The sequence below is a fragment of the Streptomyces sp. SID5464 genome, from assembly GCF_009862985.1.
Classification (GTDB): domain Bacteria; phylum Actinomycetota; class Actinomycetes; order Streptomycetales; family Streptomycetaceae; genus Streptomyces; species Streptomyces chartreusis_D.
On sequence record NZ_WWIQ01000005.1, the window covers coordinates 1 to 55,132 of the forward strand.

Sequence of the window (55,132 nt, forward strand, 5' to 3'; positions counted from 1 at the left end):
CACAGTGACAGACACCCCGCCGATCGACTTCGGCCAATTGGTCGAACGGGGACCGGCCTACCGCGGACGGACACCAGCTCCACAGGTCACGAGCGACCGGCCCGCCCGCCGGTTGCCGACATCAGCCAGTTGGTCGCACCGTGACCGACCACCCCCGGACCGACGCCAGCCCACAGGCCACGAGCGACCGACCCGGCCTCATCCCGTCGCGTCCGCCAGGGCCAGTTCGTGCAGTCTCTCCGGCGGGCCCGGGCGGGCGTAGTACCAGCCCTGGGCGGTGTCGCAGCCCAGTATGCGGAGTTGTTCCGCCTGGGCCCCTGTCTCGACGCCCTCCACGGTGACCGCGAGGTCCAGGCTGTGGGCGAGTGAGACGATCCCCTCGACGATCTTGAGGTCGACGGGGTCGGCCGGGAACTGCTGCATGCCCTGGGTGAAGGAGCGGTCCAGTTTCAGGATGCTGACCGGCAGGCGGCGCAGGTTGGCGAGGTTGGAGTAGCCGGTACCGAAGTCGTCCAGGGCGATGTCGACGCCCATCTCCGCCAGCCGGCGCAACGGCTTGAGCAGATCGTCGTCCGCGCCGATCAGCGCCGACTCCGTGACCTCCAGGCAGAGCGCGTCCGGTTCGATGCCCGTGCGTTCCAGGATGTCGACGGTGTCCTGGACCAGACCAGGGTGGGTCAACTGGCAGGGAGACAGGTTGACGTTGATCCGCAGCGGACCCACGGCCTCGACACCCCCGTGCAGTTCCCGCCACTCACGGGCCTGCCGTACGGACTGTTCCAGCACCCACCGGCCCAGCGGCACGATCAGCCCGGTGTGTTCGGCGAGCGGGATGAACCGGTCCGGGCCGAGCACCCCGTGCTGCGGGTGCAGCCAGCGCACCAGGGCCTCCGCACCGCGCACACTGCCGTCGCCGAGATGGACCAGCGGCTGGTACTCGATGAAGAACTCGCCCCGCTCCAGGGCCGTCGGCAGCGCCGTGGTCAGCCCGTGCCGGGTGATGGCGCGGGCGTCCGCCTCCGGGTCGGCGAGTTCGAAGCGGTTGCCGCCCGCCGACTTGGCCCGGTACATGGTGATGTCGGCACTGCGCAGCACCTCCGCGGGGCTGCGCTCGCCGGCCGGGCCCTCGACGATGCCGATGCTGCCGCGCACGGTCAGCTCCCGGCCGTCGACGCTGATCGGCGCCAGCAGCGCGTTCATGATGCGGGCGGCGAGCTCGTCGACCTCGCGCTGGGTGTCGGGGCCCGTGGTCAGTGCCACGAACTCGTCGCCGCCGAGCCGGGCCACCATCTCGCCCGGCGCGGTGACGCAGGACTGGAGCCGGTCGGCGACCTCCACCAGCAGCCGGTCGCCGGCCGCGTGGCCGAGGCTGTCGTTGATGGTCTTGAAGCCGTCGAGGTCGAGGTAGCACAGGCCGAACCGCTGGCCCTTCCCGGCGCCCAGTGCCTTCTCCAGGCGCTCGAAGAAGAAGGTGCGGTTGGGCAGCCCGGTCAGCGCGTCGTGCGTGGCCTCGTAGCGCAGCCTCAGGTTGAGCAGCCGCCGCTCGGTGGTGTCCTCCATGAGCGCGAGCTGGTACTGCGGGCTGCCGTCGGCGTCCCGCAGCAGGGAGACCGTCAGGTTGGTCCACAGGACCGTTCCGTCAGGGCGGTAGAACGCCTTCTCCACGTGGTAGTGCTCACGCTCGCCGCGCACGAGTTCGTCGTAGAGCCGCCAGGTCTGCGGCGCGTCGTCGGGGTGGGTCCACTCCATGACGTTGCGGCTGCGCATCGTCTGCTCGGAGACCCCGAACATGCGCAGCAGCGCGCCGTTGACCTGAAGGATGTTGCCCTCGAGGTCGGCCATGCCGATACCTATGGCCGCGCCCTCGAAGACCGCGCGGAAGCGGGCCTCGGTGGCGTGCAGGGCCTGCGCCACCACGCCCTGCGCCTTCAGGGCGGCCTGGGCGATGGCCTCCTGTTCGGCCAGGGTCCGTTCGCGCAGCGCCTGCGCGAACCCGGCGGCCATCGCGTGCTGGAGGCGTGCGGAGCGCGCCCGCAGGTCCTCCTGGTCGCCGTCGCCGCCGCAGTACAGGACCAGGTAGGCGTCCACGCAGTCCAGCGAGCGGCTGAGCGCCTCCGGGTCGGTGCAGTGCGCGTCCACGAGGGCGGCGCCGACCGCCCTGCCCGCGTCGGCGTCGAAGGCCCGGGCCAGCAGTGCCTCGCTCAACCGCCGGGCCAGGGGCAGCAGTTGCTCCTCGAACTCCGGCCGGGTCGACGACGTCGAGGTCACCGGGAAGACGGCCCGGCTCCAGATCGTCGCGAACCGGCGGAGTCTGTCCTCCGGCCCGTCGGGTTCCGCGATCACGCCGTACGCCCCACGCCCGCGAAACCGGAGAACGCGTACGGATCCTCGTCCTCCGGTGCGGTGTCGGGCCGCCAGCGCGGCATCGCCACCAGTCCGGGTTCCACCATGTCGTACCCCTTGAAGAACCGCGCGATCTCCTCGCGCGAGCGCATGATCAGCGGGTTGCGGATGTCCTGGTACACGTTCACCGCGCCCCCGGCCCGCTCCGGTGGCAGCGGGACGCCCTCGTACGAGGCATGGGTGAGCACGAGCAGGCTGCCGGGCGCGAGCGCCTCGCCCAGTTCGGCCACCGCCCCGTACGGGTCGTCCTCGTCTTCCACGAAGTGCAGTATGGCAACGAGGAGCAACGCCACTGGCTGATTCAGGTCGATCAGGCGCTCCACCTCGTGGCTGCGCAGGATCTCCTGGGGCTTGCGGAGGTCCGCGGCCACGATGTCCGCGTCGTCGTTGCCCTCGAGGACCGCCTGGCTGTGCGCCACGGCCACCGGGTCGTGGTCGACGTACACCACGCGGGCGCCGGGGCGGGCGGACTGGGCCACCTCGTGCACGTTGCCGAAGGTGGGTATGCCGGAGCCGATGTCCAGGAACTGGCTGATGCCCTGGCCGGCCGCGTACCGCACGGCGCGGCGCATGAACGCCCGGTTCGCCTGCATGATCTTGGGGAGTCCCGGCATGAACTCCATGGCCCTGCGGGCCGCTTCCCGGTCGACCTCGAAGTTGTGCGATCCGCCCAGGTAGTAGTCGTACATCCGGGAGATGCTGGGCACCGAGATGTCGATGCTCCGTGGGGCCCAGGCGGGACGCTCCATCTATCTCTCCAAGGCGTAGGCGATCCGGTGTTCGAGCAGAGGCTACTGATCGCCCGCCAATGGAGCGACCCGAAACGGAAATTGACCATCCGTTCCCGGTCACTGCCTGCGGCACGTGCCGAATTGATACCCGCCCGCATGCCCTTCGAACATATGACGAACAGTGTCCGAGCACGGCAAAACGGTCCGCCCCTCCGTGGAGTACGGAGGGGCGGACCGGGTCGGCTCCGTCGGGTGGACGAGATGATCAACCCTGGGGAGGTTTCTCTACTTCTCCGACGCGCCGACCAGCTTCCCGTCGGGCCGCACGGCGTACCAGGTGCCGCCGACGCCCTGGCCGTTGGTGTCGCCGGGAGCCTTGTCACCGGCGAAGGTGTAGATCGGCGAGCAGTTGATCGTCTGCTGCTTGCCCTTGCCGTCGGTCCGATCGAAGATCATGTAGCCCTTCTCCTGGATGCCCTTGGTGTCGGCGTAGTCGACGGGCTCCACGAGCGGCCACTTCTCCAGGCACTCGCCGGTGCAGTTGGAGACGGGCTTGGGCCAGGCCTCGTCCTTCTTGAACCGGTAGACGGTCATGCCGTTCTTGTCGACGACGATCTCGCCGAGCTTCGGGTCGTTGCGGGTGGACAGCCCGGGCAGCGCTTCGGCCCCCGCGCTGCCGGCCCCGCCGCCGCCCTGTGCCTTCTTGCCGTCGGGGGCCAGCGCGTACCACTTGCCGCCCACACCCTGGCCCTTGACGTCACCGGCGTTGACGTCCTTGGCGTAGCGGTAGGCCGGCCAGCCGCCGACGGTCAGCTGCTTGGTGCCGTCGGCCCGGGTGACCGAGCCGAGCAGCGCCTTGTCGATGCCCTCGCCGGCCTCGGCGTCGTCGGCGGGCACCGGCGGCCAGGTCTTGGCGCAGTCGCCGTCGCAGTTCGACTTGGGCGGCTGCTCGGTGTCCTGGTCGAACCGGTACAGGGTGAGCCCCAGACTGTCGGTCACCACCTTGCCGACCTCCTCGGCGGTGGCGACGGACAGCTTGCCCGCGGGGTTGGACGGGCTGGACGGGCTCGGCGCGGCCTGCTGGCCGCCGGCGGTGCCGGCCACTCCGTTCCCGGTGCCGATGCTTCCGTAGTCCCCGGGCGCCGCCGAGGCACCCACGTTCTGGCTGGCCGCCGGAGGGCTGTCCTGACCACACGCCGTCGTCAGCGCCAGGACCGCCGCGGCGCTCGCCACGAGTGAGGCGCTCCGCCAGGAGGTCTTCATCGTCAACTCCCCATAATCGCAAGGGTGTTGCAGCGCCCTGCTGCGCCGCCGCACGGCCATGAGTACGCACGGGAGGCGTGATTGTGTTCAACCACCGGCCAAATTTCTTTCCGGAACCCGTGACGGCCGCCGCTCGTCACCGCACACGGGTACGGGTCGAAAGGCCACGGGTGACCGTCCGGCAAACCCGCGGCACCTGAAAATCCCTCTTTCGGGGCAATCCTCTTGCACTCCGGCACGTCCCGGCGGCACAAGGCTCATGATCTTCGTCGTGCATGGACCCCTATCGACTCAATCCGCCCTCGCCGCAAGGGCCTTGGCGGTGGCGACGCTGACCTGGGCACTGGTCGGCGCACCGTCCGGAGTGGCGGTGGCCGACGCCTGCGCGTACGCCTGGACGGGGCCGGACGGCACGGAGGCGGTGGCGGTCGCCGGAAGCATGACCTGGCCGACGAAGCCGCCGTGCCCGCCGCCACCCACACCGACCCCCACGCCCACGCCGACCCCGACGCCCCCTCCGCCGAAGCCGCCGCCACCGCCGAAGCCGACTCCGAAGCCCCCGCCGAAGCCGGACCCGACACCACCGCCACCCTCACCCCCACCCCCGGAACCGACGCCCACGGCCAGACCGGAGCCGCCGCCTCCGTCTCCGCCGCCCCCGCCACGCCCGGCGCCACCGCCCCGGCCGGCTCCCAGACCGGTACCTCCCCCGCCCCCCGCCCCGGCTCCGAAGCCGTCGGCGAAGCCCACGCCGCGTCCGTCCGCGACGCCCGTGCGCTATCCGCGGTACCGCGCCGCGCCGCGGCCACGACCGGCGAGCCACACCATGTCGCCGCTCACCTTCGTCCTGCTCGTCACGGTGCCCGCGGTGGTCGCCGTCGCCGCGCTGCGCGCGCGCTGATCCCTGAAGCTCTGGAGGCATCTCTTGCCGGAATGGCTTGTTCTCACCCTCGCGATGCTGGCCGCCTGTGTCGTAGTGGTCGTCATCACCGTCGTGCGCCACCGCACGGCGTCCGACGACGAGGACCCCAGCGAGACCCCGGACGTCATCGAGTACATGACGATGTGGATCGGCGTGGTGTACGCCATCGTCCTGGGTCTGGCGATCGCCGGCGTGTGGGAGGGGCGCAGCGCCGCCCAGGACCACGTCCAGGCGGAGGCCACCGCGCTGTACGAGATCTCGGAGCGGGTCCGGGTGTACCCGGACGACGTGCGCGACCGCATCCGGGACGACATCCATGCCTATGTGAGCCATGTCGTCACCACCGAGTGGGACACCATGGCCGACCACGGCCAGGTCACCGAGCGCGGCGGTGAGCTCTTCGAGCGCGTCCGCCAGGACGTCACCGACTACGAACCGAAGACGGACTTCGAGGCCCAGGCCTACCAGCCGCTCATCGACCAGGTGACCGCGGCCAGCCAGGCCCGGATCGCCCGGGCGGAGTCGACCGGGGAGACCATGCCGGGCGTGGTGTGGTTCGGCCTGATCGCCGGAGCCGTCGTCACCATCGGGATGATCTTCGCCCTCCAGATCCGCAGAACGACGCGGGAACTGGTCCTCGCCGGGCTGTTCTCGGCGCTGATCGCCTTCCTGCTGTTCCTGATCTGGGACTTCGACTCGCCCTACAGCAGGGGCGTGACCGCGTCGGCGGAACCCTTCCTGAACCTCTTCCCGGGGGCCGGGGACTGACGGCCCCCGGAACCGGGCCGGGGGGCGAGCGACACACCGTCGCCGCCCCCCGGTCGCTCAACGGCACTCCCCCTGGCGGCCCACACGTGTGACCCATTCGCGCTACTGCGATCGCGCCGCCCTGCACGCGTTCTTAGCGTTTCCGGCATCGAGGTGCATTTCCGACGCGAGCGGAACAGGTCCGCGGCTGCTCCTCGGGGACCCGGAGGTTTCACCATGCGCGCGATATGCGTCGCTTCGGCCTCGGCCGTACTGCTGGGCGTCGGTGCCCTCACCTCCTGCGTGCCTGCCGCCGACGCGGCCGTCCGGACCGATTTCGACTTCGGCGTCCAGCCCTCCACCGTCGGGGCGGACGCCCAGGTCACGCTGTGGGTGGAGCGCAACGCGGCGTGCGAGGGGGAGGCGGAGGTATCCTCACCGGTCTTCGACGCGGTCGCCATCCCGCCGGAGAAGTCGTCGGCGCCGGCCAGAGTCGACGCGGACGCCAGGCCCGGCGCCGTGTACGACGTGGAGTTCTTCTGTGACGGGTCGAGCGGCACCGCTCACCTGACCATCGCCGGCGACCAACCGGCGCACCACCCGGCGCACCACCCGACCCGCCACCACCGCCACCCGTCGAAGGGCGTGCACGCGGGAGAGGGCGGCACCCTCGGCGGCCTGGACCTCAAGGAGATGGGCCTCGGGGCCGCCCTGATCGCCGGCGCACTGGGCACGGCGTACCACCTCGCCCGCCGCCGCACCGACGAGGACACCGGCTGAGCGGTCGGTCCCGCGCACCGCACAGGTCTTCGCCCCGGATCCAATCGAGGGATCCGGGGCGAAGACCGTTCACGTGCGAGGCGGCTCGTCGAAGGAGTCCAAGGAGCAAGGCGTCCATGGAGCAAGGCGTCCAAGGAGCAAGGTCTCCAAGGGGTGTGGAGCGAGGCGTCAGACGCGCCGCTCGGCGCGACGGCGCATCCAGAACACCCCGCCGCCGATGACCGCGGCGGCCACGAGCCCACCGCCGATGGCCATGTCGGTCGGGGTCGCACCGGTGGTGCTGCTGCCGCCGACACCGCCGCGGACACCGCCGATGACGGTGAACGCGTGGGGCTTGGTCAGACTTCTGCTGTCGCACCTGACCGTGATGTCGTACGGCCCCGGGCGGGCGTCGTTCCTGATGGTGGCGGTGCCCCTCGCCGTCTCCTTGGCGCCGGAGATGGGCGAGAGCCTCGCCGGCATCGTGAACGCGTTGGAGGTAGCCGTGCCACCGTGGCGGCAGCCGTCGACCGTGATGGTCAGCTGGCCGCCGCGGGCGATCACGCTGGGCAGGGCGACGATGTTGCTGGGCGTGTCCCACGCGACGGCCGCGGGGGCGGAGAGGCCGAGGGCGGCGACCGCGGCGCCGGCGACCGCCAGGGCACGAGTGTTACGCATGTGAACCTCCGCGGAAGACGCCCCGGGACCCGTCCCCGGTCGATCGGCGAGAAAGCGCCTCCCAGAAAGACAGTCAGTTGCTCTGCGCGGACCCGCATTTCGGGAATGGTCCGTCCTGGTGAGAGAAGGCACCGCGGGAAAACCGCGCAATCGGATATCGCCGCAGGTCACGGACCGTCAGAAATTTCCTCGCGGCGGCAACTCGGATGGCGCACCACACGGCTCCGGTCACCCCGGACAGCCCGTGACCACCCCGGACAGCCCCGCGCCACCCGTTCGCTCCAGCCCCGTCGCCGGTTTCGCGCGCGGCACTTAGCGTTCTGGTATGCGCGAACGACACGGCGACGGCCGCGTCGAGAGGGGATGGCCCATGTCTGCGTCCGAGCTGGCCGAGGCGGAAGAGGAGGCGCGACGGAAGAAGCGCGCCCCCTGGGGCGTGATAGCGCTGGTTCTGCTGACCGGCCTCGCGCTCATCCGGAATGGTTCGGGGGAATTCGACGAGGGCCCGCCACAGCCGGCGACCGCGGCCGCGGCGGACAGCCGCGTGCCCGGGGCCACCTTCGCCGGGGCCGTCAAGCCCCTCCCCTACGCCCTGCCGGACCGGGTCCGGATCCCGGCGATCCAGGTCGACGCGCCGATGATTCCCGTGGGCCTGGACGCGGACGGCTGGGTCGGCGCGCCACCCCCGGAGGACCCGAACCTGGCGGGCTGGTTCACCGGCGCCGTCACCCCCGGCGAGAAGGGAACCGCGGTCGTCGTCGGCCATGTCGACAACCAGCAGGGCCCCGCCGTGTTCTACGGACTCGGCGCCCTGAAGAAGGGAAACCGCGTCGAGGTCGCCCGGCAGGACGCGAAGACCGCCGTGTTCGAGATCTACGGCATCGAGGTGTTCGCGAAGGACAACTTCCCCGGCGACCGTGTCTACGCCTCCAAGGGGGCGGCGGAACTGCGGGTCATCACCTGCGGCGGCGGTTTCTCCAAGCAGAACGGCTACGAGGGCAACGTCGTCGCCTTCGCCCGCCTGGTCGAGGTGCGCTGAGCGTTCCCCGGCCGGGCGGGCGAAGGCCCGACGGCATGTGTCACCCCTAGACGCGCCGGGGCACGGTGACGTGGTAGCCGGAGTCCAGCAGTTCGGGCAGATAGCGCCGCAGGGCCCGCACGCTCTGCGAGCGGTCGCCCCCGGCGTCGTGCGAGAGCACCACGACACCGGGGGCGGCGCCGTTCTCGACCCGGTCGACGATGAACCGGGTGCCGGGGGTGGTCCAGTCGAGGGTGTCGACCGTCCAGGCGAGGGGTTCCATGCCGAGTTCGGCGCCCAGTTGGAAGGCGGCGCGGTTCCAGGCGCCGAAGGGGGCGCGGAACCACTCGGGGCGCTCGCCGTAGGCCTCCTCGATGACATCGCAGGTGCGTTCCATCTGGGAGCGGATCTGCCGGCGGGTGAGGCGGGTGAGCAGCGGGTGGGACCAGGTGTGGTTCCCGACGACATGGCCCTCGTCGGCCATCCGGGCCAGCAGCACCTTGTTGTCGGCGGCCATCTCCCCGCACACGAAGAACATGGCGCGCACGTCGTACTCGGCCAGGGTGTCGAGGATGGCCGGGGTGTAGCGGGGGTCGGGGCCGTCGTCGAACGTCAGGACCATGGTGCGGCCGCGGCCGGAGACGCGCAGCAACGGTTCGCGGCGTACCAGGGTCCGGCGGGGAGCGGCCTGCGGCGGCCCGTACCCGGTCAGAGGCTGGAGACGGTACGCGGAGGAGTGGGGCGGGCGGCGGGTCTGGGGCCCCGCGGCCGGGGCGGACTCGGCGGGGCCGTCCCCGGTGACCGGCGTGAGCACGCCGGCCGTGGCGGCCGCTCCCACGGCGCCGGTGCCCGCGATCAACAACCGGCGGCGGGTGAGCAACTGATCCCTCTTCATGACTCATCAGTCGCCCGGCTGAGGGCCGACGCACCTGAGCAACACCGGTGCGGCGGCGCGTTTTCACCCGAACGGCTCACGCGGAAGGGTCAGCGGCGGCGCACCAGGGGGAACGGCAGGGTCTCCCGGATCGTCAGTCCGGTGACCCCGGCGGCGAGGAGGGAGTGGGCGGTGAGGCGGCGGCGCTGCTCGACGGGTCGGTCAGCGCCGAGCAGGCCGTGCCCGGTTCGGCGCCGAGGGCGACGAGGTCCCAGCGTTCGGCGCATCTCCAGGACGACGTCGCCATGGCCGTCGTCGGCGGTGTACGGCACCCCCGCGCCGTCGCACAACCGCTTGGGGGTCCCGATGTCGGTGCCCGGGTGGATCTCGTCGCCCAGGCCTCGCTGATGGCGCCGTAGACGGTCCTGACGGGCCACCGCCGGAAATGTCGTAATCCTCGCCGTCCTTGTGGGCCACGGGGCGTGCCGAAGGCGGCGGTCGCGGCGCCCTGGACGAGTTCGCGAACGAGGTCGAGCATCACGTCGTGGTTTTTGCGGTGCCGGATCCGGACCTGGTCGAAAGAGGCCGGAGAGGGGGTCGGCGGGCTCGGTCCCGTCCCCTCCGGCGAGGCCGAGCGCCGCCAGTGACGGCAGCCCCTCGGTGGTGGCGGGCCGCTGTCCGCCCTTCGGGTGCCCTGTTGCCCGTCCCCACAACGTGCGCATCGACGGTACGGAGACGAAGCCCTCGGCGATGCCCGGGGCGAGTCCGACGCGGGCGAGCGAGGCGGCGTCCGCGTAGCAGAGGAGGCGCGGGCGCCCTCCTCGAACACGGAGCGGAAGACGGCGAAGTGCAGGAACACCCGCGTCGTGTCGCCCCTCGAACAACTCCCGCCGGAGAGCCGGAGCTGTGTCCTCCGATAGCCTCGCGGCGTGACGGAACAGCACTCCCATCAGTTCGAACGGGGCACGGACGGGCCGAAGGTGATCGTGGTCGGGGTGGACGGCTCCGACTCGTCCCTGCGGGCCGCGGCCTATGCCGCCGGCCTGGCCCGCCGCCAGCACGCGCTGCTCGCCGTGGTGTACGTGCAGCCGGTGCTGGCGGCGGGCGCGGCGCTCGGGGCGCCGGTGGCCGAGACGACCGACGAGATCGCCGAGGACCTGGTGGCGTACATCCGGGACGCGGCCGAGCGGCTCAAGGGGATATTCGAGGTCCGCTGGGAGTTCCACACGTTCCGCGGCGACCCGTTCAGCGGCCTCGTGAAGGCGGCGGACGACCTCAAGGCGGACGCGGTGGTCGTGGGGGCGTCCGAGCAGGCGGGCCACCGGATCGTCGGATCGGTGGCGGTGCGCCTGGTGAAGGCCGGGCGGTGGCCGGTGACGGTGGTGCCGTAGGAGGTCCCAGGTCCTAGGTCTCCGGTCGGTGGGCACGAGGTTGCGAGGGGCCGAGGATGCTGCGATGACTCCTTGCGCCTTCGACGTGGATGCCTTTCTGCGCCTTCCCCTCACCGCACGCCTCGCCACCAACGGGCCGACGGTGCGCCCCGTCTGGTTCCTGTGGGAGGAGGGCGCCTTCTGGGTGCTGACCGGGCCCTGGGCCCGCCTCTTCGACCGGGTGCGGGTCGATCCCGAGGTCGCGCTGGTGGTGGACGAGTGCGACCTGGCGACCGGGCTGGTCCGGCAGGTGATCGCGCGGGGCCGGGCCGAACTCGTGCCGTTCGGTGTCGAGCGGGGCCGGCGCAAGCTCGTCCGCTATCTGGGCGTGGACGAGGAGCGGTGGGACGAGCGCTTCGTGCACTACCTGTACGACGATCCCGCGCAGCGGGGGACGGTGTGGCTGCGGCTGAAGCCCGTGTCCCTCGTCGCGCACGACCTGAGCTACGCCGTGGCCCCGTGAGGCGGCGGGGAGCCTGCGCGGCGTCTTCCGTCATGGGGACACCTGGGCCATCATGATCCGCCATCAGCCGTTTGCCGATCGCGAAGAGGTGAGACGCATGGCCGGGCTCCGGATGGGTCAAGGGATTCTCCGTCGCAAACCCATCGAGCAGATCGAGGAGACGGAAGTCGGCAAGGGCACCCAGCTGGAACGGTCGCTGGGGCTGTGGCAGCTGACCGCCATCGGGGTCGGCGGCATCATCGGCGCGGGCATCTTCACACTCGCGGGAACCGTGGCCAACGGTACGGCGGGTCCGGCCGTGCTCGTCTCCTTCCTCATCGCGGGCGTCGCGAGCGCCGCGGCCGCCCTGTCCTACGCCGAGTTCGCCGGACTCATCCCGAAGGCCGGTTCCGCCTACACCTACGGCTACGCGGTGCTCGGCGAGCTCGCGGGCTGGTTCATCGGCTGGGACCTGCTGCTGGAGTACACGGCGATCGTCGCGGTGGTCGCGATCGGCATCTCGGGCTACTTCAGCTTCCTGGTCGGTGAGATGGGCGCCGACCTGCCCAACTGGATGCTGGGCGCGCCCGGCACCGGCGACGGGCACCGGGTCGATCTGTTCGCGGCGCTGCTGTGCCTGCTCATCGCCTACCTGCTGACCCTGGGCATCAAGAACGCCGCCCGGTTCGAGACGGTCGTGGTGGTGCTGAAGGTCCTGGTCGTGCTGCTGGTGATCGGGGTCGGCGTGTTCCACATCGACACGGCGCACTACAACCCGTTCTTCCCCTACGGGGTGGGCGGAGCGTTCACGGGCGCGGCGACGGTGTTCTTCGCGGTGTTCGGCTACGACGCCATGTCTACGGCGGCCGAGGAGTCCAAGGACGCGCAGCGGCACATGCCGAAGGCGATCATCTACTCGCTCATCATCTCGATGGTGCTGTACGTGGCGGCCTGCCTGGTGCTGACGGGCATGCAGGACTACAAGGACATCGACAAGGAGAGCGGCTTCTCGACGGCGTTCAAGTCGGTGGGGCTGAGCGGTCTTGCGGACGTCATCGCGGTGGGCGCGATCATCGGCATCCTCACGGTCATGTTCACGTTCATGCTGGGGGTGACCCGGGTGTGGTTCTCGATGTCCCGTGACGGGCTGCTGCCCAAGTGGTTCGCGAAGACCCACCCGACGCGGCACGTGCCCACGCGTGTCACCTGGATCGTGGGCGTCGCGTCGGCCGCCATCGCCGGGTTCCTGCCGATCGGCGAGGCGGCCGAGCTGACCAACATCGGGATCCTGCTGGCGTTCGTGGTGGTGTGCGCGGCGGTGATCGTGCTGCGCTACCGGCAGCCGGACCTGCCGCGCACGTTCCGTACGCCCTGGATGCCGGTCGTGCCGACGTTGGGCATCGTCTTCTCGATCTGGCTGATCACCTTCCTCCAGTGGCAGACGTGGGTGCGGTTCGCCGTCTGGTTCGCGATCGGGCTCCTGATCTACTTCGCGTACTCCTACCGGCGCTCGGAGCTGGCGCGGCGCTGACCGGGCGGCCCGGCCGGCCTACTCCCCCATCACCAGGCCGTCCTCGGCCGCGCCCCGGCTGAGCACGATGTCGCGGATGCGGTCGCGGACGGCCTGCACGCCGGCGCCCTGGGCGATCGCCCGGTTGAGGTTGACGACCCGGCCGGCGTCGACGTCGAACAGCTGTGGGACGAACTCGGCCTTCGTGACCTCCCAGCGGTCGCCCGGCCGTGCGGGCGGGGCGAAGGTGAAGCGGCCGAGGGTGGACTGGTTGCCGCGCGGGTCCCGGGCGCCCTGGTGGTTGGTCATCTCGCCGGCGATCTGGTCGCCCATGCCGTAGATCACCCAGGTGCCGTTGACCTTCTCGTAGGCCTGCGGGACGTGCGCGTGGGTGCCGAGGATCAGGTCGATGTCGGGGCGGCTCCCGCTGCGCGCTGCGGTGAGGCTCCGGGCCAGGGTCAGCTGCCGCTCGTCGGGGGCGTCCTGCCACTCGGTGCCCCAGTGCAGGGAGACCACGACCACGTCGGCGCCCGCCTCGCGCGCGGCCCGGGCGTCCGCGAGGACCTTGGCCTCGTCGATGAAGTTCACGGCCCAGGGCTGCCCGTCGGGGAGCGGGATGCCGTTGGTGTCGTAGGTGTAGGCGAGGTGGGCGACGTTCGCCGGCCCCGCCCGGAGGACCGTCACGGCGCGGGCCTCCTCCTCGGTGCGTGCCGAACCGGCGTGCTGGACGCCCGCGCGGTCGAGGGCGTCGAGGGTGCGGCGGATGCCGTCGGCGCCGTCGTCGAGAGTGTGGTTGGAGGCCGTGGAGCAGCCGTCGTAGCCGGTCGTGGCGAGGGCCGGGGCGACCTCGGGCGGGGACTTGAAGGTGGGGTAGCCGGTGTACTCGCCGTTCGCCCCGTACACGGTCTCCATGTGGCACAGGGCCACGTCGGCGCGGGAGACGACGGAGCGGATCCCCGCGAGCATCGGCCGGAAGTCGTAGCCGTTGCCGCCGGCGTCGAAGCGGGCCCGGTCGATGATCGAGCTGTGCGGGACGACGTCGCCGGAAGCGACCAGTGTGAAGCCGCGTGGTGCGACCACGGACGGTGCCGGGCGTCCATGGCCGCTCGGTTCGTGGCTGCGGGCCTGACAGGCGGCGCCCGCGGCGAGGGCGACGGTCAGGGCCAGGGCCACCTGTCGACTGCGTGCGATCATCGATTCACCCCACTGTGGGCGTTGTGGTCGTATTTACGCATAAACAGGAAAGAAGGCACACGGCGCGCCACGCGGCTCCGACACGCTCATCAGCCCGTCCGGCACCCACATGGCCGGGCGCCGTGACCGTTCGTCGAACCGTTCGTCGACGCGATCGACCGTCCGCCGCACAGGCGAGTACGTGCCCTGTCCCCCGACTGCGCCCTGCGGTGGCATACGGCCATGACGGCCGGATCCACTCTCACGAACGGGACGACCGCCGAGCACGAGCTCGCCGCACTGCAGCGGGAGCACGGCCGGCCCCTCTTCGCGCTCCTGCTCCGGCTCTGCGACGGCGACCGGCAGCGCGCGGAGGACCTGGTGCAGGAGACGCTGGTGCGTGCCTGGCAGCACCCCGAGGCCCTGCGCGCCGACGACTTCGACTCCGTACGGCCCTGGCTGATGACCGTCGGGCGGCGACTCGCGATCGACGCCCGGCGAGCCCGGCAGGCGCGTCCGGCCGAGGTCGGCGATGCGGTGCTGGAGAACGCGCGGGTCATCTCCGACCACGCCGAGCGCGCCGCGGCGATGCTCGATGTCCGCCAGGCTGTGAAGACACTCACTCCGGAACACCGTGAAGTCCTGGTGCTCGTGTACTTCCAGGGGGCGAGTGTGGCGGAAGCCGCGGAGACCCTCGGGATCCCGCCCGGTACGGTGAAGTCCCGCGCGTACTACGCGCTGCGCGCCCTGCGCCGGGTGCTTCCGGGATACGCCGCCGACCTGCGCTGAAACCAATGGCCGAGTCAAACCTCCGTAAAGCGCCTTGCTGAGGACCCCGGTTGAGTAATCGGCTGTTCCCATCCGTGTTCCGGATGGGGCGGTCAGTGCCCCGGGGCCCGGTGTCGGGCGACGCGCACGTACCGGAGGAAGGCAGGAAGGGATGCTGCACAGAAGCGAAGAGGGCACGGACGGCGCCGACGGTGAACTGACCGTCCCCATGGCGTGGTTGTATGCCGAGTACATCGCCGACGAGCTGCTGCGGACCGGCGATCTGATGCCGCCGACGTCCTTCGAGTTCCGCGCGGGGCGGGATGCCCTGGCGCTGACCATCTTCCTCTCCGACACCGAGGGAGAGCTGTCCGGCATCCGGGTCGTCACGCAGTTGGAGACGTGGCTGTCACTGACGGCGTACGACCAGCCGTGGCAGGAGTGGGTGCGCGAGCGGCTGGCCGAGCTCGCCGCCGGGGCCGCTCCGTCGGGCGGGCCCGCGCCGGACCTGGACCTGGCGGAGGCGGCCTGGCGCTGGCTCCAGGAGACGGAGCTGCTCGCGCCCGACCTGAACGCGGTGCCGGGCGGTGCTCCGGTGGTCGGGGAGGACGAGGGACCGAAGGTCTGGACGCCCGCCTGGCAGCTCGGACTGCCGCTGGGACACCTCGCCATCCACCTTTTTTAGATTTCTGCGGCCCCGGACCAATCCGCGGGCCGGAGGGCTCCGAATCCTTTGGTTGCGATTGTGTCACCGGCTTGAGTGATTCCGCTGCCTGGTCCGTACCGGTGGGAGCAAGGAGTAACCCCACCCGCACCCAACGGCACGAGGATTCGGCATGAGGTCCCTGGAAAGGCATCGCGACGTCGGCGCCTACGCGCTCGGCGTGCTGGACGAGGCGGAGGCCTTCCGCTTCGAGGACCACCTCATGGAGTGCCCTCGGTGCGCCGCAGAGGTGACGGAATTCGGCCCGACCACACGGCAGTTGATGCTGTACCGGCGGGCGACGCCACGGTTGGTGCACCCGATGGCGCAGCCCGGGCCTCGCATGCTGGACCGGCTGCTGGCCGAGGTGGCGACGCGGCGCCGGGCCGGACGCAGGCGCATGCTGTTCACCCTGGCCGCGTCGGTGGTGTTCGCCGTCTCGGTACCGGGGGTCGCGATGATGGCGCAGGGCAGCGCCGAGGAGCCGGTGCGGATCGCGGCGACCGACGCGCGGTCGGGTGTCTGGGCCCAGGTCACGGTGGAGGACAAGGCCTCGGGCAGCCAGCTCGAGCTGAAGGTGAAGGACGCGGCCGGCCCCCGCCCCTGCCACCTGGTCATCGTCGGCCGTGACGGCACCGAGGAGACCGCGACCAGCTGGCACGGGCCCGGGCACGACACCCACCCCAGCACCATGATGGCCAGCTCCTCCAAGCATCCCGACGAGACCGCCCGCTACGAGGTCCGCTCGGCGTCCGGAGAGGTCCTGGTGAGACTCCAGCCGCAGTGAGGCCGGTCCGCAACGGCTCTGTCGTCCGTCCGCCCCGGTCGCCGGGCACCCCGTGCGACCCGGTGTGAGACTGCTGGACGACACACCCGGCGGGCCCCGGGTGCCCGCGGTCCCGGCGAGGGGAGACGAGGTGGCGACGGCAGAGACCGGCGACGGTCACCTGGAGGAGTTCCTCGCCGATCCTCGGACCCCGGCGCTGGACCTGACGACCGCGGCCGCCCGCTGCACCAAGGCCCTGGGCCTCCAGCACTCCGTGGTCTACCTCGCCGACATCCAGCAGCGCCGGCTCGTCCCGCTCGACGACACCACCCCGCCCCTGCTCGTCGACGACTCGCTCGCGGGCTGGACCTACCGCACCCAGTCCCTGCGCGTGCAGGAGTCCGGGTCCGGCGGCATGACGGCCTGGTTCCCCCTCGTGGACGGCGCGGAACGCCTCGGTGTCCTCGCCGTGCAGGCGCCCTCGCTGACGCCTGCCGTCCTGCGCCGCGGCAGGGCGCTCGCCACCCTGCTCGCCATGATGATCACGTCGGCCCGGGCGTACCAGGACTCCTTCGTCCGGCGCACGCGCACGAACCCGATGGCCCTGCCCGCCGAGATGCTGCGGGCCTTCCTGCCGCCCCGCACGATCGGCACCGGGCACGTCGTGTCGACGGCCGTGCTGGAGCCGGCCTACGAGATCGGCGGCGACGCCTTCGACCACTCCCTGACGGAGACGACCCTGCACGCCACGGTCCTCGACGCCATGGGACACGACCTCGCCTCCGGGCTCACCACGGCCGTGTCGCTGGCCGCGTGCCGCAACGCCCGGCGGACCGGAGCGGACCTGCCCGAGCTCGTGGAGCGCGTCGACGACGCGCTGGCGCGCTGGCTGCCCGACCAGTTCTGCACGGGCGTCCTGGCCCAGCTGGACCTGGCCTCCGGGACGCTGCGGTGGAGCAACTGCGGCCATCCCACCCCGCTGCTCATCCGCGACCAGCGGCTGCTCGTCGACGCCATGCGGCGCGAGCCGGAACCGCCGATGGGGCTGCCCTCGCTGCTCGCCGCGCGGCGACGGCAGACGCACGAGATCCCGCTGAAGCCGGGTGACCGGGTCCTGATGTACACCGACGGGGTCACCGAGGCCAGGGGGCCCGACGGCGCGGAGTTCGGGCTGGAGAAGTTCGCCGACTACATCATCCGGGCGACGGCCGCGGGCGAGCTGGCGCCCGAGACGCTGCGGCGCCTCATCCACTCCATCCTCGACTCGTCCACCAGCCGGCTGCGGGACGACGCGACCATCCTCATGTTCGAGTGGTCGCCCCCGCCCCGGTGAGGGCGGGGCCGGGTCACTTCAGCAGCCGGGACATCCTGCGGTCCGCCAGCGGTTTGCCGCCCGTCTGGCAGGTCGGGCAGTACTGGAGCGAGGAGTCGCTGAAGGACACCTCTCGGATGGTGTCGCCGCACACCGGGCAGGGCTCGCCGGTGCGGCCGTGCACGCGCAGGCCGCTCCTCTTCTCGGCCTTCAGCCTGCCGGCCGCAACGCCCCGGGAGCGTTCGACCGCCTCGGTGAGCGTGTCGCGCAGGGCCGCGTACAGCCGCCCGGTCTCCTCCTCGCTCAGGGACGCGGCCAGCTTGAAGGGCGACATCCTCGCCGCGTGCAGGATCTCGTCGCTGTAGGCGTTGCCCACGCCCGCGATCAGGCCCTGGTCGCGCAACGCGCCCTTGAGCTGCCGCCGTTCACCGGCCAGCAGCTCCGCGAGGCGCCGCTCGTCGAAGTCGTCGGCCAGCGGGTCCGGGCCGAGCCGGGCGATGCCCTGGACCTCCTGCGGGTCCGCCACGACGTACACCGCGAGCCGCTTCTGGGTGCCGGCCTCGGTCAGGTCGAAGCCGGCGCCGGTCTCCAGGGCCACGCGCAGCGCGAGGGGGCCCTTGCCGGGGCGGGGCGGGCCGTCGGGCAGGCGGTCCTTCCAGTGCAGCCAGCCGGCGCGGGCCAGGTGCGTCACGAAGTGCGGGCCGTCCGCGGTCCCGACGTCGAGGAACTTGCCGTACCGGCGTACGGTGGCGACCTCGTGGCCCTCCAGCGCGGACAGGGGCGGGTCGTACGTCTTCAGGACGCTGATCGCGACGGGCAGCACCCGCACGATCTCGTGACCGACGAGGTGCTCGGTGAGGAAGTCCTTGAGCGCCTCGACCTCGGGGAGTTCCGGCATACGTCCAGAGTGCCACGTGGGGTCATGCGCGGTCGGGCACCACGAACTCGCACCACACGGCCTTGCCGCCGCCGCGTGCCTCCACGCCCCACACGTCGGTGAGCAGCTCGACCAGCAGCAGGCCCCGTCCGGAGACGCCCGACTCGCCCGCCTCACGGCGGCGTGGCAGGGCGCTGGAGGAGTCCTCGACCTCGACGCGCAGCCTGCGCTCGGAGCCGGTGAGGGCCCGCAGGGTGACGATCGCGGAGCCCTCGGTGTGCATCAGGGCGTTGGTGATCAGTTCGTCGGCGACGAGTTCGATGTCGTCGGCGCGCTCTCGTGCTCCCCAGACGCCGACCGCGGTGCGGATCATGTGCCGGGCCTCGGCCAGGGCCGCCGGGTCGCCGGGGGCGACGTGGCGCTGGAGCCGCTGCCCGGACCGCGGGCTGTCCGGGCCTCGCCGGCGCAGCAGGAGCAGCGCCACGTCGTCGTCGCCGCCGCGTTCGGCGGCCACGTCGATGAGCCGGTCGGCGAGGTCCCGTACGTCGTCGGGGCCGGTGGCGACGAGCGCGGTGAGGGTGCGCATACCGTCGTCGAGGTCGGCGCCGGGTTGCTCCACCAGGCCGTCGGTGCACAGCAGCAGGGTCTCGCCCGGGTCCAGCTCCACGGTGCTCACCGGGTAGTCGAGGCGGCCGAACTCGGCGGACAGGCCGAGCGGCAGGCCGCCCGGGACGGTGACACGGCGGCAGGAGCCGTCGGTGTGCCGCACGAGCGGATCGATGTGACCGGCCCGGACCATCTGGAGCACGCCGGTGGACAGGTCGGCCTCCGCGTAGAGGCAGGTCGCGGAGCGGTCGGTGTCGAGTTCGTGCAGGAAGACGGAGGCGCGGGCCATCACGGTGGCCGGGGTGTGCCCCTCGGCGGCGTAGGCGCGCAGCACGATGCGCAACTGGCCCATGACCGCGGCCGCGTGCGTGTCGTGTCCCTGGACGTCGCCGATGACGGCGCCGACCCGGCCGCCGGGCAGCGGGATCAGGTCGTACCAGTCGCCGCCGATGTCCCGGCCGACGGAGCCGCCGATGGTGGCGGCGCGGTAGCGGACGGCGACGTCGGCCCCGGGCACGCTCGGGATGGTCCGGGGCAGCATGGCCTGCTGGAGACCCTGCGCCAGGTCCATCTCCTGCTCGTAGAACATGGCCCGCTGGAGGCTCTGCGCGATGCTGCTGCCGAGGGCGACGAGGATGTTGCGCTCCTCGGGGGTGAAGCCGCGCCGGTCGCTGTAGAGCAGGCCCATCGCGCCGATCGGCTGTGCCTGGACGATGAGCGGCAGATAGGCGGCCGACGTGATGTTCAGGTCGGTGATGTGCGGCCAGAGGATCGGGTAGCGCTCGGCGAACTCCTCCGGCGACTCGATGAAGCAGGGGCCGAGGGTGCGTACGGCCTCGCTCATCGGGTAGGGCTCGTCGATCCGGGTGATGCGGGTGCCGGGCACGAAGCTGTCCGAGGGTCCCTCGGCGACCAGGCGGATGCGGCCGGCCTCGACCAGGCCCATGACCAGGCTGGTGGCGCCCAGGTGGGTGAGGCCGTGGGTGTCCTTGAGGGCGTCGATGACGTCCTGGACGGTGCGGGCGTGGGCGAGGGCGGCCGTGGTGAGTTCGACGACGCTGGTCTGCTGCCGGCGGGCCTCGTCCTGGGCGGCCTGGTCGCTGCGGGCCTCGCTCTCGGCGAGTTCCTGGGTGGCGTCCCGGACGATGCCGATGATGCGGCGGGGCCGTCCGGTTTCGTCGCGCCGGATGTAGCCCTGGGTGTGGGTCCAGCGCAGGGAGCCGTCGCGGCGGCGGATGCGGAAGTAGGCGCCGTAGTTCTCGCTGCCGTCCTTCAGTGCCTGGGAGACCGCGGTGTCCAGGCGCCGGGCCTCGCCGGGCGGGACGCGCTTGGAGAGCGTTCGGGGATGGTAATCGTACTCCTCGGGGCGCACGTCGAAGATGTCGTGGGCCTGGGCGTCCATCTGCATCAGGCCGGTGTCCAGATCCCAGTCGAAGCTGCCCATCCGGTTGAGCGCGAGGATCCGGTCCGGGTGGGCGGGCCAGTCGTCCGGGAGGGACAGGGCGCTCGCTCCCCGATCAGCCATGGGCCCACCTTGCCAGGATTCGTCCGATTCTTCGACCGGATGTGCTGAGTTTACGGGCCGCTCCGCCGAACCGGCCCTCAGTTACCGAAGACGTCCGTGGGGCTGCCGAGGATGCTGTCGGCGGCCCGGTCGTCGGGAATCAGCCCGGCTCCGTCGGGCGGATCGGGGCCGTCCGGCACGGCGTCGGGGCCGACCTCGTCGACGTCGGGGCCGCCGAAGTCTTCGGGGGACGCTTCGTCGGGCAGCGGGCCGGCGCCGTCGGCCGGTGGTGGGTCCATGGCGGTGACCGGAGGGCTCACGTCACTCGGGGAGCTCGTGTCCCAAGAGGACGCGCTGTCCAGGCGCGGGGAGACACCGGACTCGGGCGACGTGCCGCCGGGCTCGCGCGGGACGAGGGGCTCGCGCGGGACGGCGGCCGGTGGCTCGGACGGCGCCGGCGTCGGCGCCGGGGGGTTGGTCGCCCAGACCGGTGGAGGCAGGGCCCGGTCGTGGCGTACGTCGTGGCCGGTGCGCCGTTCGATCCACCTGCGGGTGGCGGCGTCGACGATCGTGAAGGTGGTGATCACCTGCGGGGCCGGGGTCACGACGACGACCCGGCCGGGCCGGTAGCCGGGCCAGGGGGTGCCCTCGGTGTGCGGCGTGCCGCTCGGCGTCACCGGCGGGCGGAGCGGGTTGCCGCAGGCGCACCGGACGCGCGGCACGCCCCGGTCGTCGACCAGCACGGCGGTGCCCGCCTGGAGGACGGCCTGACGGCCGACGGCCCGGCCGGCGCGGAAGCCGTGGTCGGTGACGCGGGTGTCGGCGCGCAGCACCACCGGGGTGAGTCCGCGCAGGTGGTCCGGGACGGACGCCGGGGAGACGCCCGCGACCCGGGCGAAGGCGCGCGTCCTCGCCGGTTCGCGGGTGAGGTGGCCGATCTGCCGGGCGACGTCGCAGCTGCCGGTCCGCTCGGTCCCGCCGTACAGGCCGGGTGTTCCGCCGGAGAGCGAGCGCAGGCCGCTCAGGCCGGCGGAGACCCGGGCGGCGCCGCCCGGGCTGACCGTCGCAGGCGTTCGTGGTGTGGGGGACGGGGTAACCGTCGTGGTGGCCGTGGAGTCCGTGAAGGGGTTCGGCCCCTGGGCCGCGGCCGGCTGGAGGAAGAGGGCCCCGTCCGCTCCTGCGGCGTCGCCATCGCCGCCGCAGCCCGAGAGGAGGAGCGCCGCAAAGAGCGCGCAGGCCGTGACGAAGGTCCCGGTAGGTGTCCGCACCTCGCCCTCCAGATCACTTCGTCACATATGCGGCAACGCGTCACTATTGTTTGCTTCGCTCACTCGGGTTACGCAACCGGAGCGGTGGTACGCAGAGCGTGACACCCGGGTCCGGCGCCGCACTGGGAGGAACGGACGGCCGTGGACTGGTTCACCGCATCCGACTACTGGCTGAGCCGGCTGGTCTTCCAGCGGGCGCTGGCCGCCGTCTACCTCGTCGGCTTCCTGACGGCCGCGCTGCAGTTCCGCGCGCTGATCGGGCAGCGCGGCATGCTGCCGGTGCCGCGGTTCGTCGAGCGGGTGCCGTTCAAGCGGGCGCCGAGCCTGTTCCAGTTGCACTACTCGGACCCTTTCTTCGCTGTCTGCGCGTGGGCGGGCTGCGCGGTGTCGGCTGCGCTGCTGGCCGGGCTCGACTCACTGCTGCCCCTGTGGGGCGGCATGCTGCTGTGGCTGGTGCCCTGGGCGCTGTACCTGTCGATCGTCAACGTCGGGCAGACCTGGTACTCGTTCGGCTGGGAGTCACTGCTGCTGGAGGTCGGCTTCCTGGCGGTGTTCCTCGGCAACGACGAGGTGGCGCCGCCCTTGGTCGTGCTGTTCCTGCTGCGGTGGATCCTGTTCCGCGTGGAGTTCGGCGCGGGGCTGATCAAGATGCGCGGCGACGAGTGCTGGCGGAAGCTGACGTGCCTGGACCACCATCACGAGACGCAGCCGATGCCGGGCCCGCTGAGCTGGTTCTTCCACCATCTGCCCAAGCCCCTGCACCGGGTCGAGGTGGCCGCGAACCACTTCACGCAACTCGTGGTGCCCTTCCTGCTGTTCACCCCGCAGCCGGTCGCGACGGCCGCCGCCGCGCTGATGATCGTCACCCAGCTGTGGCTGGTGCTGTCGGGCAACTTCTCCTGGCTGAACTGGATCACGATCGTGCTGGCCCTGTCGGCGGTGGAGTTCCCGGGCGATCCGCCGTCGGTGCCCGACGCGCCGCTCTGGTACGAGGTCGTGGTCCTCGCGGTCGCCGCGCTGCTGGTGGGGCTCAGCTACCACCCGGTCCGCAACATGATCTCCCGGCGCCAGATCATGAACCGCTCCTTCGACCCGCTCCATCTGGTCAACACCTACGGGGCGTTCGGCAGCGTCGGCCGGGTCCGCTACGAGGTGGTCGTCGAGGGCACGGCCGACGACGTACCGCGCGAGGACTCGGACTGGCGGGAGTACGAGTTCAAGGGCAAGCCCGGTGATCCCCGGCGCTGGCCGCGCCAGTTCGCGCCGTACCATCTGCGGCTCGACTGGATGATGTGGTTCGCGGCCCTCTCCCCCGCGTACGCCGGCTCGTGGTTCGGCGCCCTGGTGGAGCGGTTGCTGGAGAACGACCGCGACACCCTGAAGCTGCTGCGCCGTTCCCCGTTCCCGCCGGACGGGCCCCCGCGGTACGTGCGCGCCCGCCTGTTCCGTTACCGCTACACGACCTGGCGCGAGCTGCGGGAGACGGGCGCGTGCTGGGAGCGGACGTACGTACGGGAGTACCTGCCGCCGACGCGGCTGGCGGCGACCGCTCAGAGGTCGTAGACGCGGGTGGCGGTCGCCTCGAAGATCTGCGCGTGGTCCCGCGGGTCGGTCAGCCGGCGTGTGGCGTCCAGGATGTCGCCATAGGTCGCCGCGAGGGTGCACACCGGCCAGTCCGAGCCGAACATCAGGCGGTCAGGGCCGAAGGCCTCCAGCACGACGTCGGCGTACGGGCGCAGGTCGTCGATCGTCCAGGACGCGAGGTCGGCTTCGGTGACCATGCCGGAGAGCTTGCAGACGGTGTGGGGCAGCGCGGCGAGGGCGCGGAGGCCGGACGCCCAGGGTTCGAGGGCGCCGGAGGCGATGGGCGGCTTGCCCAAGTGGTCCAGGACGAAGGTGAGCCGAGGAAGGGATGCGGCCGCCTTGGCGCAGGCCGGGAGCTGGTGGGGCAGCACGACCAGGTCGTACACCAGCCCGGCGTCGGCCACGGCGGCCAGGCCCCGGCGTACGTCCGGACGCAGCAGCCACTTGGGATCCGGCTCCCCCTGGACCTGGTGCCGGATGCCCTTGAGGTACCGCCCGCCGGGCAGTTCGCGCAGCCGGGCCAGCTCGTCGGCCACGTCGGGGCGGGTGAGGTCGGTCCAGCCGACGACCCCGGCGATCAGCTCGTGACCCTCGGCCAGGGCCAGGAACTCCGGTGTCTCCTCGGGCACGGTGACGGTCTGGACGAGGACGGTGCGGTCGACGCCCGCCGCGCGGGCCTCGGCCGCCAGATCCTGCACCGTGAAATCACGCCGGATCGGGCTGCCTTCCGCGATCCAGTCCTGGTCCCGCACGGACAGGTCCCAGACGTGGTGGTGGGCGTCGACCACTGTCATGCCGGCAGCTCCCAGACCACGGGCAGGCCGGCGTCCGCGCCCTCGCCGGAGTAGTCGTGCACCACCTCCAGCAGTTCGGCCATCCGCGCCTGCCAGGCGACGTTGACCGGCAGTTTCTCCAGCTCGGCGAGGAGACGGGCGTAGTCCTCGCACTCCAGGACGTGGAACAGGTCGGTGCCGCTGCGCCAGATCGTCCAGGAGGTGGCGCCGGCGGCGCGGATGGCGTCGGTGAGCTCCTCGGGCACCTCTCGGTGGGCGGCTTCGTAGGCGGCGATCCGGTCGGCGCGGACCTTGGTGTGCAGGGCGACTCTCATGACGGCTCCTTGGCCGGCGCCTCGGGCGACTCCTCGGCGGGGACGGGGGCGTCCGCGGGCAGCAGGCCCTTGGCGCGCAGGTCCTGCCAGAACCCGGCGGGCACGCGGGCGGCGAACTGGTGGGCGCAGTCGCGGACTTCGTGCGCCGAGCGGGCTCCGACGAGGACGCTCGCGACGGCCGGGTGGGCGGCGCAGAAGGCCAGGGCGGCGGCGCGCAGCGTGGTGCCGTGGCGGTGGGCGACGGACTTCAGGCGCAGCGCCCGCTGGACCAGGTCGGAGGGTGCGACGGTGTAGTTGTACTTCGCGCCCGGCTGCGGGTTCGCCAGCAGGCCGGAGTTGAAGGCGCCGCCGATGACGACGGACGTTCCGCGTTCGTGGGCGGCGGGCAGCAGGCCGGTGAGGGCGCTCTGGTCCAGCAGGGTGTAGCGGCCGGCGCACAGCACCACGTCGACGTCGGTGTCGCGGACGAAGCGGGTGAGCATCTCCGCCTGGTTCATCCCGGCGCCGATCGCCCCGACCACGCCTTCCGAGCGGAGCTTCTCCAGCGCCGGGTAACCCTCGCGGAAGGCCCACTCGGCGTGCTCGTCCGGGTCGTGGAGGTAGACGACGTCGACCCGGTCGAGGCCCAGGCGTTCCAGGCTGGACTCCAGGGTGCGGCGGATGCCGTCGGCGCTGAAGTCCCAGACGCGCCGGTGGGCGGCGGGCACGGCGAAGCCGTTGGCCAGGTCGTCGCCGGTGCCGTCCGCGGGCTCCAGGCGGCGGCCCACCTTGGTGGAGATCGTGTACTGCTCGCGGGGGTGGTCGCGCAGGGCGGCGCCGAGGCGGCGCTCGGACAGGCCGAGGCCGTAGTGCGGGGCGGTGTCGAAGTAGCGGATGCCCCGCTGCCAGGCGGCCTCCACGGCCTCGTGGGCCTGTGCCTCGCCGACCTCGGTGTACAGGTTGCCGATCGCGGCCGCGCCGAAGGACAGGGCGCTGACCTCGACGCCGCTGCCGCCGAGCCGGTTCACCGGGTCACCGGGCGCAGCCGCAGGCCCTGCATGCCGCCGTCGACGGCGAGCGAGGTGCCCGTGGTGGCGCCGGACAGGGGGCTCGCCAGGTAGGCGATGGCGCCCGCGACCTCGTCGGCGCCGACCAGGCGGCCGGTGGGCTGGCGGGCCTGCAGAGCGGCGCGTTCGGCGGCCGGGTCGGGCGCGGCGTCGAGGAGGCGGCCGACCCATGGCGTGTCGACCGTGCCCGGGTTGACGCAGTTGACGCGGATGCCCTCGCGCACGTGGTCGGCGGCCATGGCGAGGGTCAGCGCGTACACGGCGCCCTTGGTGGCGCTGTACAGGGCGCGTTGCGGCAGGCCCGCGGTGGCCGCGATGGAGCAGGTGTTGACGATCGACGCGTGCGCGGAGGCGCGCAGGTGGGGCAGGCAGGCGCGGGTGGTGCGGACCATGCCGACGACGTTGACGTCGTAGACGCGGTGCCAGTCGTCGTCGGAGTTGTCCTCGACGGTGCCCTGGGCGCCGGTGCCCGCGTTGTTGACCAGGACGTCCAGCCCGCCGAGGTCGGCGACCGCCGCCGCGACGGCCTCGCGCACGGACGCGTCGTCGGTGACGTCCGCGCGGTAGGCCAGCAGCGGCTTGTCGACCGGTGACGGGTCCAGGTCGAGGACGGCGACCTGGGCGCCGCGCTCGGCCAGGAGTTCCGCGGTCGCCCGGCCGATGCCGGAGGCGCCGCCCGTCACCAGGGCCCTGATGCCCTCGAAGTCGCTCATGCAGCCCGACCCTTCTTCTGCTTGTCGAGGTCGGCGGCCCAGAACTCGCCGCCCGGGTAGGTGTACCGCGCCAGCGACTCGGGCCGCATGGCGGCCGAGAAGCCCGGCGCGGTGGGTGCCGTGTAATGACCTTCGCTGATGACGACCGGGTCGAGGAAGTGGGCGTGCAGATGGTCGACGTATTCGATGACGCGGTCCTCGGTGGTTCCGGCCACGGCCACGTAGTCGAACATCGACAGGTGCTGGACGAGTTCGCACAGGCCCACGCCGCCCGCGTGCGGGCAGACCGGGACGCCGAACTTGGCCGCGAGCAGCAGGATCGCGAGGTTCTCGGGGACGCCGCCCACGCGGGCCGCGTCGATCTGGACGACGTCCAGCGCGCCGGCCTGGAGGAGCTGCTTGAAGACGATCCGGTTGTGCACGTGCTCGCCGGTGGCGACCTTCACGGGGGCGACGGCACGGCGGATCGCCGCGTGGCCGAGGATGTCGTCGGGGCTGGTGGGTTCCTCGATCCAGTAGGGGTCGAACTCGGCGAGGGCCTTGGTCCAGCGGATCGCCTCCTCGACGTCCCAGCGCTGGTTGGCGTCGACGGCCATGCGGACGTCCGGGCCGATGACGGACCGGGCGACGCGGCAGCGGCGGATGTCGTCGTCGAGGTCGGCGCCGACCTTGAGCTTGATCTGCCGGAAGCCGTCGGCGACGGCCCGGGCCGCGAGCCGGGTGAGCTTGTCGTCGTCGTAGCCGAGCCAGCCGGGTGAGGTGGTGTAGGCGGGGTAGCCGCGCTCCAGCAGCCGGGCCGTGCGCTGCTCGGCGCCCTGTCTGCCGTGGCGCAGCAGGGTCAGGGCCTCCTCGGGGGTGAGGGCGTCGGTGAGGTAGCGGAAGTCGACCTGGCGGACCAGCCATTCGGGTTCGGCCTCGGCGAGCAGCCGCCACAGCGGCAGGCCGGCGCGCTTGCCGGCCAGGTCCCACACCGCGTTGACGACCGCGCCGATCGCCATGTGCATCACGCCCTTCTCGGGTCCGAGCCAGCGCAGCTGGCTGTCGCCGATCAGGTCGCGGTTCAGGGTGGACGGGTCGGCGCACAGGTCGTCGACGGAGCGGTCGATCAGGTGTCCGCGCAGCGCGTCGATCGCTGCGACCTGCACCTCGTTGCCCCGCCCGATGGTGAAGGCGAATCCGTGCCCCTCGTGCCCGTCGGCCGCGTCCGTGCGCAGGACAACGTAGGCCGCCGAGTAGTCGGGGTCCGGGTTCATCGCGTCGGAGCCGTCGAGCTCGCGCGAGGTGGGGAAGCGGATGTCGTGCGTGTCGACCGCGATGATGCGGGCGGGCGTCGGGGACACGGAGGGCCTTTCGATTCGGTTGCGGAGGCGGCGGGTCAGTCCTGGGCGCGGCCCGTGGTGACCCGGGCGATCATGAGGGCGACCAGGATGATCCCGCCGTAGATGGCCTGGATCCAGAACGACGGCACCTGGGCCAGGGTGAGCAGGTTCTGCACGACGCCCAGCAGGAGTACGCCGGTCAGGGCGCCGAACATGGTGCCTTTGCCGCCGTCGAGGGCGATGCCGCCGATCACCGCGGCCGCGAACACGGTGAAGATCATGTTCTGGCCCTGGTTGGCGCTGATCGCGCCGACGTACCCGGTCTGCATGATGCCGCCGACGGCGGCGAGGACGCCCGCGACGACGAACACGCCGAGCATGACGCGCTCCACGCGGATGCCCGCCGCCCGGGCCGCGTCCGCGTTGCCGCCGATGGCGTACAGGGCGCGGCCGACGCGGTGGTACTTCAGGACCAGCCCGGCGACGGCGAAGGCGACCGCGGCGAGCCACACGGACAGCGGCACGGTGAGGAAGGTGGTGGTCGCCAGCGAGTAGAAGCTGTCGGGCATGCCGAACAGCGTCTTGCCCTTGGTCGCGCCGACCAGCAGGCCGCGCAGCACGATCAGCATCGCGAGCGTCACGATGAACGCGTTGAGCTTGAACTTCACGACGAGGAGGCCGTTGAAGGCGCCGACGGCCGCACCCGCGACCAGGATCGCCAGTAGCGCGAGTGCCGCCGGGAGTTCGGTGCCCCAGCCGGACTGGGCGGCGGGCAGGACGAGCAGGGCGCCCACGGCGGGTGCGATGCCGACGACCGATTCCAGGGACAGGTCGAACTTGCCGGTGATGAGCACGAGGGACTCGGCGAGCACGACCATCGCGAGGGCGGCGGAGGCGCCGAGGATCGAGACGATGTTCCGCTCGGTGAGGAACGAGTCGTTGACCACCGCGCCGAGCACGAGGAGCAGCAACAGCGCGGGGACGAGGGCGAGTTCGCGGGCGCGGCGGAGCAGGACGGCCTTGGCGGCGCGCGGGTCGGTGGCTCGCGCGGGCGCGAGCGGCGGGGCCGCCTTGGTCTCAGCCATGGTCCACTCCTTCGATGGAGGCGATGAGCTCGTGGTCGCGCCAGCCCACCGGGTGCTCGGCGACGACACGGCCGTGGAAGAGGACGAGGACCCGGTCGCAGCGCCTGAGGTCGTCGAGTTCGTCGGAGACGACGAGCACGGCGGTGCCGTCCTCGCGGGCGCTGTCCACCCGGGCGAGCAGGGACTCCTTGGACTTCACGTCGACGCCCGCGGTCGGGTTGACGAGGACGAGGAGCCGTGGGTCGGAGGCGAGGGCCCGGGCCATGACGACCTTCTGCGCGTTGCCGCCGGACAGGTCCGAGACGGGCTGGTCGGGGCCCTCTGCGTGGATGTCGAGGCGTTCGATCAGCGCGGTGGCGACACCGCGCTTGCGGTCGGTGCCGACGAAGCCGAACCGGCCGAGCCGGTCCAGGACGCCGAGGGTGGCGTTGTCGCCGATGGACATGCCGAAGACCAGGCCCTCGTCGTGCCGGTCGCGGGGGACGAAGCCGACGCCGGCCTGCAGCGCGGCCTGGACGTCGCCGAACGGCAGCGGGGCGCCGTCGATACGGGCCGTCCCGCCGGTGGGGGTGTGCAGTCCGGTGAACGACTCGGCGAGCTCGATCTTGCCGCTGGCGCTCGATCCGGCGAGTCCGACGACTTCGCCGCGGCGCACGGTGAGGTCCACGTCTTCGTACGCGGGCGAGGTGAGGCCGTGGACGTCGAGGAGGACGGGCCCGGGAGCCGCGACGGTGCTCAGCCGCTCGGCCTGTTCGGCGATCGTCTCCCCCGCCATGGCCTCCACCAGGGCCTGGCGGGGCAGGTCGGCGACCGGGGCCGTGGTGATCCAGCGGGCGTCGCGCAGGACCGTGACGGTCTGGCAGACCTCGTACACCTCCTGGAGGTGGTGCGAGATGAACAGGAAGGTGACGCCCGAGTCCTGGAGGGCGCGCATGCGCGTGAACAGCCGCTCGATCTCGCGGTTGTCGAGCTGGGCGGTGGGTTCGTCGAGGATGATGAAGCGGGCGCCGAAGCTGAGGGCCCGTGCGATCTCCACCATCTGCCGGTCCTCGACCTTGAGGTCGGCGGTGCGGGCGCCGGGGTCGACGCGCACGTCCCAGGTGTCGAGGAGCCGGGCCGCCTCGGTCCTCAGCCGGCGCCAGCTGATGAACCCGCGCCGACCCGGCTGCCGGTTGATGAACAGGTTCTCGGCGACGGTCAGTTCCGGGACGACCGTTGGGTGCTGGTAGACGCAGGCGACCTTGCGGCGCCAGGCGTCGCGGTCGGCGAGCGGCGGCGCCAGGTCGCCGTCGAAGCGGACGGTGCCCTCGTCGGGGGCCTCCAGGCCGGTGAGGATCCTGACGAGGGTCGACTTGCCGGCGCCGTTGCGTCCGACGAGGGCGTGGGACTCCCCCGGCAGAACGGTGAGGTGCCCGTCGGCGAGGGCGGTGGTGGGGCCGTACCGCTTGACGACGCCCCGTGCTTCAGCCAGTGGGGTGCTCATTTGACCGTGTTGCCCCAGAGCTTGGGGTCGTCGACGTTGTCCTTCGTCACCAGGGGCGCGGGCAACTGGTCCTCCAGGATCCCGCTCGGCAGCTTCACGATGGTCGAGTCGTGGTCGGTCGGGCCGGGCTCGAACGTCTTCCCCTCCATCGCCGCCTTGATGTAGTACATGCCGTACTTGGCGTAGGCGTCGGCGGGCTGGGAGACGGTCGCGTCGATCTCGCCCTTGCGGATCGCGTCGAACTCCTGCGGGATGCCGTCGTTGGAGACGATGGCGATGTGGCCCGGCTGCCCGGCCTTCTTCAGCATCCCCTTGGACTTGAGGGTCTGCAGGGTGGGTGCGAGGTAGACGCCGCCCGCCTGCATGTAGATGCCCTTGAGGTCGGGGTTGGCGTTGAGGAGGGTGTCGAGTTTCGAGGCGGCCGTGTCGGACTCCCACTTGGCGGGGATCTCCAGGACCTTCAGCTTCGGGAAGTTCTTCTTCACGCAGGCGCGGAACGCCTCGGAGCGGTCGCGGCCGTTGACCGAGGCCAGGTCGCCCATGATCTGCACGACCTTGCCGGAGATGATGTGCTCGCCGAGGTACTGGCAGGCCTTCTCGCCGTACGCCACGTTGTTCGCCCGGACCACCATCGCGACCTTGCCCTTGTCGGGCGCCACGTCCACGGCGACGACCGGCACGCCCTTGCGCTCGGCCTGGTCGAGGCCCGCCTCGATGGCGGCGCTGTCCAGCGGGGCGACGACCAGGCCCTTGACGCCCTGGTTGAGCTGGTTGTTGATGTCGGTGATCTGCTGCGAGGGGTCGCTGTTGGAGTTGACGGTCTTCATCGCGTCCACGCCCTCGGCCTTCGCCATCCTGGGCACGTAGTCGTTGTACGACTGCCAGAACGGCGAGGTCAGCAGGGGCAGGACGACCCCGACCTTGCCGGTGCCGTCGCCGCCGGCACCGGAGGCGCCGGTGTCCTTGGTACTGCCGCACGCGGCGAGCACGAGGGCGGCGCCGGCGGCCAGGGCCACCGTGCCGACGATCCGGGACCTGTTGCGCTTGCGCACTGTGCTTCCGGGCATCCGAGGGCCCTCCCATCGACCGGTGTTCCAGCGAATGCCCGCATACTTATCAGACCACTCCCCCGCCGGAACACCCTGCTACGCCACTTTTTTCGCGCTTCCGGCGCATAGTGGTCCGACCACATCGCTGGTTAGACTGCGCCGCAGCCGGTGATCGGAGGAATGGCGTGGACGACGAGACAGCCCCGCAGAAGGGCACCGTGACGCAGCGCGCCATCGAGCGGATCAAGGCGATGATCGGCGAGGGCCGGCTGGAACCGGGCCAGCGGCTGCCGACCGAACGTGACCTGGCCGCGCAGCTCGGCATCTCCCGCAGCTCGATGCGGGAGGCGATCCGCGCGCTCACGGTGCTGGGCGTGCTGGAGGCCCGGCACGGGTCGGGCATCTACGTCACGCAACTGGAGGCCGGCGACCTGCTGGAGACCTTCGGCGTCGTGGCGGACCTGTCGCGCGGCCCGCGTCTGGTGGAGCTGCTGGAGATCCGGCGGATCCTGGAGTCGACGGCGACGGCACTGGCCGCCGCCCGGATCACCGCGGACCAGCTGGCCGAGGTCGAGAAGCACCTGGCGGCGATGAACGCCACGGACGATCCGGAGGAGATCCTCGCCCACGACCTGGCCTTCCACCGCGAGATCGCGGTGGCCGCGGGCAACGAGACCATGGCCGCGATCCTGGAGGGCCTGTCGTCGCGGACGTTCCGCGCCCGTGTCTGGCGCGGCTACCAGGAGGAGGGCGCCTTCGCCCGCACCCGCCGCGAACACGCCGCGATCCACCGCGCCCTGGCCGCCCACGACCCGGAGGCGGCCCGCGCGGCGGCGGCCGCGCACGTGGGCGAGGTGGAGGAGTGGCTGCGCGCACAGCTCGGGCCCTAGGAACGGCCAGGGCCCGATGTGCCGCCGCTACTTGAACTGGCCGGGCTGGTAGTCCCCCGCCGGCTGCTGGAGGACGACGTTCAGCCGGTTCGCCGTGTTCATGAAGGCGATCAGGGTCACCAGGGCGACGAGCTGCTCCTCGTCGTAGTGCTTGGCGGCCCGCTCCCACACCTCGTCGGGCACCCCGCCGGCGCCGTCCGCGATACGGGTCGCCTGCTCGGCCAGCTCCAGAGCGGCACGTTCGGCCTCGGTGTAGACCGTGGCCTCCCGCCACGCGGCCACCAGGTTGATGCGTACGGAGGTCTCACCCGCCGCCGCGGCCTCCTTGGTGTGCATGTCGATGCAGACGGCACAGCCGTTGATCTGGCTCACCCGGAGCGAGACGAGCTCCCGGGTGGCGGCCGGCAGCGGTGACTCCACGACCAGCCGTCCCAGGGACATGAACTGCTTGATGACCTTGCCGGCGCTCGGGATGGCGAAGACGTCCAGACGCGCGCTCATGGTGGGCTCCTCTGTCGTTGTCGATGCTTACGCCCCTATGAGTCGACGGCCCGGCCCGATGTGACATCGAGAAATGTGACGTGCGTCTCCCGCCGCCCCGGCGCCCCCCTTCCCGGTCTCGACGTGCGCCCCCGGCCGGTGCACAGTTCTCTCTACGTACTCGCCAGTAAGCCCGTTCCGCACGCCGAGGAGCCTCTGTGACCACCTGGGCCGGCCGCACCGCCGCCGAGATATCCGCCGCCGTACGCGAGAAGCGGGTCACCCCCCGCGAGGTGGCCGCCGAGCACCTCGCGCGGATCGAGCGGCTCGACGGCCGTGTCGGGGCGTTCCGCACCGTGCGCGCCGAGGCGGCGCTCGCCGAGGCCGACGAGGTGGCCGCACGCGGCGACTTCGCCGGGCTGCCCCTGGCCGGGGTGCCCGTGGCCGTCAAGGACAATCTCGCCGTGCGCGGCGAGTCCACCCGCGTCGGCTCGGCCGCGACACCGGACACCCCGGCCGCTGAGGACCATGTGACGGTGGCCCGGCTGCGGGCGGCGGGCGCGGTGGTCGTGGGGCTGACGAACGTGCCCGAGCTGTGTGTGTTCGGCACGACGGACGGCGTGCTGGGCACCGCCCGCAACCCCTGGGACCCGACGCGCTCGGCGGGCGGTTCGTCGGGCGGCAGCGCCGCCGCGGTCGCCGCCGGGATGGTGCCGATCGCCCTCGGCAACGACGGCATGGGTTCCCTGCGCATACCGGCCGCCAACTGCGGCCTCGTCACCATCAAGCCGGGACGCGGAGTGGTCCCGACGGGTCCCGGGGGCAGCGACTGGTTCGGCATGTCGGAGAACGGGCCGCTCGCCACGACCGTCGAGGACGCCCGCCTGATGCTCTCGGTGCTCGCGGGTGACGGGCCCGCCCTCCGCGCCGAGCCCGGCCCCCTCAGGGTCGCCGTGTCGCTGCGCAGTCCGCTGGCCGGCGTCACCGTCAGCCGGCCGTACACGGCGGCCACCCGGGAGGCGGCCGGGGTGCTGATGAGGGCGGGCCACCAGGTCCGGCGCGCCGACCCGCCCTACCCGATGTCGCTCGCCATGACCTCACTGGTCCACTGGACGGCCGGCACCGCCGCGGACGCCCGGCACCTCGACGCGCAGCTGCTGACCCGGCGCACCCGGGTGCACGCGAGACTCGGCCGGCCCTTCCTGGACAGGGCACGCTCCGGGGCCGCAAGGGAGCAGCTGCGCCGGCGGCTGGAGCCGTTCTTCGCCGAGTACGACGTGCTGCTCACCCCCGCGCTCGCCCGCCGCTCCCCGAAGGCCGGGCCCTGGCACGAGCGGGGCTGGCTGAGCAACGTCCTGGCGAACACGAACTACTCGCCCCTGACGCCCCCGTGGAACCTGACCGGCTGGCCCGCGATGTCGGTCCCCTGCGGAACTCTCCCCTCCGGCGCGCCCTGTGCCGTACAGCTGGTGGGACGCCCCGGCACGGAGTACCAACTGCTGGAAGTGGCCGAGCAGTTGCAGGAACGTAATCCGTGGCGGCGTACGGCACCGATGAACTAGAGTCGGCCGGGTGACTGCCGGGTCGGCCGTAGGCCATGCACGAGTGAGGCGCCCGGCCTCGGTGTGAGCGCGGCGGGGGCGTCCCCGCGCGGGCCCCGCCGAGAGCCGGAGAGGGCACGAGCCCCGCCTCCCGTCTCCGTGTTTCCTCATCCCCTCGCGCCACTGCGGCGCTTCACCAAGGCCCCGAGATCCGGAGACGTTTCACATCCATGTCCCACGCACCGCACGCACCCGAACCGCCGGCCACCGTCGCCCAGCTCGACCACACCGCCGTCTTCGCCTCGGACCGCCGCCTGTCGGCGGAGTTCCTGGCGGTGGTCCTGGGCCTGACGGTGGGCGCGCCCTTCGGGCCGTTCCTCCCCGTCGACCTGGGCAACGGCGTGACGCTCGACTACTACGAGAAGACCGACGAGCCGATCCAGCCGCAGCACTACGCGTTCCTCGTGCCCGAGGAGCAGTTCGACACCATGATCACCCGGCTGGAGGCGCTGGGGGTCACGTACTACGCCGACCCGAGCCACACCGAGCCGGGCCGGGTCAACGACCTCTTCGGCGGCCGGGGCGCGTACTTCGCCGACCCGGACGGCCACAACATGGAGATCATGACGCGGCCGTACGTCCGTCCCTGACGTCCGCCCTGGCGACCTTCCTGCCGACCACCCAGTGGTGCTTGCCGAGGCGCCGGTTCCGCTCGAAGCCGTGGCTCTCGAACAGCGCCACCGTGCCGGTGTAGAGGAACGAGGCGGAGACCGACCGGCCCTCGGCGTCCTCGGGATAGCCCTCCACGGTTCCGCCGCCGAGGCGTGCGATCTCCTGGAGGGCTCCGTCGAGTGCGGCGGCGGCCACGCCCCGGCGGCGGTGGGCGCGGTCGACGAAGAAGCAGGTGATCCGCCAGTCCGGAAGGGCGTCGAGGTCCTTCTCGTAGGCACGCCGGTGTTTGATGCGGGGCAGTTCGGGCGCCGACCCGAACTGGCACCAGCCGACGCAGGCCTGGCCGTGGTAGACGAGGGCGGCGTGCGCGCCGCCCTCGCGGACCCGGCTCTCCTTCCGGGCGCGGTTCTCCTCGGGGTTCTTGGTGCGGCTCAGCCCCTCGGGGTGGAAGGCCATGCACCAGCAGCCGCCCCACACGCCGTTGTGCCGCTCGACCAGACCGGCGAAGTCCGGCCAGCTGCCCGCGTCCAGGGGCCTCACCCGAAAGCCGGCCATGGAACCCTCCGATGTCCTGGTGCGCTAGAGCGCCCGGTACATGATGTGCAGCCCCACCAGGCCGTGCCGGGGGTGCTCGAACGCATCGGGGACCGTACCGAGGATCGTGAAGCCGAGGGAGGTCCACAGCGTCACGGCCGGGTTGGTCTCGACGACGGCGTTGAACACCATGCCCCGGTAGCCGGCGGCCCTGGCCTGGGTCAGGAGGTGTTCGGCGAGGGCACGGCCGTAGCCCCGGCCGCCCTGGTCCGGGTCGACCATGAAGCCGGCGTTGGCGATGCGGGCGGCGGGGCCCCCGTAGTTCGGGGTGAGGTAAGCGGAGGCGACGACGACGCCGCTGTCGTCCTCGACGACGTAGACGCGTTTCGCCGGATTCATCCACAGGACCCGGGCCTCGTCCTCGGAGGTTCCCGGGTCCCATGCGTACGTCTCGCCCGCGGCGACGATGCGGTGCCAGAACGGCCAGATGCGCGGCCAGTCGTCAGCCACTGCTTCCCTGATCAGCATGGGTGCGAGTCTGACACGCCCATGCGCTCGGCGAACGCGGCGGGGGGGCTGCGCCCGGTCAGTCGACGCTGGGCAGGATGTGGGGCTCGGCGAGGTCCTCCTCGTAGCCCGCGAGGCGGATCGGGGCCGACCGGGCCCACACGTCCAGGCTGCCGAGCTCGTCGGACCGGCGGCCCTTGCGCTCGGTGCGTTCCTTGGGGCGTTGCTCGCGATTCGTCTTCTCCGGTGTCACCGCGCACTCCTTATGTGTCGGTCACCCTCGGGACGTGTGCGCCGTCCTGCTCTGCGCCTGACGCCCGCTCGGGTCTGATGCCAAATGCAGTTCGGACGCGGTGGCGCCGGTAACTCGCGGGAGCGCAGGCCGTGGTGTACCGGCTTGTCCCATGACGGACCGTGGGTGTGGGTCCCGTCCTGCTGCCCGTCCGCCCCAGATTAACCAAATGAGCGGCCCCCCGCTCGATGGGGCTGAAAACAAGCGGTAACGATCGCGCGTCATCCCGTGTTCAACTCGGGTTTACGCACCGGTTTGCCCATGGAAGGACGTTTTGCGGATCACCCGAACGGGGTAGGTCCGCACCGGCGGTTTCCAGACGGTTGCGCAGTTCAAATGCCGTTGGCCGAGTCGAAAGCTCCCCATGGTCTGCTGCCGTACGGCAACGGCTGTCTCGCAGGAGGACTGACGCATGGAGCTGCGCAGCGTCGAGGAGCTGATGGATCTGTTGTACGCCTGCCGGGGCACCAGGGCCGCCCCGGACCGCGACCGCCCGCCGGTCGACCTGCACGATCACGCGCTGCGGACGGCCGCGCTGCTGCGCCGGGGCCGCCCGGCCGACAAGGAGCTGCAAGTGGCGGGCCTGGTGCAGCCCGTCGGCGGGCTGCTGTGGCCCGGCGACCCGGCCGGGCGCGCGGACCACGCGGCCGACGCGGTGCGTGCCCTGCTCGGCGACCGGGTCTCCCACCTCGTACGCCACTGCCCGTGCCCGGACGTCCCGGCCGACGACGACCTCCTCGCCCTGCGCCAGGCGACCGAGGAGGGCCGCACGGCCGGCTTCGACGCCGGGGTCCTGGAGGACTGGCGCACGGTGCTGGAACTGCTGGCGGCTGCCAACTCCCACCACCTCGGGACTGTTGACTGACGGGCCGTCAGAGGCGGTGCGGGTAGAGCGCTACCACTTCCCCGGCGCGTAATCCTTCAAGAACACCCCGTACAGGTCCTCCCCCGCCTCACCCCGCACGATCGGGTCGTAGACCCGAGCCGCCCCGTCGACCAGGTCCAGCGGCGCGTGGAACCCGGCCTCGGCCAGCCGCAGCTTGTCGTAGTGCGGCCGCTCGTCCGTGATCCACCCGGTGTCGACCGAGGTCATCAGAATCCCGTCGGTCTCGAACATCTCCTGGGCACTGGTCCGCGTCACCATGTTCATCGCGGCCTTGGCGGCGTTCGTGTTCGGATGCCCCGCACCCTTGTAGCCGCGGCCGAACACGCCCTCCATCGCCGAGACGTTCACGACGTACGCGCGTTTGCTCGCCGCCTTCTTCGCGGCCTCGGCCATGACCGGACGGAGCCGACTGATCAGGATGAACGGCGCCGTGTAGTTGCACAGCTGGGTCTCCAGCAGCTCCACCGGGGAGATCTGCTCGATCGTCTGCACCCAGGTGTTGGACTCGACGACGTCGGGGACCAGCCCGCCCGCGTCGATCGCCGTGCCGTCGAGGTGCCGCTCGACGCTGGCGTTGCCCGCGACCAGGGCGAGGTCGGCGACCTGCTGGGCATCGAGGCCGCTGGTGCCGAGGGGCAGCGCGGCCAGGCCGTCGACCGCGCCGGAGTTGAACGCGCCGATGACGTGGTGGGCGGGCAGCTCACCGGCGGGCAGCGGCGCGCTCTCGCCCTCGACCAGCGCGGCGTAGGCGGACGGCAGGCGGCGTACGGTCTGGGTGGCGTTGTTGACGAGGATGTCGAGCGGGCCCGCCTCGGCGACCTGCTCCGCGAGGGCCACGGCCTGGGCCGGGTCGCGCAGGTCGATGCCGACGACCTCCAGGCGGTGGATCCAGTCCGCCGAGTCGTCCATCGCCTTGAAGCGGCGGATGGCGTCCTTGGGGAAGCGGGTGGTGACCGTGGTGTGGGCGCCGTCGCGCAGCAGCCTGAGCGCGATGTACATGCCGATCTTGGCGCGGCCGCCGGTGAGCAGGGCGCGCTTGCCGGTGAGGTCGGCCCGGACGTCGCGCTTCTCGCGGTTCACGCGGGCGCAGTCCGGACAGAGCTGGTGGTAGAAGTAGTCGACTTCCACGTAGCGGGTCTTGCAGGTGTAGCAGGAGCGCGGGCGCTGGAGTATCCCCGCGATCCTGCCCTCCTCGGTGCGCGAGGAGGGGAGCAGGCCCTCGGTCTCGTCGTCGATGCGCTGGGCGGACCCGGTCGCCGTGGCCTCCGTGACCGCCTTGTCGTGGGCGGTCTTGGCGGCCCGGCGCTCCTGGCGGCGGCGCTGCTTGACCGTGCGGTAGATGCCCGCGGTGGCCCGGCGCACGGCGATGGCGTCCGGGTGGTCGACCTCCAGCTTGTCGAGTTCCTCGAGCACGCTGAGGCAGACGGCCAGCCGCTCCGGGTCGATGCCGGGTCCGTACGAGAGCCCGCTCGCCTCGTCCATGGCCTGCGGGCCGTCCTCTGTCACCGTCATCGCCGCTGTCGTTCCCTGCTCTGCCGTGGCGGCGCGCCGGTCGCGCCCGCTTTCGAACGGCGAATTTTACGGAGCGGCGGGCCGCACCGCCAAACCGTCCGGTTCAGGACCGGCAGGCGGTGATCAGAGTGCGCACCTCCGCGGAGACGGCCGCCGCGAGCCGGCCGAGGTCCGGCACGGCCCTTCCGTCGGCGACGAGCCCGTAGTGGACGCTCCCCCGGTACGTCGAGACCGCCACCGCCACGGAGTGGCCGGGGGCCAGCGGGGCGAACGGGAAGACGGCGGTGAGCGGGTTGCCGCCGAGCCTCAGGCCGAGGCTGGGCAGGGGCACGCTGGTGACCAGGATGTCGAACCAGAGCCGGGCCGCCTGGCCGACCAGGGGCCCGCCCAGCCGGTGGGCCAGGGCCGGGACGTGGTCGGCGAGCAGGGCGACGGCGCCCGCGCCCCGGTTGGGGCCGGCGTCCTTGTTGCGGTCCATGGCGGTGCGGACCGAGGCGAGGCGGGCCAGCGGATCCGGGTCGTCCACCGGAAGCCGTATCAGGTAGCCGGAGAGCCGGTTGCCCTGCGGGTACGCGGTACGCGGGCGCCGCTTGGAGACGGGGATCAGGGCGCGGGGCGCGACGTCCTCGCTGCCGTCGCCGCGCTCGTCGAGCCAGCGGCGCAGCGCGCCCGCGACGACCGCGATCAGGACGTCGTTGACGGTGCCGCCGACGGTCTTGCGGACGCGGTGCACGTCGTCGAGGTCGAGCAGCACGCCGGCGGTGCGGCGGGTGCCGCTCGGCTCACAGGTGAGGGCGGGCGTGGAGCGCACGTCGAGGGAGGAGCGGGCGACGGAGGCGCCGATGTCCAGGGCCCGGCCCACGTCGGACAGCGCGCCGCGCAGCCTCCCGGGCAGCTCGCGCACGTCCGGCAGCAGGCCGCGCGGGGGCTCGGCCGGGCGGGGCCGGGGCGCGGGCATGTCGATCGGGTCCATGACGCCCGCGGCGAGTGTCAGCGCCCGCAGCCCGTCGGCCAGGGCGTGGTGGAACTTGAACAGCACCGCGAACGAGACCCCGTCCTCGCCGGGCAGCACATGGGCCTCCCACGGCGGCCGGCCTCGCCTCAGCGGACGTCCCATGAGCCGGCCCGCGACCGTGTGGAAGTCGGCGGTCGGGGCGTGCAGCCGCACGTGGTTCAGGGCGTCGAAGTCCGGGTCGGGTTCGCGGGCCGCGCCGCCGAAGGCGAGGGGCCGGCGCAGCGCGGAGGGCAGCGGCTGCCACACGTCGCGGATCCGCATCCGCAGTCCGGGCACGCCGGCGGCGCGGGCCGCGAGCAGGTCGGCCGCGTGGGCGCCGGCGGCGGGTGAGTGCGCGGAGAAGATCCCGAGCGCGCCGAGGTGCATCGGGTGGTCCGCGGACTCGATGTTCCAGAACGCCAGGTCGAGAGGAGCGAGCAGGTCAGCAGTCAAGGGCTTGCCTCGCGTCGACGACAGGTGGGCCAGCAGTCAATCGCCCCCAGCCGATTACGGTCAAGTACGATCAGGCTACGTACAGTTAACAGCACATTAAGTCCCGTCCCGATGAGAGGGGCGGGACTTATGGTGCATGTGCGGTCAGTCCAGCACAGGTTGCGGCGCCGGGCACCCCGTGAGAGTCACCCGGGAGGCGTCACTCAGGTGACCAGCTGTCCCTTTCCGAGGGCGATGACGCCGCCCTTGGACACCGTGTACAGCTCCGCGTCGCGCTCCGGGTTGACGCCGATCGTCGCGCCCGGCGGCACCTCGACGTTCTTGTCCAGCACGGCGCCGCGCACCACCGCGCCCCGGCCGATGTGCACGTTGTCGTGCAGCACCGACCCCTGCACGACGGCCCCCGGGTCGACCACCACGCCCGGCGACAGCACGGACCGCGTGACCTGCCCGCGGATGAGACAGCCGGCGCTGATGATGGACTCGCTGGCGATGCCCCCGGCGTTGAAGCGGGCCGGCGAGAGCTGGTACGAGTGCGTGTAGATGGGCCAGCTGCGGTTGTACAGGTTGAAGGCCGGGCGCTCGGCGATCAGGTCCATGTGTGCTTCGTAGTAGGCGTCCAGCGTGCCGACGTCCCGCCAGTAGCCCTGGTCGCGGGTGGTCTCGCCGGGCACGTGGTTGGCGCTGAAGTCGTACAGCGCGGCCTCGCCCCGGTCGGTGAGCTGGGGCAGGATCGAGCCGCCCATGTCGTGCACGGAGTGCTCGTCCTCCGAGTCCCGCTGGAGCGCCTCGATGAGGGCCTTCGTGGTGAAGATGTAGTTGCCCATGGAGGCGAAGACCATCTCGGGATCGTCCGCCAGGCCGGGCGGCTCCGTCGGCTTCTCCAGGAAGCGCTCCACCGTCTGGCCGTCCGAACCCGGCGTGATCACACCGAACGCCGAGGACTCGCCGCGCGGCACCCGGATCCCGGCCACCGTGACGCCCGCTCCGCTGTCGATGTGCTGGGCGAGCATCTGGCGGGGGTCCATGCGGTAGACGTGGTCGGCACCGAAGACGGCCACGTACTCGGGGCGCTCGTCGTAGATCAGGTTCAGCGACTGGAGGATCGCGTCGGCGCTGCCCAGGTACCAGCGGGGGCCGAGGCGCTGCTGGGCGGGCACGGGGGTGACGTAGTTGCCGAGCAGGCTGGACATCCGCCAGGTGGTGGTGATGTGCCGGTCCAGCGAGTGCGACTTGTACTGCGTCAGGACGCAGATGCGCAGGACATCGGCGTTCACCAGGTTGGACAGGACGAAGTCGACCAGGCGGTACGTACCGCCGAAGGTCACCGCGGGTTTCGCCCGGTCCGCGGTCAGGGGCATCAGACGCTTGCCCTCTCCGCCCGCCAGCACGATTCCCAGGACCGAAGGACCACCACGACGCATGGCCGCTCCCCTCACGCCGATTTCCCGATGCCTGCCCCTGAGCAGCGCGTACTAAGCCTGTTTCAGGATCTCCTCGTAGAGCCGGACCGTGCGGCGGGCCACCGCGTCCCAGCCGAACTCGCCGACCGCGCGTTCCCGCCCGGCCTCGCCCATCCGCCGGGCGGCCTCCGGGTCGCCCAGTACGCAGTCGATGGCCCGGGCGAGTCCCGCCTCGAAGCCGTCGCCGGCCGGGACGAGCAGGCCCGTCCTGCCGTCGTCCACGACCTCGGGGATGCCGCCGACCGCCGAGGCCACCACGGGCGTGCCGCAGGCCATCGCCTCCAGGTTCACGATGCCGAGCGGCTCGTACACCGAGGGGCAGACGAACAGGGCGGCGTGCGTGAGGAGCTGGATCACCTCCGGGCGCGGCAGCATCCTCGGAATCCAGAACACGCCGTCGCGGACCCGGCTCAGCTCCCCGAACAGCTCGCGGAACTCCTGGTCGATCTCCGGCGTGTCCGGCGCGCCCGCGCACAGCACGACCTGCGCGGCCGGGTCGATGTCCCGCACCGCGCGCAGCAGGTGGGGCACGCCCTTCTGGCGGGTGATGCGGCCGACGAACAGCACGTACGGACGGGAGCGGTCGAGGCCGACGCGGTCCAGGGCGTCCGTGCCGTGGTCGGGCCGGTACAGGCTCGTGTCGATGCCGTTGTGCACGACGTGGACCTTCTCCGGGTCCAGGGCGGGGTAGCAGCCGAGGATGTCCTCGCGCATGGCACCCGACACGGCGACCACCGCGTCGGCGGCCTCGATCGCGGTGCGCTCGGCCCAGCTCGACAGCTCGTAGCCGCCGCCGAGCTGCTCGGCCTTCCAGGGGCGCAGCGGCTCCAGGGAGTGGGCGGTCATCACGTGCGGGATGCCGTAGAGCATCTTGGCGAGGTGGCCGCCGAGGTTGGCGTACCAGGTGTGGGTGTGGACCAGCTCGCGGCCTTCGAGGGCGGCGGTCATGGCCAGGTCGACGGAGAAGGTCCGCAGCGCGTCGTTGGCGCCGTCGAGCGTGGACCAGGGGCGGTGGCGCAGCACGCCGTCCGCGCGGCCCTCGCCCCAGCAGTGCACGTCCAGGTCGACCAGTGGTCTGAGCTCCCGGGCCAGGAACTCCACGTGGACACCTGCGCCGCCGTACACATCCGGCGGGTACTCCCGGGTCAGCAGTCCGACGCGCACCCGCAACTCCCTGCTCTCAGCGGCCGTTCCCTTTCATGGTCACCCAGATGGGGCGCGCGGGGAAGAGCGAGGCGGCCGTGTGAAGCAACAGTCACCACACAGGCCCCCGCCGGGCACGCGGTAGTACAGGCAGCAGCTGCGGCGCCGGAAGGCGGTGCCGGTGAGGGTTCCGGCGCCGGTCAGCAGGGGGTGCGCGAGGAGTTCCGCGGCCAGGGAACGGGCCCGGGCGGCGGTGTCCGTACGGCCGTGCCGCCGGGCCCAGCGGTCGAGTTCCCGGGCGGAGCCCGCCAGCGCGGAGGCGGCGTTGCCCCGCAGCAGGCCCGGGGCGAGGCGGTAGTGGGCGCGCAGGGCCGCCGAGAGGGGTTCGAGGTGGCCGTGCAGGACGGCGTCCGCGACGGCCGACGCGTCCCCAAGGAGCGGTCGTACGTCCGGCAGCCACAGGTCGTCGGGGGCGGCGGCGTCGGCGTCCCAGTGCAGCAGCCGGGCGTCGAGGTCGGGGACACGGCCGTAGAGGGCGGCGCAGCCGAGCGCCACGGACCAGAGGCGGGCCGCCAGTCCCAGGTGGGCCACGGACGCCGCGACACGCAACTCCGGCGCGCGCAGGGCGTTCGCGACCTTGTCGACTCGGAAAATCAGGGGATTTCCGTACACATCCGGTGACGCGGCGGCGTAGGCCTGTGCGAGAGTGGGAAGAGGCCCCGCCGCCGCTTCTCCCGTGCGCAGCACGAAGTAGCCGCCGAGCGGGCGGAGCGCGGCAAGGCCGGGGTCGAGGTCCATGAAGAGCAGTAGTACCAAGGCCCCTAAGGGATGCGACCCGGTGACCCCCGACCGGCGTCGCCCACCCTGGGGATGACGGGGTTCCCCTCGTACTCCATCGGCAGTAGGACCCAATGAGTGCTCAGGGACGACGACGGGAAGACCTGGACACGGCAGGGTGTTGGTCATGAAAGCCGACCTTTCGCCGCGCCGGGCCGAGCGCCCCCGCCTGACGCAGAGGAGCAGCCGATGAGCGCCCTCGCGTTGTCCGTCCTGCTGTCCCTCGTGTCCGCGTTCGCCTACGCGGGCGGGGCGATCGTGCAGGAGCGGGTGGCGGAGTCCTCGCCGGGCGAGCAGTACGCGCCGCTGCGGCGGCCGGCCTGGTGGGCGGCGGTCGCGCTGAACGGTCTCGGTGGACTGCTGCACGTGGTGGCGCTGGCGTACGGCCCGCTCAGCCTGGTGCAGCCGCTCGGCGCGCTGACCATCGTGGTGGCCCTGCCGATGGCGGCGCTGTTCGTGGGTCGCAAGGCGGGTGCCACGGCGTGGCGGGGCGCGATCATGGCGACGGTGGGGCTGGCGGGTCTGCTGTCCCTGGTCGCCGCGTCCGACGCGCGGTCGCTCGACGCCGCGGAGCGGGTGGCCGTGGCCCTGGCCACCGCCGGTGTGGTCGTGGCGCTGATGATCGCCGGCCGGGCCGCGCACCGGCACCCGGCGGTGCGGAGCATGCTGCTGGCGACCGCCTCCGGTATCGCGTTCGGCATGTCCTCGGTGTTCACCAAGACCGTCGCGGTCGACTGGACCGGCGGTGTGTCGGCGGCGGACGTGCCGTCCCTCGCGGTGATCGGTGTCCTGGCCACGGCCGGCATGCTGCTGTCGCAGGCCTCCTACCGCGGTGCCGGCCTCGCGGCACCGCTGGCCACGCTGACGGTCGTGAACCCGGTGGTGGCGGCCGCCGTCGGCATCACGATGTTCGGCGAGACCTTCCGCTACGGCTCGACGGGCACGGCGCTCGCCCTGAGCTGCGGCGTGGTGGCGGCGGGCGGCCTGATCCTGCTGACGACGGAGCGGCTCACCCACGCCCAGCCGGAGCGTGCGGGGACCGGCCTGGAGGTCGCCGGGACGGGGCTGGTTCCCGCGGACACGGGCCTCGGGACGACGGGGATGTTGCCAGGGCCGGCCGGGGAACCGGCCGGGAGCGCGGGCGCATTGGTCGGGGCAGTGGGCGACCTGCCCGGAAGCGGAAGCGAGCTGCCCGAGACGGTGGGCGCGCTGCTGCCCGAGCCCGTGGGTGCGCTGCTGCCCGGGTCCCCGGGCGCATCACTGCCCGGGGCCCTGGGCGGTTCGGTGCCCGAGACCGTGGGCGCGCCGCCCGTCGCCGTGGGGGCGCTGCCCCGGCCGATGGGCGTCGGGGCCGGTGATCGTGGCGGGGCCGGCCGGGCTGCGTCAGGAGACGTGCCCGTGACCGCGCCGGTGCCCGCGGTCTCCGCCGCCGGTGAACCCGAGGCCGGACCGGACGTCGCGCACGAGAGCGGGGAACCGTCGGTGTCCTCCGGGGAACGCCCGCTCTCCTACGCCGCCTGCTACGGCATCCCGTACGTACCGATGCCCACGGTGGACCGGCACCGCACGCGTATCAGATCCTGACGCCGCCGGCCCTCAGGTAGGCGATGGGGTCGACATCCGAGCCGAAGCCGGGCCCCGTCCGCACCTCGAAGTGCAGGTGCGGGCCCGAGCTGTTTCCGGTGGAGCCGGAGCGGCCGATGCGCTGGCCCGCGCTCACCGTCTGCCCGTCCCGCACGGAGATCGCCGACAGGTGGGCGTACTGGCTGTAGCGGCCGTCGCCGTGCCGGATCACGACCTGGTAGCCGAACGAACCGCCCCACCCCGCGCTGACGACGCTGCCCGAGGCGACCGACTTGACGGACGTGCCCGTGGGCACGGGGAAGTCGACGCCGGTGTGGTAGCCCTTCGACCAGGACGAGCCCGCCTTGCGGTAGGGCGTCCCCAGGGATGCGCTGACAGGGGCGACCAGGCCCTGCCGGGTCGTCGTGGACCGTGCGGCGCGCTCCTTGCTCTCGCCCTTGGACCGGTCCTTGGCACGCTCCTCGGCGCGGTCCGGGGACTTCGACGACGGCTTCTTCACCGACGGCTCGGCCGACGGGGCCCGCTCGGGCGCGGGCCGCGTCTTCGTGGCGCCCTCCCCGCGCAGCGCGAGCCGCTGGCCGGGCACGATGAGGTCGGGATCGCCCCCTATGGCCGAGCGGTTGGCGGTGTACAGACCTCGCCAGCCGCCCCGCACCTCCCGCTCCTCGGCGATGCCGGAGAGCGTGTCGCCGCGCACCACCGTGTACATCTCGGCGCTGCCCGCCCGGGACTGCGGCGTGGACTGCGGCCGCACGTCCTCGATGGAGGTCCTGGGCCTGGTCTTCCGGTCTGCCTTCTCGCCCTTCCCCGTGCTCTCGGCGGCCGGCCGGATGTCGGGCTCGGGTCCGCCCCGGCTCAGTCCGGCCCGTACGGAGCAGGTCGGCCAGGCGCCCGGGCCCTGCCCGTCGAGCACCTTCTCGGCGACGGCGATCTGCTGGTTCTTGGTGGCCAGGTCCGCGCGCGCCGCGTAGGCCCGGCCGCCGTACGCCTCCCAGGTGGACTGGGTGAACTGGAGCCCACCGTAGAAGCCGTTGCCGGTGTTGATGTTCCAGTCGTTGCTCGACTCGCAGGCGGCGACCTTGTTCCAGGTGTCCACGTCGGCCGCCTGGGCGGTGCCGGCGCCCATGAACGGGAGCGCCATGCCCGCGCCGCCCGCCGTGACGGTGAGTGAGGCGCGGTTGATCCTGTTCGGCTGATACCGGCGATGCCGGCCGCGTACGGCCATCGAGAGCCCCCCTAGACATGCGTCAGGAGGGGCAAAAGTAAGCGCTGCGAACCGGCCAGGACAAGGCGGCTATCGGCCGCCCGGTTGCCCAAATGGCCGGGATGAGGCCCCTGTTGCGCGACGTGCGCCACGCCGGTGCACCGTGTACGTCACCCGGTGCGCACGTGCGGCGCGCGCGGGGACGCGTACGTCGGGTGAGTGCGACGGGGGCTCTTGTGCGTATCTGCCTGCGCGACGTCGTACGACCCGCGCGTGCGGACGGAGTGGCTGCACGTCAGGATGGTCGGCGGGGGCATGCTGGTGGACACCATCCGCAGCACCGATACCGAGGTCTTTAGGAGCCAACCGAATGAGCAGTACAGCGCAGATCGGCGTCACGGGTCTCGCGGTCATGGGCCGCAACCTCGCCCGCAACTTCGCCCGCAACGGCTACACGGTGGCGGTGCACAACCGGACGCCCGCGCGCACGCGCACCCTGGTCGAGGAGTTCGGCGGGGAGGGGGAGTTCGTCGCGTGCGAGACCGCCAAGGAGTTCGTGGCCGCGCTGGAGCGGCCGCGGCGGCTGGTCGTGATGGTGAAGGCCGGTGAGCCGACGGACGCGGTGATCCAGGAGTTCGCCCCGCTGCTGGAGCCCGGCGACATGATCATCGACGGCGGCAACGCGCACTTCGCGGACACCCGGCGCCGGGAGCGCGACCTGCGCGAGCAGGGCATCCACTTCGTCGGCATGGGCGTCTCCGGCGGTGAGGAGGGCGCGCTCAACGGACCGAGCATCATGCCGGGCGGCCCGAAGGAGTCGTACGAGTCGCTGGGCCCGATGCTGGAGAAGATCTCGGCGAAGGCGGCCGACGGTTCGCCGTGCGTCTCGCACGTCGGTCCGGACGGTGCCGGGCACTTCGTGAAGATGGTGCACAACGGCATCGAGTACGCGGACATGCAGCTCATCGGTGAGGCGTACCAGCTGCTGCGCGACGTCGCCGGGTACTCCCCCGCCCAGATCGCGGAGATCTTCCGCACCTGGAACCAGGGCCGCCTCGACTCGTACCTGATCGAGATCACGGCCGAGGTGCTGTCGCACGTGGACGCGGAGACGGGCAAGCCGTTCGTGGACGTGGTGGTGGACCAGGCCGAGCAGAAGGGCACCGGCCGCTGGACCGTGCAGATCGCGCTCGACCTGGGCGTGCCGGTGTCCGGCATCGCCGAGGCGGTCTTCGCGCGGTCGCTGTCGGGGCACGCGGCGCTGCGGGAGGCCTCGCGCGGGCTGGCCGGCCCGCAGGCCAAGCCGATGGGCGAGGCGGAGGCCCAGGCGTTCGCCGACCGGGTGGAACAGGCGCTGTACGCGTCGAAGATCGTGTCGTACACGCAGGGGTTCCACGAGATCGACGCGGCCCGCGGCGAGTACGGCTGGGACATCGACCTCGGTGCGGTGTCCGCGCTGTGGCGGGGCGGTTGCATCATCCGCGCGGCCTTCCTGGACCGTATCCGCGCGGCCTACGACGCCCGGCCGGACCTGCCGAGCCTGCTGTCGGACGCGACGTTCGCGCGGGAGATCGCGGACGCCCAGGACGACTGGCGGGAGGTGCTGGTCGCCGCGACCCGCCAGGGCGTGCCGACGCCCGGTTTCGCCGCGGCGCTCGCCTACTACGACGCCCTGCGCGCGGAGCGGCTGCCGGCGGCGCTGACGCAGGGTCAGCGGGACTACTTCGGTGCGCACACCTACCGGAGGGTGGACCGGGACGGGTCGTTCCACACGCTGTGGGGCGGGGACCGGTCGGAGGTCTCCGCGTAGGCGCTTCGCTCTGACGGAACGGCACGGGGCCGGTGGGCAGCTGCGACGGCTGTCCACCGGCCCCGTTCTCGTGCCGCGGTTCAGGACAGCGGCGGGCCCGGCTCGGGGTTCGGCACGGGTTCCGGTCCCGGGGGGATCGGGGACGGGTCGGGTCCCGGCACCGGGTCGGGGCCCGGGGGTGCCGGCGGGGTCGGGCCCGGTGGGGTCGGCCCCGGCGGTGTCGGACCCGGGGGCGGGGTCGGGGCCGGGGGCGGCGGGGTCGGCTCCGGGCCGGGCGGCGGCTGCGGGTTCGGCACCGGATCGGGGCGCGGCTCCGGGGGCTGGGGCTCGGGGCCCGGTGTCGGCCCCGGCGGCACGGGGTCGGGATACGGATTCGTCATGAGGTCCTCCAGCCAGTCGCTCGACTCCGGCTCTGGACTACTCCCCCGCCTACCCGTCGGCTCCTTCCCCAGTCACCCCCGGGCGGGACGGGGAGGGGCCAGGTGGAGGTAACGGGAGCGGAGCCGGGACACCCACGTGTCCCGGCTCGGGAGCCGGAATCGGGAGATCAGAAACGGCCGGGGTGTTCGGCCAGCCAGTCCTTCGCCGCCGTCAGCAGGTCCTGGCCGGCCGGCGGGGCCTCGTCGGGGTGGCGTTCGGCCCACTTGGCGACGTAGGGGCAGAGCGGGGCGACGGCGCTGTCCTCGCGGGCGGCGATGCCGTAGAGCTCTCGTGCCAGCGCGCCCGCGATGCCCTGGCCCTCGTGGGCCGGTTCGACGATCGTGTGCACCGGAACGAGCGCGCGTTCGGGGCTGTCGAGGACGAAGTACTCGATGCGGCCGACCACTTCACCGCCGGACAGCGCCTCCAGGCGGCCCGCCGCCCGGTCGTCGCGGATCTCCAGGTCCCTCATGGACACGCTCCTGTCCCCTGTACGTCGGTTGTACCTCGGTCAGGCCCGGACGGCCTGCGGGCTGCGCTGCTGGTCCGAGCCCGGTACCGGCTCGGACGGGTCGGCGCCGAGGTCCACGATCCGGTTGTCGCGGTCCACGTGCACGACCCGGGGGGCGAGTGCCCGGGCCTCGGCGTCCGTCACCTGGGCGTAGCTGATGATGATCACCAGATCGCCGGGCTGGACGAGATGGGCGGCGGCCCCGTTGATCCCGACGACGCCGGACCCGCGCTCGCCCTCGATGACGTAGGTCTCCAGCCGGGCGCCGTTGGTGATGTCCACGATGTGCACGAGCTCGCCGGGCAGCAGGTCGGCGGCGTCGAGCAGGTCGGCGTCGATGGTCACCGATCCCACGTAGTGCAGGTCGGCCTGGGTCACGGTGGCGCGGTGGATCTTGGACTTGAACAGAGTACGCAGCACTTTGGACTCCTGGAAGACGGCTCTCCGCCTGCTTTCTGCAGGTCAAAGGCGGTCCACACTGTACACGGGCACGCGTCGAACTCGAAGATGTCGAGGAACATCGGTTCACTCCCACGACAAGGCTCTCGGCCTGCACTTTCACGAGAGCCTGGCTGCCGTTGCAGCGCTGATCCGGCATCCGTTCGGGCAGCCGCACAGTGGGGCTGCGGGAGAGCGCTCGAAGGGTGCGTCGGCTCTCATCGGCGCGGATCCACCGGTGCGAGAGCCTTGGGACACCGCTGCCGGACCTGCGGCAAGACGAAGAGGATCATCGCCTCACACCGTTTGCCAGATCTGGGCGAGTGTTGAGGCGGTGAGAAGTTGCTCGGGGTTTCCCTGCGCCGCCAGTCGGCCCTCGCGGAGCAGGAGGCAGGCGTCTGCCGAGCGTGCGGCTTCCAGGTCGTGCGTGGCCTGGACGACGGTCCTGACGTCGGCGACCGGCTCCGTCAGCAGGGTGGCGATCCGGTCCCTCGCTTCGGGGCCCAGGCCGGTGGTCGGTTCGTCCAGGAGGAGCAGGTCCGAGGTCTGAGGATCATGGCCGGTGACGACGCCGGAGAGTTCGTTCGTGCTCTTCGGCAGGGTCACGGACTTGACCTTCTTGCCCGATTCGATGTCGACGGCGTGCAGGGCGCTTGCCCGGTTCCGAGACGTACGCGGTGTGGTCGCGGACGAAGAGGGTGGGCCGGGGCTGCTGCCAGTCCAGCGGCTCCTGCCACTCGCCGACGACGGGGATCTTCATGTCCACCTTGCCCGTCTCGGGATCGATGACGTGGAGGGTGCCGTTCGTGCCGAGGACGAGGGCCTCGCCACGAGGGCCGCGGCCAAGGGAGCGGAAGGAGTAGCTGGTGCCCAGGTCGACCAGGCGCAGTTTCGCGGTCTCGGTGTCGATGAGGGAGATGCGGGTGGGCCGCTCCAGTTCGGCCTCCGGGTCGGTCTTGTAGTCGCCCAGGAGGATGGGTGAGGTGGCGCAACGGCGGGCGGCCTCCGGAGGACAAGACGGCATCGCCAGTCCGGGTCGGCCGCCCGAGGGCGCCTTGCCCCCGCCCGACTTGCAGAACAAGCGCAGGTCAGTAGGGACGACTGCCAAGATGGTCGACAAACGACTATCTGACGGCTATCTTGAGCCACCACGCGGCAGCGAGAACAGGTCGTCCGATGGTCGACATACGACAATCTGACGGTTAGTTTGAGCCACCACACGGCATTCCGCCCATCCTGTTCCTCAGAAGGAGAGCCGGGCAGAGATGATCGAGCTACATACGAGTCGCTGTTGGTCACTGCCACCGTGGGCAGCGATTGGGTTCCCGATCAGGTCATCCTCGACGCGGGAACAGGCGTTCCTGGACAAGCCTCCTCCCGCTGCAGGTCGGCGAGTTCCGCCTCGGCGTCGCCACCGTGGTGCGGGTGGTGCCGGTGGTGCAAAACCACGTATGCCCGGGCGTCCCCGATTTCGAGGACCTGCTCGTCACCGACAGCGCGGGCACGTCGCTGCAGCGGTGGCCGGTCGACGCCCGCGGATTCCTCGGCTGACCGGCCCCGGGACGACTCCCCCCTGGCCGAGCGCGAATCGACCGCCCCCCGTGAAGGAATACCTGACATGAGACTCAAGAACGTCGCGGCCCTGGTGACCGGCGCCAGCAGTGGCATCGGGCAGGCGGTGAGTTCCCACTTCCGCCGTGAGGGCGCGCGGCTGCTGCTCACCGGTCGCAGGGAGCGGCTCGACAGCGTTGAGCCCGACGACCTGTACGTCCCTGGAGACCTCAATGACGAGGCGTTCGTCGAGGACCTGGCCAAGCAGGCTGCCGAGTCCCTCGGCGCCGTCGACGTCGTCGTCCTCAACCACGGCCTGCAGGCCAGCAGTCCGCTCACCGAGATGGCCTCCGCCGACGCGAAGAATGTGCTCGACAGCAACCTGCTCAGCGCGTTCCTCGTGATGAAGCACTTCGCGCCGCTGATGCCTTCCGAAGGTGGCTCGTTCGTCTGTATTGGTTCACGGCTCGGCATGGTCGGCAAGCCCGGGGAAGTCCTGTACTCCGCCGCCAAGGGAGGCCTCATCATGCTCGCCAAGGGCGCAGCGATCGAATGGGCTCCCCGCAACATCCGCGTCAACGTCGTCGCTCCTGGCCTGACCGCCACCCCGGTCATCGAAGCAGCTATCCAGCGCAGCGCCGATCCCGAGGCCTACCGCCGCGAGCGCGAGGGGCAAATCCCGCTGCAACGCCTCGCCACCCCTGAAGAGGTCGCCGACGCGGTCCTCTTCTTCGCATCATCAGAGTCGTCGTACATCACCGGAGCGGTTCTCCCGGTTGACGGCGGATACACCGCCTTCTGAGCCTTCCGCTTCTGTCGTACGTGAAGGTCGCGAACCGCGGGACCGGTCGCAGCGATGAGCGGGTCCCATCCGGCACCCCACAAGGCCCAACGCCCAGTCCGACGGGTTCCTGACCATTCCCAGCCAGTTCGAAACACCACCCACCGGGATCTGAGCGCTCCCAGCGCCCTTCCCTTTGAGTAAGGAGCAGACCCATGCGAGTCAGCAGAAACGTGAGCGTCACGATCGTCACGTCGGCCCTGGCGCTCGCGCTCGCCGCGTGCGGGGCGAGCGGCACCGGGCAGAACGTGGGGGCGAAGAGCACGAAGCAGGGCGGGGGATCCGGCTCGTCGGCCGAGCACACCGACGACATCTCGGTCGGTGTGAAGCCGGACGCGAAGGCGGTGAAGCTGCTGCCCGCGGCGGTGAAGGCCAAGGGCACGCTCTCGGCGGCCATGGACCTGACCAGCCCGCCCACCACGTTCATGGCATCGGACAACAAGACCCCGATCGGGTTCAACCCGGACATGGCCCGGCTGATCGCCGCCAAGCTCGGCCTGAAGCTGCAGATCAACAACATCAAGTTCGACACCATCATCACCGGACTGCAGGCCAATCGGTACGACTTCACGGCGTCCACCATGGGCGCCACCAAGGACCGGCTGAAGGTGCTCGACATGGTCGACTACTTCAAGGCCGGCACCGGCGTGTCCGTCCCCTACGGAAATCCGCAGAAGCTGACCACCCACACCCTGTGCGGGCACCGAGTCGCCGTCCAGTCCGGCAGCACCGCGGAGCTGCAGTGGCTGCCCCAGTTGTCCAAGCAGGACTGTACGAGCAAGGGCAAGCCGGCCATCAAGGCGGTGACCCTGCCCAGCGTGAACGACGCTCTGACCCAGCTGGTCTCCAAGAGGATCGACGCGGTGATGTACGACTTCACCGGGCTTCAGTGGGCGGCCACGCAGCAGCCGAAGACGTTCGAGGTCCTCAAGCCTTTGGTGGCCACCAAGACCGTGGCCGTCGCGCTGAAGAAGGACTCGCCGCTGACTCCCGCGGTGCAGGCTGCCATCCAGTCGATCATCGACAGCCCCAAGTACGCCGAGGCGCTGGGCCGCTGGGGTTTCGATGACCTCGGGATCAAGACCGCGGCCATGGCCGTCCCGCAGGACTGAGATACCGATGGACGTGCTCGAGACGACGACCAGGAGCCGACCGGTGTCACAACTGCTGGCCGAAGAAAAGAAGCGGATCACGCCGAAGCGTCCGCGCGACTACGTGGCCTGGGCCGTCGCGATCGCGATCGTCGCCGGTCTGGTGTGGACCGCGGTGACGAATGAGAACTATCGCTGGCCGGTGGTGTTCAGCTACTTCACCACTGAAACGATCCTCAACGGCCTGCTGATCACGCTCCTTCTCACCGTGGTCAGCATGGCTCTGGGCACACTGCTCGGGCTGGTGCTGGCCGTGATGTGCATGTCGCACCAGCGGCCCATCTCCGGGCTGGCCCAGCTCTACATCACCTTCTTCCGCGGTACCCCGGTGCTCGTGCAGCTGATCTTCTGGTTCAACATCGCGGCGCTGTACCCGAACATCTCGATCGGCATCCCGTTCACCGACATCTCCACGCCGGTGAACGTGAACGCGATCATGACGCCGATGACCGCGGCCGTGGTCGGGCTGACGCTGAACCAGGCCGCGTACATGTCGGAGATCATCCGTGGCGGGTTCGCCTCGGTCAGCCGCGGACAGCACGAGGCCGCGGAGTCCCTGGGCATGTCGGGGTTCACCAAGCTCCGGCACGTGATCATCCCGCAGACCATGCCGGCTGTCATTCCGGCCACCGGCAACCAGGTGATCGGCATGCTCAAGGAGACCTCGCTGGTGAGCGTGCTCGGCGTCGCCGACCTGCTGAACAGCGCACAGTCGATCTACGCCCGCAACTACCAGACGATTCCGCTGCTGATCGTGGCCAGCCTCTGGTACCTGGTCATGACGCTGGTGCTGAGCGTGCCGCAGTCCATGATCGAGCGCCGTTTCTCCCGCTCGACCAGGACGCGGCTGACCCCGGCCGCGACCTCGGCCGAGCCGGGGGCCGGCCAGCCCGTTCCCACCACGAGGGAGTCCCTGCTGTGAACGCCGACGGAACGATCGTCGCACGCAAGCTGTGCAAGAGCTTCGGACGTCACCAGGTCCTGCGTGACATCGACCTGACCGTCGCGGCAGGGGAGATCTCCTGCATCATCGGGCCCAGCGGATCCGGGAAATCGACACTGCTGCGGTGCATCAACGGACTGGAGACCGTCGACCGCGGTGTCCTGCGGGTCAACGGCGAGGACTTCGGCTACGTCGAGAAGGACGACGCCTACCACGCCGTGCGCCCCAAGCGGCTGGCCGAACAGCGCGCCCGCATCGGCATGGTGTTCCAGCAGTTCAACCTGTTCCCCAACATGACCGCCGAGAGCAATGTCATGTCCGGACCGGTGCTGGTGAAGAAGAAGGACCGCGCGGCATCCCGGGAACAGGCGCGAGAACTGCTGGCCAAGGTGGGCCTGGAGGGGTGCGGCCACAAGTACCCCGCCCAGCTCTCCGGCGGCCAGCAGCAACGGGTGGCCATCGCCCGCGCCCTGGCGATGGAACCCACCATCATGCTGTTCGACGAACCCACCAGCGCCCTGGACCCCGAACGCGTGGGCGAAGTACTCGCCGTCATGCGCGACCTCGCCGGCAACGGCATGACCATGCTGCTCGTCACCCACGAGATGGGCTTCGCCCGAGAGGTCGCCGACGAGGTGCTGTTCATGGACGGCGGCATCGCGGTGGAGCGCGGCGACGCCCGGGAAGTGCTGGGCAATCCCCGTGAGAAGCGAACCCAGGCGTTCCTCGAAAGGGTGCTGTAGCAGGGCACCGACCTGCGGCAGCGGTTCGGTAGCGCGTCCGGCCCGGCTTTTGCTCCAGTCAAAGCCGTCGTCTTCGGTGAGCTTGTGGACCTTGGCCGGGGTGGGGGCGGTGCTGTGACCAGTGGGCCAGGCCGCGCGGAGACCGGGCCGATGTGGATGCGAATGGCCGCCCCAGAGGCCGGGGCGGCCTGGTAGCCGAGTCCGGTGACGGCTTCGGCCAAGGGCCTGGATCGCTCCGTATGTGGCGCGTTCATCTGATGCGTGGGTGCACTCGCGCGAAGAACCCGATCCACTCCGCGCTCCACCGCAACCTGCGTCGCCCGCACGTCTCTGACCGGGGCGGCAACGCCGTGCAGATCAGCCTGCCGTTCGTCACCACCGACGACGAGATCCGCCAGCTCGTGGCCGTCATCGGCACCGTCCTCTCCGTCCAGGAAGCGAAGTGATCACTATGCGCACCCTCCCGACGCCGATCCGACCGCCCTGGCCGACTCCGAGAAGGTTCTGGCCAAGCTCGATCTCGCCGTGCCGGGCGTGACCCGCACCTTCGACGTGCACGATCCGGCCACCGGTCAGACGATCGCCCGGGTT

54 protein-coding genes and 3 pseudogenes (1 of these 57 cut by a window edge) are annotated in these 55,132 nt (G+C 71.6%); 24 read left to right on the plus strand and 33 right to left on the minus strand.

What is annotated here, in order from left to right; genetic code table 11:
- Window positions 1-198: 198 nt before the first annotated feature.
- The 4 genes from GTY47_RS04930 to GTY47_RS40665 all read right to left on the minus strand — a co-directional run bounded on the left by GTY47_RS04930 (window position 199) and on the right by GTY47_RS40665 (window position 5,018).
- Window positions 199-2,343, minus strand: coding sequence for an EAL domain-containing protein (locus tag GTY47_RS04930; protein WP_010037254.1), 2,145 nt, complete (start codon window positions 2,341-2,343; stop codon window positions 199-201).
- Window positions 2,340-3,152, minus strand: coding sequence for an SAM-dependent methyltransferase (locus GTY47_RS04935; protein WP_010037256.1), 813 nt, complete (start codon window positions 3,150-3,152; stop codon window positions 2,340-2,342). The genes GTY47_RS04930 and GTY47_RS04935 overlap by 4 nt, the downstream gene beginning before the upstream one ends.
- A 267-nt stretch (window positions 3,153-3,419) precedes the next feature.
- Window positions 3,420-4,397: an SCO0930 family lipoprotein gene (locus GTY47_RS04940; protein WP_010037259.1), complete on the minus strand. Its 978-nt coding sequence runs from the start codon at window positions 4,395-4,397 to the stop codon at window positions 3,420-3,422.
- Between the two features lie 291 nt (window positions 4,398-4,688).
- Window positions 4,689-5,018, minus strand: coding sequence for a hypothetical protein (locus GTY47_RS40665; protein WP_197709805.1), 330 nt, complete (start codon window positions 5,016-5,018; stop codon window positions 4,689-4,691).
- Window positions 5,019-5,169: 151 nt separating this feature from the next.
- Between GTY47_RS40665 and GTY47_RS41565 the strand changes: the two genes are divergently transcribed.
- From GTY47_RS41565 to GTY47_RS04955, 3 genes are all read left to right on the plus strand, one after another.
- Window positions 5,170-5,298 (plus strand): hypothetical protein, encoded by a 129-nt coding sequence (locus tag GTY47_RS41565; RefSeq protein ID WP_267880838.1) that lies wholly within the window; start codon window positions 5,170-5,172, stop codon window positions 5,296-5,298.
- A 54-nt stretch (window positions 5,299-5,352) separates the two neighbouring features.
- Complete coding sequence (locus GTY47_RS04950) at window positions 5,353-6,087, plus strand: DUF4239 domain-containing protein (RefSeq protein ID WP_010037263.1); 735 nt, start codon at window positions 5,353-5,355, stop codon at window positions 6,085-6,087.
- A 216-nt stretch (window positions 6,088-6,303) separates the two neighbouring features.
- Window positions 6,304-6,846 (plus strand): hypothetical protein, encoded by a 543-nt coding sequence (locus GTY47_RS04955; RefSeq protein ID WP_010037266.1) that lies wholly within the window; start codon window positions 6,304-6,306, stop codon window positions 6,844-6,846.
- Window positions 6,847-7,014: 168 nt separating this feature from the next.
- Here GTY47_RS04955 and GTY47_RS04960 read toward each other — a convergent pair whose 3' ends face one another.
- On the minus strand, window positions 7,015-7,503 hold the full coding sequence (locus tag GTY47_RS04960; protein WP_010037268.1) for a hypothetical protein: 489 nt from the start codon (window positions 7,501-7,503) through the stop codon (window positions 7,015-7,017).
- A gap of 370 nt (window positions 7,504-7,873) precedes the next feature.
- On the opposite strand from GTY47_RS04960, the gene GTY47_RS04965 reads away from it, so the two are divergent.
- Window positions 7,874-8,542 (plus strand): class F sortase, encoded by a 669-nt coding sequence (locus GTY47_RS04965; RefSeq protein WP_010037271.1) that lies wholly within the window; start codon window positions 7,874-7,876, stop codon window positions 8,540-8,542.
- 46 nt (window positions 8,543-8,588) lie between these two features.
- On the opposite strand, the gene GTY47_RS04970 is transcribed toward GTY47_RS04965, so the two are convergent.
- Window positions 8,589-9,416: a polysaccharide deacetylase family protein gene (locus GTY47_RS04970; protein WP_029180982.1), complete on the minus strand. Its 828-nt coding sequence runs from the start codon at window positions 9,414-9,416 to the stop codon at window positions 8,589-8,591.
- A gap of 89 nt (window positions 9,417-9,505) precedes the next feature.
- Window positions 9,506-9,945 (minus strand): annotated as a pseudogene (gene lysS, locus GTY47_RS40125) (lysine--tRNA ligase); the annotation flags it as partial.
- Window positions 9,946-10,324: 379 nt separating this feature from the next.
- Between lysS and GTY47_RS04980 the strand changes: the two are divergent.
- The 3 genes from GTY47_RS04980 to GTY47_RS04990 all read left to right on the plus strand — a co-directional run bounded on the left by GTY47_RS04980 (window position 10,325) and on the right by GTY47_RS04990 (window position 12,798).
- Window positions 10,325-10,786 carry a universal stress protein gene (locus GTY47_RS04980; RefSeq protein WP_010037274.1) on the plus strand — a complete coding sequence of 154 codons (462 nt, stop codon included), beginning with the start codon at window positions 10,325-10,327 and terminating at the stop codon, window positions 10,784-10,786.
- 64 nt (window positions 10,787-10,850) lie between these two features.
- On the plus strand, window positions 10,851-11,288 hold the full coding sequence (locus tag GTY47_RS04985) for a pyridoxamine 5'-phosphate oxidase family protein (RefSeq protein WP_010037275.1): 438 nt from the start codon (window positions 10,851-10,853) through the stop codon (window positions 11,286-11,288).
- A 97-nt stretch (window positions 11,289-11,385) separates the two neighbouring features.
- Complete coding sequence (locus tag GTY47_RS04990; protein WP_010037278.1) at window positions 11,386-12,798, plus strand: amino acid permease; 1,413 nt, start codon at window positions 11,386-11,388, stop codon at window positions 12,796-12,798.
- Between the two features lie 18 nt (window positions 12,799-12,816).
- Here GTY47_RS04990 and GTY47_RS04995 read toward each other — a convergent pair whose 3' ends face one another.
- Window positions 12,817-13,971 (minus strand): CapA family protein, encoded by a 1,155-nt coding sequence (locus tag GTY47_RS04995; protein ID WP_029180983.1) that lies wholly within the window; start codon window positions 13,969-13,971, stop codon window positions 12,817-12,819.
- Window positions 13,972-14,193: 222 nt separating this feature from the next.
- Between GTY47_RS04995 and GTY47_RS05000 the strand changes: the two genes are divergently transcribed.
- The 4 genes from GTY47_RS05000 to GTY47_RS05015 all read left to right on the plus strand — a co-directional run bounded on the left by GTY47_RS05000 (window position 14,194) and on the right by GTY47_RS05015 (window position 17,520).
- Window positions 14,194-14,739, plus strand: coding sequence for a sigma-70 family RNA polymerase sigma factor (locus GTY47_RS05000; protein WP_010037282.1), 546 nt, complete (start codon window positions 14,194-14,196; stop codon window positions 14,737-14,739).
- A 151-nt stretch (window positions 14,740-14,890) separates the two neighbouring features.
- Window positions 14,891-15,403 carry a hypothetical protein gene (locus tag GTY47_RS05005; protein WP_010037283.1) on the plus strand — a complete coding sequence of 171 codons (513 nt, stop codon included), beginning with the start codon at window positions 14,891-14,893 and terminating at the stop codon, window positions 15,401-15,403.
- 151 nt (window positions 15,404-15,554) lie between these two features.
- Entirely contained in the window at window positions 15,555-16,208 is a 654-nt protein-coding gene (locus tag GTY47_RS05010; protein ID WP_010037285.1) for a zf-HC2 domain-containing protein, read from the plus strand.
- A gap of 130 nt (window positions 16,209-16,338) precedes the next feature.
- Window positions 16,339-17,520 (plus strand): PP2C family protein-serine/threonine phosphatase, encoded by a 1,182-nt coding sequence (locus GTY47_RS05015; RefSeq protein WP_010037287.1) that lies wholly within the window; start codon window positions 16,339-16,341, stop codon window positions 17,518-17,520.
- Window positions 17,521-17,533: 13 nt separating this feature from the next.
- Here the strand turns inward: GTY47_RS05015 and GTY47_RS05020 are convergent, their stop codons facing one another.
- From GTY47_RS05020 to GTY47_RS05030, 3 genes are all read right to left on the minus strand, one after another.
- Complete coding sequence (locus tag GTY47_RS05020; RefSeq protein ID WP_010037288.1) at window positions 17,534-18,397, minus strand: DNA-formamidopyrimidine glycosylase family protein; 864 nt, start codon at window positions 18,395-18,397, stop codon at window positions 17,534-17,536.
- Between the two features lie 22 nt (window positions 18,398-18,419).
- Window positions 18,420-20,507 carry a SpoIIE family protein phosphatase gene (locus tag GTY47_RS05025; protein WP_010037289.1) on the minus strand — a complete coding sequence of 696 codons (2,088 nt, stop codon included), beginning with the start codon at window positions 20,505-20,507 and terminating at the stop codon, window positions 18,420-18,422.
- A 77-nt stretch (window positions 20,508-20,584) separates the two neighbouring features.
- Complete coding sequence (locus GTY47_RS05030) at window positions 20,585-21,754, minus strand: DUF6777 domain-containing protein (RefSeq protein ID WP_010037291.1); 1,170 nt, start codon at window positions 21,752-21,754, stop codon at window positions 20,585-20,587.
- 141 nt (window positions 21,755-21,895) lie between these two features.
- Here GTY47_RS05030 and GTY47_RS05035 point away from each other — a divergent pair, with 141 nt between their 5' ends.
- Complete coding sequence (locus tag GTY47_RS05035) at window positions 21,896-23,317, plus strand: lipase maturation factor family protein (protein WP_010037294.1); 1,422 nt, start codon at window positions 21,896-21,898, stop codon at window positions 23,315-23,317.
- On the opposite strand, the gene GTY47_RS05040 is transcribed toward GTY47_RS05035, so the two are convergent.
- Genes GTY47_RS05040 through GTY47_RS05075 form a run of 8 tightly spaced genes read right to left on the minus strand, consistent with a single transcriptional unit; the run spans window position 23,305 to window position 31,159 of the window.
- Entirely contained in the window at window positions 23,305-24,132 is an 828-nt protein-coding gene (locus GTY47_RS05040) for an amidohydrolase family protein (RefSeq protein WP_010037296.1), read from the minus strand. The genes GTY47_RS05035 and GTY47_RS05040 overlap by 13 nt on opposite strands.
- On the minus strand, window positions 24,129-24,446 hold the full coding sequence (locus GTY47_RS05045) for an L-rhamnose mutarotase (protein ID WP_010037299.1): 318 nt from the start codon (window positions 24,444-24,446) through the stop codon (window positions 24,129-24,131). Before GTY47_RS05045 ends, GTY47_RS05040 begins: the two co-directional genes overlap by 4 nt.
- Window positions 24,443-25,453 carry an aldo/keto reductase gene (locus tag GTY47_RS05050; protein ID WP_010037301.1) on the minus strand — a complete coding sequence of 337 codons (1,011 nt, stop codon included), beginning with the start codon at window positions 25,451-25,453 and terminating at the stop codon, window positions 24,443-24,445. Before GTY47_RS05050 ends, GTY47_RS05045 begins: the two co-directional genes overlap by 4 nt.
- Window positions 25,450-26,205, minus strand: coding sequence for an SDR family oxidoreductase (locus tag GTY47_RS05055; protein ID WP_010037302.1), 756 nt, complete (start codon window positions 26,203-26,205; stop codon window positions 25,450-25,452). Before GTY47_RS05055 ends, GTY47_RS05050 begins: the two co-directional genes overlap by 4 nt.
- Complete coding sequence (locus GTY47_RS05060; RefSeq protein ID WP_010037303.1) at window positions 26,202-27,545, minus strand: L-fuconate dehydratase; 1,344 nt, start codon at window positions 27,543-27,545, stop codon at window positions 26,202-26,204. The genes GTY47_RS05055 and GTY47_RS05060 overlap by 4 nt, the downstream gene beginning before the upstream one ends.
- A 35-nt stretch (window positions 27,546-27,580) precedes the next feature.
- Complete coding sequence (locus GTY47_RS05065) at window positions 27,581-28,609, minus strand: ABC transporter permease (protein ID WP_010037305.1); 1,029 nt, start codon at window positions 28,607-28,609, stop codon at window positions 27,581-27,583.
- Window positions 28,602-30,092, minus strand: a complete 1,491-nt coding sequence (locus tag GTY47_RS05070) for a sugar ABC transporter ATP-binding protein (protein WP_010037310.1) — start codon at window positions 30,090-30,092, stop codon at window positions 28,602-28,604. Before GTY47_RS05070 ends, GTY47_RS05065 begins: the two co-directional genes overlap by 8 nt.
- Complete coding sequence (locus GTY47_RS05075; RefSeq protein ID WP_029180984.1) at window positions 30,089-31,159, minus strand: sugar ABC transporter substrate-binding protein; 1,071 nt, start codon at window positions 31,157-31,159, stop codon at window positions 30,089-30,091. The genes GTY47_RS05070 and GTY47_RS05075 overlap by 4 nt, the downstream gene beginning before the upstream one ends.
- A gap of 167 nt (window positions 31,160-31,326) precedes the next feature.
- Here GTY47_RS05075 and GTY47_RS05080 point away from each other — a divergent pair, with 167 nt between their 5' ends.
- Window positions 31,327-32,031: a FadR/GntR family transcriptional regulator gene (locus tag GTY47_RS05080; RefSeq protein WP_010037316.1), complete on the plus strand. Its 705-nt coding sequence runs from the start codon at window positions 31,327-31,329 to the stop codon at window positions 32,029-32,031.
- 27 nt (window positions 32,032-32,058) lie between these two features.
- Here GTY47_RS05080 and GTY47_RS05085 read toward each other — a convergent pair whose 3' ends face one another.
- Window positions 32,059-32,532 (minus strand): carboxymuconolactone decarboxylase family protein, encoded by a 474-nt coding sequence (locus GTY47_RS05085; RefSeq protein WP_010037317.1) that lies wholly within the window; start codon window positions 32,530-32,532, stop codon window positions 32,059-32,061.
- 197 nt (window positions 32,533-32,729) lie between these two features.
- Between GTY47_RS05085 and GTY47_RS05090 the strand changes: the two genes are divergently transcribed.
- Entirely contained in the window at window positions 32,730-34,073 is a 1,344-nt protein-coding gene (locus GTY47_RS05090) for an amidase (protein ID WP_010037319.1), read from the plus strand.
- A gap of 209 nt (window positions 34,074-34,282) precedes the next feature.
- Window positions 34,283-34,702 carry a VOC family protein gene (locus GTY47_RS05095; protein WP_010037321.1) on the plus strand — a complete coding sequence of 140 codons (420 nt, stop codon included), beginning with the start codon at window positions 34,283-34,285 and terminating at the stop codon, window positions 34,700-34,702.
- Here GTY47_RS05095 and GTY47_RS05100 read toward each other — a convergent pair.
- From GTY47_RS05100 to GTY47_RS40130, 3 genes are read right to left on the minus strand one after another with little or no spacing between them, the layout of a single operon-like run.
- Window positions 34,674-35,279 carry a GNAT family N-acetyltransferase gene (locus GTY47_RS05100; protein ID WP_010037326.1) on the minus strand — a complete coding sequence of 202 codons (606 nt, stop codon included), beginning with the start codon at window positions 35,277-35,279 and terminating at the stop codon, window positions 34,674-34,676. The two genes, GTY47_RS05095 and GTY47_RS05100, sit on opposite strands and share 29 nt — an antisense overlap.
- Before the next feature lie 24 nt (window positions 35,280-35,303).
- On the minus strand, window positions 35,304-35,786 hold the full coding sequence (locus tag GTY47_RS05105; protein ID WP_010037328.1) for a GNAT family N-acetyltransferase: 483 nt from the start codon (window positions 35,784-35,786) through the stop codon (window positions 35,304-35,306).
- Between the two features lie 58 nt (window positions 35,787-35,844).
- Window positions 35,845-36,018, minus strand: coding sequence for a hypothetical protein (locus tag GTY47_RS40130; RefSeq protein WP_010037330.1), 174 nt, complete (start codon window positions 36,016-36,018; stop codon window positions 35,845-35,847).
- A gap of 451 nt (window positions 36,019-36,469) precedes the next feature.
- Here GTY47_RS40130 and GTY47_RS05110 point away from each other — a divergent pair, with 451 nt between their 5' ends.
- Window positions 36,470-36,922, plus strand: coding sequence for a hypothetical protein (locus GTY47_RS05110; RefSeq protein WP_010037331.1), 453 nt, complete (start codon window positions 36,470-36,472; stop codon window positions 36,920-36,922).
- A gap of 30 nt (window positions 36,923-36,952) precedes the next feature.
- Here GTY47_RS05110 and GTY47_RS05115 read toward each other — a convergent pair whose 3' ends face one another.
- From GTY47_RS05115 to GTY47_RS05135, 5 genes are all read right to left on the minus strand, one after another.
- Entirely contained in the window at window positions 36,953-38,455 is a 1,503-nt protein-coding gene (locus GTY47_RS05115; protein WP_010037333.1) for an SDR family NAD(P)-dependent oxidoreductase, read from the minus strand.
- Window positions 38,456-38,558: 103 nt separating this feature from the next.
- On the minus strand, window positions 38,559-39,902 hold the full coding sequence (locus GTY47_RS05120; RefSeq protein ID WP_010037334.1) for a wax ester/triacylglycerol synthase family O-acyltransferase: 1,344 nt from the start codon (window positions 39,900-39,902) through the stop codon (window positions 38,559-38,561).
- A gap of 203 nt (window positions 39,903-40,105) precedes the next feature.
- Window positions 40,106-41,326, minus strand: coding sequence for a glucose-1-phosphate adenylyltransferase (gene glgC, locus GTY47_RS05125; protein ID WP_029180985.1), 1,221 nt, complete (start codon window positions 41,324-41,326; stop codon window positions 40,106-40,108).
- Between the two features lie 51 nt (window positions 41,327-41,377).
- Window positions 41,378-42,529, minus strand: a complete 1,152-nt coding sequence (gene glgA / locus GTY47_RS05130) for a glycogen synthase (RefSeq protein WP_010037338.1) — start codon at window positions 42,527-42,529, stop codon at window positions 41,378-41,380.
- Between the two features lie 39 nt (window positions 42,530-42,568).
- A complete protein-coding gene (locus tag GTY47_RS05135; protein WP_010037341.1) occupies window positions 42,569-43,306 on the minus strand; it encodes a (2Fe-2S)-binding protein in 738 nt (245 codons plus the stop codon).
- Between the two features lie 228 nt (window positions 43,307-43,534).
- On the opposite strand from GTY47_RS05135, the gene GTY47_RS05140 reads away from it, so the two are divergent.
- Window positions 43,535-44,929: a DMT family transporter gene (locus GTY47_RS05140; protein WP_010037343.1), complete on the plus strand. Its 1,395-nt coding sequence runs from the start codon at window positions 43,535-43,537 to the stop codon at window positions 44,927-44,929.
- Here GTY47_RS05140 and GTY47_RS05145 read toward each other — a convergent pair.
- A complete protein-coding gene (locus tag GTY47_RS05145) occupies window positions 44,919-46,154 on the minus strand; it encodes a transglycosylase family protein (RefSeq protein WP_010037345.1) in 1,236 nt (411 codons plus the stop codon). The two genes, GTY47_RS05140 and GTY47_RS05145, sit on opposite strands and share 11 nt — an antisense overlap.
- 349 nt (window positions 46,155-46,503) lie before the next feature.
- Between GTY47_RS05145 and gndA the strand changes: the two genes are divergently transcribed.
- Entirely contained in the window at window positions 46,504-47,943 is a 1,440-nt protein-coding gene (gndA, locus tag GTY47_RS05150) for an NADP-dependent phosphogluconate dehydrogenase (RefSeq protein WP_010037346.1), read from the plus strand.
- A gap of 547 nt (window positions 47,944-48,490) precedes the next feature.
- Here gndA and GTY47_RS05155 read toward each other — a convergent pair.
- The 4 genes and pseudogenes from GTY47_RS05155 to GTY47_RS05170 form a co-directional block, all read right to left on the minus strand.
- Window positions 48,491-48,835 (minus strand): GNAT family N-acetyltransferase, encoded by a 345-nt coding sequence (locus GTY47_RS05155; RefSeq protein WP_010037347.1) that lies wholly within the window; start codon window positions 48,833-48,835, stop codon window positions 48,491-48,493.
- A gap of 39 nt (window positions 48,836-48,874) precedes the next feature.
- Window positions 48,875-49,294 (minus strand): aspartate 1-decarboxylase, encoded by a 420-nt coding sequence (panD, locus tag GTY47_RS05160; RefSeq protein WP_010037349.1) that lies wholly within the window; start codon window positions 49,292-49,294, stop codon window positions 48,875-48,877.
- A gap of 315 nt (window positions 49,295-49,609) precedes the next feature.
- Window positions 49,610-49,861 (minus strand): annotated as a pseudogene (locus tag GTY47_RS05165) (ABC transporter ATP-binding protein); the annotation flags it as partial.
- Between the two features lie 6 nt (window positions 49,862-49,867).
- Window positions 49,868-50,294, minus strand: a pseudogene (locus GTY47_RS05170) (hypothetical protein); the annotation flags it as partial.
- A gap of 663 nt (window positions 50,295-50,957) precedes the next feature.
- Between GTY47_RS05170 and GTY47_RS05175 the strand changes: the two are divergent.
- The 6 genes from GTY47_RS05175 to GTY47_RS05195 form a co-directional block, all read left to right on the plus strand.
- Window positions 50,958-51,665 (plus strand): SDR family NAD(P)-dependent oxidoreductase, encoded by a 708-nt coding sequence (locus GTY47_RS05175; protein ID WP_231911096.1) that lies wholly within the window; start codon window positions 50,958-50,960, stop codon window positions 51,663-51,665.
- A gap of 194 nt (window positions 51,666-51,859) precedes the next feature.
- On the plus strand, window positions 51,860-52,816 hold the full coding sequence (locus GTY47_RS05180) for an ABC transporter substrate-binding protein (RefSeq protein WP_010037362.1): 957 nt from the start codon (window positions 51,860-51,862) through the stop codon (window positions 52,814-52,816).
- Between the two features lie 7 nt (window positions 52,817-52,823).
- Complete coding sequence (locus GTY47_RS05185; protein WP_010037364.1) at window positions 52,824-53,777, plus strand: amino acid ABC transporter permease; 954 nt, start codon at window positions 52,824-52,826, stop codon at window positions 53,775-53,777.
- Window positions 53,774-54,541, plus strand: a complete 768-nt coding sequence (locus tag GTY47_RS05190) for an amino acid ABC transporter ATP-binding protein (RefSeq protein WP_010037367.1) — start codon at window positions 53,774-53,776, stop codon at window positions 54,539-54,541. The genes GTY47_RS05185 and GTY47_RS05190 overlap by 4 nt, the downstream gene beginning before the upstream one ends.
- A gap of 257 nt (window positions 54,542-54,798) precedes the next feature.
- The gene (locus GTY47_RS40135; RefSeq protein ID WP_158688397.1) at window positions 54,799-54,987 is read left to right on the plus strand and encodes a hypothetical protein; all 189 of its coding nucleotides are present in this window, start codon (window positions 54,799-54,801) and stop codon (window positions 54,985-54,987) included.
- Window positions 54,988-55,075: 88 nt separating this feature from the next.
- On the plus strand, window positions 55,076-55,132 hold part of the coding region annotated (locus tag GTY47_RS05195) for an aldehyde dehydrogenase family protein (RefSeq protein ID WP_343336047.1) (this coding region is incomplete at its 3' end). Its footprint extends 154 nt past the window's final position; 57 of 211 annotated nt are visible.

Excerpts from the sequence above, each read along its gene's own strand:
- GTY47_RS04935 (WP_010037256.1), bottom strand. The coding sequence starts at position 3,152 with ATGGAGCGTCCCGCCTGGGCCCCACGGAGCATCGACATCTCGGTGCCC.
- GTY47_RS04940 (WP_010037259.1), bottom strand. The coding sequence starts at position 4,397 with ATGAAGACCTCCTGGCGGAGCGCCTCACTCGTGGCGAGCGCCGCGGCG.
- GTY47_RS04950 (WP_010037263.1), top strand. The coding sequence starts at position 5,353 with ATGCTGGCCGCCTGTGTCGTAGTGGTCGTCATCACCGTCGTGCGCCAC.
- GTY47_RS04955 (WP_010037266.1), top strand. The coding sequence starts at position 6,304 with ATGCGCGCGATATGCGTCGCTTCGGCCTCGGCCGTACTGCTGGGCGTC.
- GTY47_RS04960 (WP_010037268.1), bottom strand. The coding sequence starts at position 7,503 with ATGCGTAACACTCGTGCCCTGGCGGTCGCCGGCGCCGCGGTCGCCGCC.
- GTY47_RS04965 (WP_010037271.1), top strand. The coding sequence starts at position 7,874 with ATGTCTGCGTCCGAGCTGGCCGAGGCGGAAGAGGAGGCGCGACGGAAG.
- GTY47_RS04970 (WP_029180982.1), bottom strand. The coding sequence starts at position 9,416 with ATGAAGAGGGATCAGTTGCTCACCCGCCGCCGGTTGTTGATCGCGGGC.
- GTY47_RS04985 (WP_010037275.1), top strand. The coding sequence starts at position 10,851 with ATGACTCCTTGCGCCTTCGACGTGGATGCCTTTCTGCGCCTTCCCCTC.
- GTY47_RS04990 (WP_010037278.1), top strand. The coding sequence starts at position 11,386 with ATGGCCGGGCTCCGGATGGGTCAAGGGATTCTCCGTCGCAAACCCATC.
- GTY47_RS04995 (WP_029180983.1), bottom strand. The coding sequence starts at position 13,971 with ATGATCGCACGCAGTCGACAGGTGGCCCTGGCCCTGACCGTCGCCCTC.
- GTY47_RS05000 (WP_010037282.1), top strand. The coding sequence starts at position 14,194 with ATGACGGCCGGATCCACTCTCACGAACGGGACGACCGCCGAGCACGAG.
- GTY47_RS05005 (WP_010037283.1), top strand. The coding sequence starts at position 14,891 with ATGCTGCACAGAAGCGAAGAGGGCACGGACGGCGCCGACGGTGAACTG.
- GTY47_RS05010 (WP_010037285.1), top strand. The coding sequence starts at position 15,555 with ATGAGGTCCCTGGAAAGGCATCGCGACGTCGGCGCCTACGCGCTCGGC.
- GTY47_RS05020 (WP_010037288.1), bottom strand. The coding sequence starts at position 18,397 with ATGCCGGAACTCCCCGAGGTCGAGGCGCTCAAGGACTTCCTCACCGAG.
- GTY47_RS05025 (WP_010037289.1), bottom strand. The coding sequence starts at position 20,507 with ATGGCTGATCGGGGAGCGAGCGCCCTGTCCCTCCCGGACGACTGGCCC.
- GTY47_RS05040 (WP_010037296.1), bottom strand. The coding sequence starts at position 24,132 with ATGACAGTGGTCGACGCCCACCACCACGTCTGGGACCTGTCCGTGCGG.
- GTY47_RS05045 (WP_010037299.1), bottom strand. The coding sequence starts at position 24,446 with ATGAGAGTCGCCCTGCACACCAAGGTCCGCGCCGACCGGATCGCCGCC.
- GTY47_RS05055 (WP_010037302.1), bottom strand. The coding sequence starts at position 26,205 with ATGAGCGACTTCGAGGGCATCAGGGCCCTGGTGACGGGCGGCGCCTCC.
- GTY47_RS05065 (WP_010037305.1), bottom strand. The coding sequence starts at position 28,609 with ATGGCTGAGACCAAGGCGGCCCCGCCGCTCGCGCCCGCGCGAGCCACC.
- GTY47_RS05070 (WP_010037310.1), bottom strand. The coding sequence starts at position 30,092 with ATGAGCACCCCACTGGCTGAAGCACGGGGCGTCGTCAAGCGGTACGGC.
- GTY47_RS05075 (WP_029180984.1), bottom strand. The coding sequence starts at position 31,159 with ATGCCCGGAAGCACAGTGCGCAAGCGCAACAGGTCCCGGATCGTCGGC.
- GTY47_RS05085 (WP_010037317.1), bottom strand. The coding sequence starts at position 32,532 with ATGAGCGCGCGTCTGGACGTCTTCGCCATCCCGAGCGCCGGCAAGGTC.
- GTY47_RS05095 (WP_010037321.1), top strand. The coding sequence starts at position 34,283 with ATGTCCCACGCACCGCACGCACCCGAACCGCCGGCCACCGTCGCCCAG.
- GTY47_RS05100 (WP_010037326.1), bottom strand. The coding sequence starts at position 35,279 with ATGGCCGGCTTTCGGGTGAGGCCCCTGGACGCGGGCAGCTGGCCGGAC.
- GTY47_RS05105 (WP_010037328.1), bottom strand. The coding sequence starts at position 35,786 with ATGCTGATCAGGGAAGCAGTGGCTGACGACTGGCCGCGCATCTGGCCG.
- GTY47_RS05110 (WP_010037331.1), top strand. The coding sequence starts at position 36,470 with ATGGAGCTGCGCAGCGTCGAGGAGCTGATGGATCTGTTGTACGCCTGC.
- GTY47_RS05115 (WP_010037333.1), bottom strand. The coding sequence starts at position 38,455 with ATGACGGTGACAGAGGACGGCCCGCAGGCCATGGACGAGGCGAGCGGG.
- glgC (WP_029180985.1), bottom strand. The coding sequence starts at position 41,326 with ATGCGTCGTGGTGGTCCTTCGGTCCTGGGAATCGTGCTGGCGGGCGGA.
- GTY47_RS05135 (WP_010037341.1), bottom strand. The coding sequence starts at position 43,306 with ATGGACCTCGACCCCGGCCTTGCCGCGCTCCGCCCGCTCGGCGGCTAC.
- GTY47_RS05140 (WP_010037343.1), top strand. The coding sequence starts at position 43,535 with ATGAGCGCCCTCGCGTTGTCCGTCCTGCTGTCCCTCGTGTCCGCGTTC.
- GTY47_RS05145 (WP_010037345.1), bottom strand. The coding sequence starts at position 46,154 with ATGGCCGTACGCGGCCGGCATCGCCGGTATCAGCCGAACAGGATCAAC.
- gndA (WP_010037346.1), top strand. The coding sequence starts at position 46,504 with ATGAGCAGTACAGCGCAGATCGGCGTCACGGGTCTCGCGGTCATGGGC.
- GTY47_RS05155 (WP_010037347.1), bottom strand. The coding sequence starts at position 48,835 with ATGAGGGACCTGGAGATCCGCGACGACCGGGCGGCGGGCCGCCTGGAG.
- GTY47_RS05180 (WP_010037362.1), top strand. The coding sequence starts at position 51,860 with ATGCGAGTCAGCAGAAACGTGAGCGTCACGATCGTCACGTCGGCCCTG.
- GTY47_RS05185 (WP_010037364.1), top strand. The coding sequence starts at position 52,824 with ATGGACGTGCTCGAGACGACGACCAGGAGCCGACCGGTGTCACAACTG.
- GTY47_RS40135 (WP_158688397.1), top strand. The coding sequence starts at position 54,799 with ATGCGTGGGTGCACTCGCGCGAAGAACCCGATCCACTCCGCGCTCCAC.